General features: G+C 72.8%; 40 protein-coding genes and 1 pseudogene (2 of these 41 running past the window's edge). 15 read left to right on the forward strand and 26 right to left on the reverse strand.

Going from position 1 to position 57,671, the window contains the following annotated elements:
- Window positions 1-513, forward strand: the end of a protein-coding gene (locus tag OHA64_RS36465; protein WP_405620565.1) for a glycoside hydrolase family 3 N-terminal domain-containing protein. The gene continues 996 nt to the left of window position 1, outside the view; only the last 513 of its 1,509 coding nucleotides appear in the window; the start codon falls outside the window, past its left edge; the stop codon is at window positions 511-513.
- A 101-nt stretch (window positions 514-614) separates the two neighbouring features.
- On the opposite strand, the gene OHA64_RS36470 is transcribed toward OHA64_RS36465, so the two are convergent.
- On the reverse strand, window positions 615-1,883 hold the full coding sequence (locus OHA64_RS36470) for a glycosyl hydrolase (RefSeq protein ID WP_405624265.1): 1,269 nt from the start codon (window positions 1,881-1,883) through the stop codon (window positions 615-617).
- An 8-nt stretch (window positions 1,884-1,891) separates the two neighbouring features.
- On the opposite strand from OHA64_RS36470, the gene OHA64_RS36475 reads away from it, so the two are divergent.
- Both OHA64_RS36475 and OHA64_RS36480 read left to right on the forward strand, forming a co-directional pair.
- A complete protein-coding gene (locus OHA64_RS36475; RefSeq protein WP_405620567.1) occupies window positions 1,892-2,908 on the forward strand; it encodes an N-acetylglucosamine kinase in 1,017 nt (338 codons plus the stop codon).
- Complete coding sequence (locus OHA64_RS36480) at window positions 2,905-5,145, forward strand: glycoside hydrolase family 3 N-terminal domain-containing protein (protein ID WP_405620569.1); 2,241 nt, start codon at window positions 2,905-2,907, stop codon at window positions 5,143-5,145. Before OHA64_RS36475 ends, OHA64_RS36480 begins: the two co-directional genes overlap by 4 nt.
- Here the strand turns inward: OHA64_RS36480 and OHA64_RS36485 are convergent.
- From OHA64_RS36485 to OHA64_RS36510, 6 genes are all read right to left on the reverse strand, one after another.
- Window positions 5,135-6,016, reverse strand: a complete 882-nt coding sequence (locus OHA64_RS36485) for a carbohydrate ABC transporter permease (RefSeq protein ID WP_405620571.1) — start codon at window positions 6,014-6,016, stop codon at window positions 5,135-5,137. The genes OHA64_RS36480 and OHA64_RS36485 overlap by 11 nt on opposite strands.
- Window positions 6,013-7,032, reverse strand: a complete 1,020-nt coding sequence (locus OHA64_RS36490) for a carbohydrate ABC transporter permease (RefSeq protein WP_405620573.1) — start codon at window positions 7,030-7,032, stop codon at window positions 6,013-6,015. Before OHA64_RS36490 ends, OHA64_RS36485 begins: the two co-directional genes overlap by 4 nt.
- A 2-nt stretch (window positions 7,033-7,034) precedes the next feature.
- A complete protein-coding gene (locus OHA64_RS36495; protein WP_405620575.1) occupies window positions 7,035-8,405 on the reverse strand; it encodes an extracellular solute-binding protein in 1,371 nt (456 codons plus the stop codon).
- Window positions 8,406-8,544: 139 nt separating this feature from the next.
- Window positions 8,545-9,177 carry a peptidyl-prolyl cis-trans isomerase gene (locus OHA64_RS36500; protein WP_405620577.1) on the reverse strand — a complete coding sequence of 211 codons (633 nt, stop codon included), beginning with the start codon at window positions 9,175-9,177 and terminating at the stop codon, window positions 8,545-8,547.
- Complete coding sequence (locus tag OHA64_RS36505) at window positions 9,174-13,406, reverse strand: NEW3 domain-containing protein (protein ID WP_405620579.1); 4,233 nt, start codon at window positions 13,404-13,406, stop codon at window positions 9,174-9,176. Before OHA64_RS36505 ends, OHA64_RS36500 begins: the two co-directional genes overlap by 4 nt.
- Before the next feature lie 122 nt (window positions 13,407-13,528).
- Entirely contained in the window at window positions 13,529-14,413 is an 885-nt protein-coding gene (locus OHA64_RS36510) for a MurR/RpiR family transcriptional regulator (protein ID WP_405620581.1), read from the reverse strand.
- 119 nt (window positions 14,414-14,532) lie between these two features.
- On the opposite strand from OHA64_RS36510, the gene OHA64_RS36515 reads away from it, so the two are divergent.
- Window positions 14,533-15,297 (forward strand): sugar isomerase domain-containing protein, encoded by a 765-nt coding sequence (locus OHA64_RS36515; RefSeq protein ID WP_405620583.1) that lies wholly within the window; start codon window positions 14,533-14,535, stop codon window positions 15,295-15,297.
- A 54-nt stretch (window positions 15,298-15,351) separates the two neighbouring features.
- Here OHA64_RS36515 and OHA64_RS36520 read toward each other — a convergent pair whose 3' ends face one another.
- The 8 genes from OHA64_RS36520 to OHA64_RS36555 form a co-directional block, all read right to left on the reverse strand.
- A complete protein-coding gene (locus OHA64_RS36520; protein WP_405620585.1) occupies window positions 15,352-18,444 on the reverse strand; it encodes a beta-N-acetylglucosaminidase domain-containing protein in 3,093 nt (1,030 codons plus the stop codon).
- A gap of 122 nt (window positions 18,445-18,566) precedes the next feature.
- The gene (locus OHA64_RS36525) at window positions 18,567-19,640 is read right to left on the reverse strand and encodes a class I SAM-dependent methyltransferase (protein ID WP_405624266.1); all 1,074 of its coding nucleotides are present in this window, start codon (window positions 19,638-19,640) and stop codon (window positions 18,567-18,569) included.
- A gap of 56 nt (window positions 19,641-19,696) precedes the next feature.
- Window positions 19,697-20,902 carry a glycosyltransferase gene (locus OHA64_RS36530; RefSeq protein ID WP_405620587.1) on the reverse strand — a complete coding sequence of 402 codons (1,206 nt, stop codon included), beginning with the start codon at window positions 20,900-20,902 and terminating at the stop codon, window positions 19,697-19,699.
- Window positions 20,899-21,807 (reverse strand): alpha/beta fold hydrolase, encoded by a 909-nt coding sequence (locus tag OHA64_RS36535; protein ID WP_405620589.1) that lies wholly within the window; start codon window positions 21,805-21,807, stop codon window positions 20,899-20,901. The genes OHA64_RS36530 and OHA64_RS36535 overlap by 4 nt, the downstream gene beginning before the upstream one ends.
- A gap of 5 nt (window positions 21,808-21,812) precedes the next feature.
- On the reverse strand, window positions 21,813-22,139 hold the full coding sequence (locus OHA64_RS36540) for an acyl carrier protein (RefSeq protein WP_405620591.1): 327 nt from the start codon (window positions 22,137-22,139) through the stop codon (window positions 21,813-21,815).
- A complete protein-coding gene (locus OHA64_RS36545) occupies window positions 22,136-27,217 on the reverse strand; it encodes a beta-ketoacyl synthase N-terminal-like domain-containing protein (protein ID WP_405620593.1) in 5,082 nt (1,693 codons plus the stop codon). Before OHA64_RS36545 ends, OHA64_RS36540 begins: the two co-directional genes overlap by 4 nt.
- Window position 27,218: 1 nt before the next feature.
- The gene (locus OHA64_RS36550; protein WP_405620595.1) at window positions 27,219-34,211 is read right to left on the reverse strand and encodes an SDR family NAD(P)-dependent oxidoreductase; all 6,993 of its coding nucleotides are present in this window, start codon (window positions 34,209-34,211) and stop codon (window positions 27,219-27,221) included.
- 610 nt (window positions 34,212-34,821) lie between these two features.
- Window positions 34,822-36,141: a hypothetical protein gene (locus tag OHA64_RS36555; protein WP_405620597.1), complete on the reverse strand. Its 1,320-nt coding sequence runs from the start codon at window positions 36,139-36,141 to the stop codon at window positions 34,822-34,824.
- 113 nt (window positions 36,142-36,254) lie between these two features.
- On the opposite strand from OHA64_RS36555, the gene OHA64_RS36560 reads away from it, so the two are divergent.
- A complete protein-coding gene (locus OHA64_RS36560) occupies window positions 36,255-37,496 on the forward strand; it encodes a molybdopterin-dependent oxidoreductase (protein ID WP_405620599.1) in 1,242 nt (413 codons plus the stop codon).
- Window positions 37,460-37,948 (forward strand): hypothetical protein, encoded by a 489-nt coding sequence (locus tag OHA64_RS36565; RefSeq protein ID WP_405620601.1) that lies wholly within the window; start codon window positions 37,460-37,462, stop codon window positions 37,946-37,948. The genes OHA64_RS36560 and OHA64_RS36565 overlap by 37 nt, the downstream gene beginning before the upstream one ends.
- A gap of 176 nt (window positions 37,949-38,124) precedes the next feature.
- Here the strand turns inward: OHA64_RS36565 and OHA64_RS36570 are convergent.
- The 3 genes and pseudogenes from OHA64_RS36570 to OHA64_RS36580 all read right to left on the reverse strand — a co-directional run.
- Window positions 38,125-38,604: pseudogene (locus tag OHA64_RS36570) on the reverse strand (class I SAM-dependent methyltransferase); the annotation flags it as partial.
- The gene (locus tag OHA64_RS36575; protein ID WP_405620603.1) at window positions 38,601-39,221 is read right to left on the reverse strand and encodes a DUF2064 domain-containing protein; all 621 of its coding nucleotides are present in this window, start codon (window positions 39,219-39,221) and stop codon (window positions 38,601-38,603) included. The gene OHA64_RS36575 and the pseudogene OHA64_RS36570, both read right to left, overlap by 4 nt.
- On the reverse strand, window positions 39,218-39,943 hold the full coding sequence (locus OHA64_RS36580; protein WP_405620605.1) for a glycosyltransferase family 2 protein: 726 nt from the start codon (window positions 39,941-39,943) through the stop codon (window positions 39,218-39,220). The genes OHA64_RS36575 and OHA64_RS36580 overlap by 4 nt, the downstream gene beginning before the upstream one ends.
- A gap of 103 nt (window positions 39,944-40,046) precedes the next feature.
- Here OHA64_RS36580 and OHA64_RS36585 point away from each other — a divergent pair, with 103 nt between their 5' ends.
- Together OHA64_RS36585 and OHA64_RS36590 are read left to right on the forward strand one after the other, a co-directional pair.
- Window positions 40,047-40,763, forward strand: a complete 717-nt coding sequence (locus tag OHA64_RS36585; RefSeq protein WP_405620607.1) for a response regulator transcription factor — start codon at window positions 40,047-40,049, stop codon at window positions 40,761-40,763.
- Window positions 40,764-40,768: 5 nt separating this feature from the next.
- Window positions 40,769-41,881 (forward strand): sensor histidine kinase, encoded by a 1,113-nt coding sequence (locus OHA64_RS36590; RefSeq protein ID WP_405620609.1) that lies wholly within the window; start codon window positions 40,769-40,771, stop codon window positions 41,879-41,881.
- Between the two features lie 82 nt (window positions 41,882-41,963).
- Here OHA64_RS36590 and OHA64_RS36595 read toward each other — a convergent pair whose 3' ends face one another.
- Genes OHA64_RS36595 through OHA64_RS36605 form a run of 3 tightly spaced genes read right to left on the reverse strand, consistent with a single transcriptional unit; the run spans window position 41,964 to window position 45,231 of the window.
- Entirely contained in the window at window positions 41,964-42,965 is a 1,002-nt protein-coding gene (locus tag OHA64_RS36595) for an NAD-dependent epimerase/dehydratase family protein (protein WP_405620611.1), read from the reverse strand.
- Between the two features lie 53 nt (window positions 42,966-43,018).
- The gene (locus OHA64_RS36600) at window positions 43,019-44,476 is read right to left on the reverse strand and encodes a sensor histidine kinase (RefSeq protein ID WP_405620613.1); all 1,458 of its coding nucleotides are present in this window, start codon (window positions 44,474-44,476) and stop codon (window positions 43,019-43,021) included.
- The gene (locus OHA64_RS36605; protein WP_405620615.1) at window positions 44,473-45,231 is read right to left on the reverse strand and encodes a response regulator transcription factor; all 759 of its coding nucleotides are present in this window, start codon (window positions 45,229-45,231) and stop codon (window positions 44,473-44,475) included. The genes OHA64_RS36600 and OHA64_RS36605 overlap by 4 nt, the downstream gene beginning before the upstream one ends.
- A 90-nt stretch (window positions 45,232-45,321) precedes the next feature.
- Here OHA64_RS36605 and OHA64_RS36610 point away from each other — a divergent pair, with 90 nt between their 5' ends.
- The 6 genes from OHA64_RS36610 to OHA64_RS36635 all read left to right on the forward strand — a co-directional run bounded on the left by OHA64_RS36610 (window position 45,322) and on the right by OHA64_RS36635 (window position 50,792).
- Window positions 45,322-46,659, forward strand: a complete 1,338-nt coding sequence (locus OHA64_RS36610; RefSeq protein WP_405620617.1) for a ferric reductase-like transmembrane domain-containing protein — start codon at window positions 45,322-45,324, stop codon at window positions 46,657-46,659.
- Between the two features lie 10 nt (window positions 46,660-46,669).
- Entirely contained in the window at window positions 46,670-47,380 is a 711-nt protein-coding gene (locus tag OHA64_RS36615; protein WP_405620619.1) for an FMN-binding protein, read from the forward strand.
- 2 nt (window positions 47,381-47,382) lie between these two features.
- Window positions 47,383-48,141 (forward strand): FAD:protein FMN transferase, encoded by a 759-nt coding sequence (locus OHA64_RS36620; protein ID WP_405620621.1) that lies wholly within the window; start codon window positions 47,383-47,385, stop codon window positions 48,139-48,141.
- Between the two features lie 118 nt (window positions 48,142-48,259).
- The gene (locus tag OHA64_RS36625; RefSeq protein WP_405620623.1) at window positions 48,260-49,417 is read left to right on the forward strand and encodes an ABC transporter ATP-binding protein; all 1,158 of its coding nucleotides are present in this window, start codon (window positions 48,260-48,262) and stop codon (window positions 49,415-49,417) included.
- Window positions 49,414-50,127 carry an ABC transporter permease gene (locus OHA64_RS36630; protein WP_405620625.1) on the forward strand — a complete coding sequence of 238 codons (714 nt, stop codon included), beginning with the start codon at window positions 49,414-49,416 and terminating at the stop codon, window positions 50,125-50,127. The genes OHA64_RS36625 and OHA64_RS36630 overlap by 4 nt, the downstream gene beginning before the upstream one ends.
- Window positions 50,124-50,792 carry an ABC transporter permease gene (locus tag OHA64_RS36635; protein ID WP_405620627.1) on the forward strand — a complete coding sequence of 223 codons (669 nt, stop codon included), beginning with the start codon at window positions 50,124-50,126 and terminating at the stop codon, window positions 50,790-50,792. Before OHA64_RS36630 ends, OHA64_RS36635 begins: the two co-directional genes overlap by 4 nt.
- Window positions 50,793-50,853: 61 nt before the next feature.
- On the opposite strand, the gene OHA64_RS36640 is transcribed toward OHA64_RS36635, so the two are convergent.
- The 4 genes from OHA64_RS36640 to OHA64_RS36655 are packed head-to-tail and all read right to left on the reverse strand — an operon-like array spanning window position 50,854 to window position 55,542.
- Entirely contained in the window at window positions 50,854-51,453 is a 600-nt protein-coding gene (locus OHA64_RS36640) for a GTP-binding protein (RefSeq protein ID WP_405620629.1), read from the reverse strand.
- Window positions 51,440-51,886: a DUF742 domain-containing protein gene (locus OHA64_RS36645; protein ID WP_405620631.1), complete on the reverse strand. Its 447-nt coding sequence runs from the start codon at window positions 51,884-51,886 to the stop codon at window positions 51,440-51,442. Before OHA64_RS36645 ends, OHA64_RS36640 begins: the two co-directional genes overlap by 14 nt.
- 36 nt (window positions 51,887-51,922) lie before the next feature.
- On the reverse strand, window positions 51,923-52,399 hold the full coding sequence (locus OHA64_RS36650) for a roadblock/LC7 domain-containing protein (protein WP_405620633.1): 477 nt from the start codon (window positions 52,397-52,399) through the stop codon (window positions 51,923-51,925).
- A complete protein-coding gene (locus tag OHA64_RS36655) occupies window positions 52,396-55,542 on the reverse strand; it encodes an ATP-binding protein (protein WP_405620635.1) in 3,147 nt (1,048 codons plus the stop codon). The genes OHA64_RS36650 and OHA64_RS36655 overlap by 4 nt, the downstream gene beginning before the upstream one ends.
- A 360-nt stretch (window positions 55,543-55,902) precedes the next feature.
- Here OHA64_RS36655 and OHA64_RS36660 point away from each other — a divergent pair, with 360 nt between their 5' ends.
- Complete coding sequence (locus tag OHA64_RS36660; RefSeq protein ID WP_405620637.1) at window positions 55,903-56,856, forward strand: ABC transporter substrate-binding protein; 954 nt, start codon at window positions 55,903-55,905, stop codon at window positions 56,854-56,856.
- Window positions 56,857-56,942: 86 nt separating this feature from the next.
- Here OHA64_RS36660 and OHA64_RS36665 read toward each other — a convergent pair whose 3' ends face one another.
- Window positions 56,943-57,671 carry the 3' portion of a glycoside hydrolase family 43 protein gene (locus OHA64_RS36665; RefSeq protein WP_405620639.1) on the reverse strand. Its footprint extends 648 nt past the window's final position, so 729 of the gene's 1,377 nt are visible here — the last part of the coding sequence; its start codon lies beyond the right edge, outside the window; it ends in the stop codon at window positions 56,943-56,945.

Consider the following 57,671-nt stretch of genomic DNA (forward strand, 5'->3'; position numbering starts at 1 on the left):
CTCGCCGAGCGGTACGCGACGCCGGTGACCGCTGTCGCCGCGTGGGCCCCGGAGGCCGGGATGGAGGCCGCGCGCCGTGCCGTTCACGGACAGGATGGATTCGGGCCGGTGCGAGGCGCCCACGTGGTCGACCTGTTCCCGCCGCCGCATCCGGCGCTCAACTGGGGCGGCGAGGACCTGTTGAGCGAGCTGCGGGCCGTCGACCCCACCGCCACGGGCACCACCGTCACCGGCGAGGCCGCGGATCCGGTCTCCCTCGCCGACGGGACAGCCCGCGTCTCCGAGGGCGCGCCCCTGATCGTCGCCACCTGCGACGCCGACCTGCACCCCTGGCAGCGGCACCTGCAAGGCGCCCTGCTGGCCCGACGGCCGGACGCGATACGGGTGGCCACCGGGCTGCCGGACGGCGACGCGCTGTGCTCGTACGGCCGGGGGCGGGCGAACCTGCGGGCGGTGGCGGAGGTCCTGACGGGCGTCGGCGCGGTCGGTCGGCTGAGTCCGCAGGGCCGCTGAGCCGGGCAGCTGAGCAGGGCGTCCGAGCCCGCGGAATCAGACGGAGAGAGCGGATGCGCGATCGCTCGCGCACCCGCGTGGCCGGGCCTCGTGGCCGGCGCTCAAGAAAGGCGTACGACCTCCTTGATCCCGCGCGCGGCCAGGTGTTCCGGGTCGTCGGCCCGGGTCGCCAGGACCACCGCCGGGCGGGTGCCCTCCGTGCGCAGACGCATCCACGCCTCGAAGTACGCGCCGCCCGGACCGGACACCGAACGGGTGGCCGGGGTGCAGTCCAGGACCAGGGCGGTCTCGCGCGGTTGGGGTGCGGGCGGCTCGGCGCGCAGGTCGGCGACGGCGGCGGCGAGGGCCCGGGCGATCGGCTTGGCGCGGCCCGCCGAGTCGAACAGGCCCAGGGTGTACTCGAGTTCCGGGTAGTCGGCCAGGGCGCGGTCCACGTCGTGGGAGCACCACCAGGTCACGCCCCACAGACCCGTGCACCCGGCCGCGTTCCGCACCGTCGCCTCCGCGAACCCGGGCGCGTCGGCGGCCGGGATGTGCGGCTCGGGCGCGCCCGTCTCCTGGACCCAGACGGGCCGGGCCGGATCGTCGGCGTACGCCTTCGCCAGTTCCGTGCCGTACTCGGCGAGGTGCAGCACCTGCGGGGAGCCAGGGCCGTAGCGGCGGGCGCAGTCGCCGGAGAACACCCACGGGTGCACGGTGGTCAGGTCGCCCTTGCGGGCCGAGGCCTCGGGGGTGAAGGGGTGGTCGTCGCCGTACCAGGCGGCGTCGTACGCGGAGTGCGTGGCCAACTGGCCGGGGCGCAGGCCCTCACGGGCGGCGGCCAGCAGGGTGTCGAGGTAGTGGTCGACCTCCTGGGCCGTCGCCGGGTTGTGCTCGACCATGTTGTTGAGCTCGTTGCCGAGCTGGAGTCCGAGGAGGTTGGGGCGGTCGGCCAGGGCGTGCCCGAGGGTGCGCAGCAGCTCGGCCTGTGCCGCGATGGCCTCCGGGTTCGTGAACACGTTGCGGTGGTGCCAGGCGCGGGTCCACTCCGGGTAGAAGTCGAAGCTCGACAGATGGCCCTGCACGCCGTCCACGAGGACGTCCAGACCGGCCTCGGCGGCCAGATCGACGAGCCGCGCCAGCTGGTCCACGGCGGCGGTACGCACGAGCGTGCGGTTGGGCTGGAGGAGCGGCCAGAGGTGGAAGACCCGGACGTGGTCGAGGCCGAGCCCGGCTATCTGCTCCAGGTCCTCGCGCGCGTGCGCGGGGTCGAAGTCGTGCCAGGAGTGGAACCAACCGCGGCGGGGCGTGTAGTTGACGCCGAAGCGGAGCGTGTCGATGGGATCCTCCTCGGGTCCGGGCTTGTCCTGCACGAATGTATCAACCACCATAGTCATCGATGGGCAATGATTTGAACCAGACGTTGGGCGAGGAACTCGTCGTGGGCCTCGACGCGGGCGGCACCCGCACGCGTGCCGTGCTGGCCGGCGCCGATGCCTCCGGGCCCCTGCTGGGCGAGGGCGCGGCCGGGCCGGGCAACGCGCTGACCGTGCCGGTGCCGCAGCTCACCGACCACCTCGCCGAAGCCGTCGCCGACGCGGTCCCGGAGCGGCTGCGGGGCAGCGTCGTCTCCGTGGTCGGCGGTTTCGCGGGCGCCACGGCGGCGTCCCCGGACGACCCGGGGCACGTCAACGCCCGGTCCGCCCTCACCGCGGCGCTCCGACGGCTGGGCGTCCCGGCCGGGCCGGTCGGCATCTGCAGCGACATCGAGGCCGCCTTCGCCGCCGCGCCCGGCACCCCGGCCGACGGACTGGCGCTGGTGGCCGGCACCGGCGCGGTCGCCATGCGCATCACCGACCGGCACGCCACGGCCACCGTGGACGGCGACGGCTGGCTGCTCGGCGACGACGGCAGCGGCTTCTGGATCGGACGGGCGGCGGTACGGGCCGCGTTGCGGACGGCGGACGGACGGGGGCCGGCCACCGTGCTGGCGGAGAGCGTCGGGCGGGCTCTGGGACTTCCGGACGAGGTGGTGCCGAGCGGCCGGTGGACCCGCGCCGCACGCGAGGCCTACCGCATGCACCTGCTTCCCGCCGTGATGGCCGAGCCCCCGATCCGGCTCGCGCGGTTCGCCCCCCTGGTGGCTGAGGCGGCCGCCGCGAAGGACACCGTGGCGCAGGCCGTTCTGGACGAGGCGGCCGGCCTGCTGACCGAGACCGTACGGGCGCTGGAACCGAACCCCGGTGAGCGGATCGTCGCCACCGGCGGTCTCCTCGGCCCCGACGGCCCGCTCACACCCCGTCTGACCACACGCCTGGACGCACTCGGCCTGACCCTCGACTGGGTCGCCGACGGCTCCCGGGGCGCCGTGGCCCTCGCTTGCGTCGCCCACCTCGCCCACAGAGGTGCCGGTTGAACGCTCCGAAGCCGTCCGACGAAACCACCCCGCTCTACCGCGACCCCGCCGCCCCTCTCGACGCCCGCGTGAGCGACCTGCTCTCCCGGATGACCCTGCGCGAGAAGGTCGGTCAGCTCAACCAGCGGATGTACGGCTGGGACGCCTACCGCCGGACCCCCGACGGCCGCTTCGAACTCACCGAGGCCCTGTACGCCGAGACCGAGCGCTTCGCCGGCCTGGGCGCCCTGTACGGACTCCAGCGCGCCGACGCCTGGTCCGGCGTCGACCACACCAACGGTCCGGGCACGGCGGACGGCGCCGCGCTCGCCGACCTGGTGCAGCGGCATGTCGTCGAGCACAGCCGGCTGGGCATCCCCGCCCTGTTCGTGGAGGAGGTGCCGCACGGCCACATGGCCCTCGACGGCACCGTCCTGCCCGTCAACCTGGCCGTGGGCGCCGGCTGGGACCCCGCCCTGTACGAGCGTGCCGCCGCCCACGCCGCCGCCGAACTCCGCGCCCGCGGCGGCCACGTGGCCCTGGTGTCCGCCCTCGACATCGCCCGCGACCCGCGCTGGGGCCGCACCGAGGAGTGCTTCGGCGAGGACCCGTACCTCGCCGCCCGGCTCACCGAGGCGCTGGTGCGGGGCATGCAGGGAGAATCCGCCGAGCGGTTCGCCGCCGACAAGGCCCCCGTGGTCCTCAAGCACTTCGCGGCGCAGGGGGCCACCGTCGGCGGTCGCAACTCCGCCGAGTCCGAGGTCGGCCCCCGTGAACTCCACGAGATCCACCTGCCCGCCGCCCGCGCCGGCGTCCGCGCCGGAGCCGCCGCCGTGATGGCCGCCTACAACGAGGTCGACGGGATGCCCTGCTCCGGCAACCGGGCCCTGCTCACCGGGCTGTTGCGGGACAGCTGGGGCTTCGACGGACTCGTCATGGCCGACGGCCTCGCCGTGGACCGGCTGGCCCGCGTCACCGGCGACAGGGTGTCCGCGGGCGCCCTCGCTCTCAACGCCGGTGTCGATCTGAGCCTTTGGGACGAGGGCTTCACCCACCTGGAGGAGGCGGTCGAGCGCGGACTGGTGGACGTGGACACCCTGGACGCGGCCGTCTCCCGGGTACTGAGCCTCAAGTTCCGTCTGGGCCTGTTCGAACAGACCGGCGCCACAGCGTCCTTCCCGGCCGGGGGGAGGGACCTGAGCACGGCCCTCGCCCGGGCCGCGATCACCCTCCTCCACAACGACGGCGGCGCCCTGCCCGTCGCGCCGAGCGTCTCCCGTATCGCCGTCCTGGGACCACAATCCGCGGGCTTCGCCCACCAGTTGGGCGACTACACCGCCCCGCAACGCCCCGGCGCGGGCGCCGGTGTGCTCGACGGGCTACGGCGACTCGCCCCGCCCGGCGTCGACATCCGGCACGCCCACGGCTGCGCGCTCACCGGCGGCGACCTCTCCGGCATCCCCGAGGCGGTCGCCGCGGCCGCCGCCTCCGACCTGGCCGTGCTCGTGCTGGGCGGCAGCAGCGCCCGCACCCCGGACACCGAGTTCGCCGCCAACGGGGCGGCACGGGAAGCCGTGTCCGAGATGACCTGCGGCGAGGGCGTGGACCTCGCCGGGCTGCGGCTCGGTGCCGCCCAGTACGCGCTCATGGACGCGGTCGTCGCGACCGGCACACCGACGGCGGTCGTACTGATCCAGGGACGCCCGCACGTCGTACCCGACACCGCGGCGGCGCTGCTCACCGCCTGGTACCCCGGTCCGTGGGGCGGCGAGGCACTCGCCGAGGTGCTGCTGGGCATCGCGGAGCCGACCGGCCGGCTCCCCGTCTCCGTCCCGCGCTCGGCGGCCCAACTCCCCGTCTACTACAACCACAAGGACATCGAGTACGGCTCCTACGTCGACGAGAGCGCCGAGCCGCGCTACTCCTTCGGCCACGGACTGTCGTACACCAGCTTCGCGTACGGCCCGCCGCGCCTGTCGGGCCACACGGTCGAGGTCGATGTCACCAACACCGGGGAGCGGTACGGGCGTACGGTCGTGCAGGTCTATCTGAGGCGCCTGATCACGTCCGTCTGGCCGCGCACCCTCGAACTGTGCGCGTTCGAGGGCGTCGGCCTCGCGCCGGGCGAGCGCCGTACGGTCACCATGACCCTCGAAGCAGACCGACCGGAGCGGGCCGACACCGTCGAGATCCGCGTCGCGGAGTCGGCCCGGGCCGCGCTGAGTGCCGTGCCCGTCGTGCTGGACCTCAGAGCTTGACGGCCCCCGACGAGACACCCTTGTAGAACCACCGCTGTGTGATCACGAACAGCACCAGCACCGGGATCACGGAGATCACCGACCCGGCCATGACCATCCGCTGGTCGTAGCCGAACGACGAGCTCTGCAACCGGGACAGGCCCAGCGTGAGCGTCATGTGGTTCTCCGAGCGCAGCACGATCAGCGGCCAGAGGAAGTCGTCCCAGGCGCTGATGAAGGTGTTGATGACGACCACCAGGATCGCGCCCCACGCGGACGGCAGGTACAGGTGCCGGAAGCGCTGCCACTCGTTCGCGCCGTCGAGCATGCCCGAGTCCTCGATCTCGCGCGGCACCGCCAGGAACGCGCCGCGCATCAGCAGGACGTTGATGGCACCGACGAACCCGGGCAGCCACACGCCCGCCAGGCTGTCGATCAGCCCCAGGTCGCGGATGCTCAGGAACAGCGACACCATGATCGACTCGAAGGGGAACATCATCGAGGCGACCAGCACGACCCAGACCGCCTTGCGGCCCTTCCAGCCGGGCTTGGAGAGCATGTAGCCGGCCGTGGTGGAGAACACCAGCTGGCTGGTGACCGACAGGGCGACCACGATCAGGCTGTTCCTGATGTACGTGGCCACCGGCACCTGCTCGAAGACCGTCCGGTAGGCCCGCAGGGTCGGGTGCTGCGGCAGCAGGGAGGCGTTCGCCCCGAAGACGTCCTCGCCGGTGCTCTTCAGCGAGGCCAGCAACTGCCAGACCAGTGGGCCGACGGTGATGCCGAGCACCAGGATCAACAGCAGGTAACGGACGATCAGTTCGCGCGGGCGGCCGTAGTCCCGCCAACGGGGCATCAGGCGGCGGCGCTTGGCCACAGCGGCGGTCGTCATGCGTCGTCCTCCTTCGTCAGGCGCTGCGCCACCAGGGTCAGCCCGAGCGTCAGCAGGAACAGGGCCACGCTGACCGCCGAGCCGTAACCGGCGTTGCCGGTGAGGGGGTCCAGGCCGACGTCCCGGATGTAGAAGGGCAGGGTGCGGTCGGCGCCGCCGGGGCCGCCGGTGGAGCTGCCGAGCATGTAGATCTCCGTGAACACCCGCAGCGAGCCGATGCCGGTGAGCGTGCCGACGAGCATCATGGCCTGCCTGACGCCCGGCACGGTGATGTGCCAGAAGCGGCGGGCCGCGCCGGCGCCGTCCATGGACGCCGCCTCGTGCAGTTCCCTGGGCACGTTCCCGAGCGCGGCCAGGTAGAAGATCATGTACCAGCCGAGGCCCTTCCACAGCGTCAGGCCCATCGCGGACAGCAGGATCAGCCAGGAGTCGGACAGGAACGGGATGGCGTCCCTGATCAGATGGGCCTTCTCCAGCCAGGTGTTGACCAGCCCGTCGTCGGCCAGCAGCCACTGCCAGCTCAGACCCACGACCACGCTCGAGGCGAGCACCGGCGTGTAGAAGGCCGACCGGAAGAACCCGATGCCGGGCAGGTTCTTCTCCACCAGGACGGCCAGCAGCAGCGGCAGCAGCACCATCAGCGGTACGACGATCAGCGCGTACAGGATGCTGTTGCGGGTCGCCAGCCAGAAGTCGGAGTCGTCCAGCATCCGCGTGTAGTTGTCCAGCCCGACGAAGCTCGCGGCGCCGCCGAGCGGCTTGGCGTTGGTGAACGACAGCAGGAGCGTGTTGAGGAACGGGAACACCCCGAAGATGACCGCGCACCCGATCGCGGGAGCGGTCCACAGCCAGGGCAGCCACCAACGGCGGTACATCGCCGCGCCGTTGGCACCGGGAGCGGGGCCGGGCAGCACCGCCCGGGAGATGCGTCGTATGCGGGACGGGGCCGGGCCCGGCACGGAGGCCGTGGCCTCCGCACCGGGCACGGACACCGGGTTCGTGATCTGTGCCGTCACCGTCAGCCTGCCTGCTTCAGCAGCTCGTTGGCCTTCTCCTGGGCGTCCTTCACGGCCTGTTCGGGGCTCTTCTTGCCCTGCATCGCCAGCTGCACCTGGGAGACGATGGCGTTCTGCACGGCCGGGGAGAGGTTGGTCTGGTAGGCCGTGGTCGTCTTCAGCTGCTCGGCGACGAGCTTGCGGGCCTCGGAGAACGGGTCGCTGCCGGTCACGTTCTGGAAGAACGGGTCGTTGAGAGAGGTCGTGGTCGTCGGGAAGATCACCACGTTCGGGTCCTTGCACCAGGCCGTCTGGTTCTCGGCGTTGGTGAGGAACTCGCCGAACGCGAGGGCGGCGGCGGCGTGCTTGCTGGTCGAGGCGACCCCGATGTACTGCGGGGCGGCGGTGACGTGGCCGAGCTGGTCGTAGGGCTGCTGACCGACGCCGGTCTTGTCGTAGACCGACGGGCTGTTCTGCTTCACGAAGCGCACGAAGCTCGGGTTCGTAGAGCCGTAGGCGACCTTGCCCTGGCTGTACAGGGTGGAGGGGTCGTTGCTGGAGGACAGCGAGTCCTTCGGCATGGCGCCCTCCTTGTAGAGCTTCGCCATCCAGGCGACCCACTGGGTGGTCCGCGGATCGTTCGCGAACACCGCGGACTTGCCGTCGGCGGAGAGCGTCTTGATGTTCATCTGGTCGAAGTCGGCCGGTATCCGCCAGATCGGGTTGGCCATCGTCGCGTAGTACTCGCCCTTGGCCGACTTGGCGACCTTCTCGTAGTCGGCGAACAGCCCGAACAGGGTCGTCGGCGGCTTCGCGGGATCGACACCGGCCTTCTTCAGCAGATCGGTGTTGTACGTCAGCAGGATGCCGCCGGTGTACCAGGGGAGGACGGTGTGCGCCGAGGTGCCCGAGGCGTCCTTGAAGGTGCTGGACTTCCAGAACGCCGGGACGAACGGCTTGGCCGAGTCGGGGTCCTTGACGCCCAGGTTGAGCAGGTAGCCCGCCTTGGTGAGGCTGGTCGCCGTCTCGGCGTTGAGGTTGAGGACGTCCGGCAGGGTGCAGGCCTGGGCGTCGGCGACGGTGCGCTGGGTGAACGTGTTGTCGCCGGGATCGTCGATCCACTTGACCTTGGCGTCGGGGTGGGCCTTCTCGAAGTCCTTGATCACTCCGTTGAAGAAGTCCCCGAAGTCTTTCTTCAGGTTGGTCGTCTGGAAGGTGATCTGGCCCTTGACGTCGCCGGTGAGCTTCCCCGACCCGACGTTGCCCTTGTCGACCTTGCAGCCGCCGGCGGTGGAGTCGCCGCTGTCCGAACCGCCGGACAGGCCGCAGCCGGCGGCGGCCAGGGACAGGGCGGCGATACAGGTCAGGGTGCGGGTCAGTCTTCTTGCGCGCATGTGGTGGGCCCTCCTGCGACCGGGCGAGTCAGGATGTGGCTGGCTCAATGAACCAACTTCGACTCTGGTTGATGAAAAGGTGGACCAGAATTCATCGGAGGTCAATGGTTTCCGTGTTGCTTTTCGGTTCCGTACGAGATCAGTGCCGGTGCTCGTGGTCCGGATGCGACGGATCGCCCGGGTGCTCGTGCCCGTGCGCGTACACCACACCCGCGCGCGCCCGGTCCAGCCAGTCGAAGAAGGCCCGTCGGCCCGCCGCCCGCCGCAGCTCGCCCACGACCCCCTCGCGGACCTCCTGGTACGGCAGCAAGTCCTCCTCGGACGCCCCGCCGAAGGGGTCCACCCCGCGCCTGAGCGCCTCCGGGGTGAGGAAGCGGTCCCGGTTGCGGTCGTAGTAGTCCCGTACCGCCGCTTCGGGCACGTCCTGCCCGGCCTCCAGCTCGGCCAGCAGCAGCCGCGCCGCCGGGGAGTGGGCGAGCGCCGCCGCGACGATGCTGCCAAGGTCGGCCACGTCGTCCTCGGCCACGGCGAGCACCTCCGGCGACACCTCCGCCGGGGGTGCGAGCCCCCGGTCCGCGCAGGCCCGGCGGGCGAGTTCGTCGGTGACCACGACCTGGGTGGCCCAGCGCCGCCGCTGCCGTTCGGCACGGGCGATGGCCTCGGGACGGGTCTCGCGGTCGCGGGGCGGGACCGCCCGCAGGAGGGCGTCCACACGGTCCCTGCTGATCGCGGCGCCGTCCACCACGGCGGCGTGCCCGGTCGGAGGGCTCATGGCGTCACCTCCAGCGTGACCGCCTCCGTGTAGGCGACGGACCCGTGCCAGGCGACCTTCGCCAGCAGCCAGTACGCCCCCGGCGGCACCGCCGACCCGTCCACCTCGATCACGCACTCCAGCTCCTGCCCGCCGTCCACCGTGAACCCCTGGCAGCCGGGCCCAACCCCCGCCCAGGTGCCCCACGACGACAGCGCCCACAACTGCCCGCTCACCGGGCCCCGGGTGGGGTTCCGCACGGTCACCGGCACCCGGGCGCGCTCGCCCCGGCGCACGGTGACCCGCTCCACGCCCAGCCGGGACACCAGCGTCGGTCCGGTGTGCCCGTCGGGCACGTCCAGCGCCACGACGTCCTCGTACGTCTGCCCGCCGTACGACAGCCGGGCCGCCAGCCAGTGCCGGCCCGGCTCGGCGCCCGGCGGCGGGGTCACCGTGACCTCGCCGAGGCTGAACCCGCCCGGGCCCAGCGCGTACGGCAGTTCGGCGGGCTCGGCGGACCAGCCGGGCGGCACCTCGAAGGTCACCGTGCCCCGCGCCGGCGCGTCGGTCAGCTCCGAGCCGACCCGGACGGTCGCGGTGACGGGACCGGAGGCGGTCAGCGCGGCGGGGGAGAGGTAGACGGCCACGGGCAGGTTGCCGCGGGGCGCGGGCCCGGAGTTGTGCAGCCAGTAACGGGTGTGGACGGGCTGGGCGGGCTCGTGGGCCGCGACCGAGGGGCCCGGGGACGGTTCGGTGTCCACCGCGGGCGTGCCGAGGACCGTCGCCACCTCGAAGCCGGTCAGCGGGACGTCCAGCACGCCTTCCCCGTCCGGCGCCAGCGGCTCCCCGGGCCTCTCCAGGACGTCCGCCCGGGCGCCGTCCAGCCATCGCGCCGGACCCCGCAGCCGTGCCCGAACCGGCCGCCCGTTCACCTCGTGCATCCGGACGACGACTCCGCCCTGCGGTTCGACGGGGACCACGCTGCCTCGGGCGAGCGGGGAGCCGGCCGGTTTGAGCGCGTCGAGGAGGACCTCGCGGGCCGGCTCCAGCGTGAGCAGGGAGACGGTCCTGGGCAGCACGGAGGCCGTCTCCGCGTCCCGCCGCCGGGCGGTCAGCGGATGGTTGAACTCGTGTCCCCGCGCGGGCAGTCGCAGCTCCCGCCAGTCGCCCTCGCCGGCCACGACGGCGTACTCGAAGGTGTGGGACCAGCGTTGGAGCTGGAAGGCGGAGCCGTCGGGGGCCGTGCGGCGCGGCGGGTCGATCCAGATGCCGGACGGCCAGCCGGTGCAGGACCGCATCAGGGACAGGTAGAGGTCGCCCGACGCGGTGACCACGCAGCCGGGCGTGCCCCGGTTCAGGACGGCGAAGCCGCGTCCGTCCCAGGCGTCGCCCGGAGGCAGCGCCTCACCGCCGCCCGCCGCGGTGGCCGTGACGCTGAAGTCGTCCAGGTCGGCGATCAGCGTGTCGACCGCCTTGGCGTCGTCCTCGTGCCGGGCCCCCGCCACCACGAGCAGCGGCAGCCGCTCCAGGTCGCGCAGGTCGGCCCCGGGCACCCACTCCTCGCGCAGCGAGGCGCGCGGCGCGACCCACACGGCCGCCACCCCCCGCTCGGCCAGCTGCCGTGCGAGTTCGCGTCCGGCGGCCGGATCCCAGCCGAGGGCCTCCTCGACCACCGGGTTGCGGTCGGGGCCGCCGACGGCGATCCGGATGTCGGGGAGGTTGGAGTCGATCTCCAGGTCGCCGTAACGGGGGCCGCCCGCGATGGTCGACGTCGCGGTGACACCCGCGCGCACCAGGGCCGCCGCGAGCGGAGTACCGAGGTCACCGGCGGCGCCCCAGTCCGCGTACACCAGCTCCGCGACACCGATCGAACGGTGACCGAGGAACGTACCGGAGTCGTCGTGGACCGCGACCCGGGCGGTGGAGCCCAGCCCGAACCAGGTGTTGGCCGGGTTGTCCAGCGTCCACGGGAACTGCTCGCTGTCCACCTCGACGAACCCGAACCCGCGCCCGATGACGGCGTCCGCCACCTCGTGCACCGGCAGTCCGCCGCGTACGTCGGAGGGCCAGCGCACCCTGATCAGCCGGTCGGCGCCGTCGTAGCCGTCGACGGTCGTGGTGACGTCGAGGCGGTCGACGCCCGCCCACAGCGTCAGCCGCTGGGTGTACCGGAAGAGCCCGAGGTCGGCGCGGACGGTGATCCGCGATCCGGCGGGGGAGTGCTCGACCTCGACCTCGGCGCTCACGTCCCGGCTGCGGGCGGCGGTCGTGCCGGTGGGCGTGAGGTGCCAGGGGCCCTCGCCGAAGTGCGGGTGGCGCGGGTACTCCTCCTGGACGACGAGCTCGTTGCCGATGTCGCCGGGGCGCAGCAGTTCCCGGCCGCCCTCCTCGGTGAGCGCGCGCAGGCCGCTGACGGCGCCGCCGCGTCCGGGGTCGACCGTCACCTCGTAGAACTCGTTGCGGATGGTCGTTCCCTCGCCGGGCGTCCACCCGGGCACCGACCCCTCGGCCAGGGGGAGCGCCTTGAGTCCCATGCCCGGCACCTCCGGTACGACGACCCTGAGCCGGCCGTCGCCCTCCCGGACGGCGGGCAGCGGACGCAGGGCGTCGTCCACGGGGACCAGGCCCGGGTCCTCGACCGTGAGGACGTCCCGGCGCTGCCAGGTCGCGGAGTTGAAGACCACCAGGTCGGGGCCGCTGCCCGGGGCCACCCGGCCGGCGAGGGCCCGGGTCGCGTCGGCGTGCACGGTCTCGGCGAGGTCGTACAGCTCCCGCCAGCCGGTGAGCAGGTCGATGTAGACCTGGTCGGACTCGGAGCCGGTGACGGCGTCGTGGTGGGCGCCGTAGACGAGTTGCCGCCACGCCTTGTCGAGGGCCGCGTCGGGATAGGGGTGGCCGGTGACCAGCGAGGCGAGCGTCGCCCAGGCCTCGGCGTCGGCGAGCAGGGCCTCGCCGTACCGCTGGGCCTGCTTGGTGTCGATGTAGGAGACGTCCTTGCCGGTGTAGATCGGGTTCATGTCCCGCGTCTGCGGGGAGGCCCTGCGGCCTTCCTCGTCGAGCTGTGCACGGACGGCGGCGAAGAAGTCCCGGGGGACGGCGCTGACGAACCGCGGCCACACGTACCGGTCGTTCCAGTCGTGGTGGATGTCCATCACCCACCGGCACGGCGGCGCGTAGTCCCCGCCGACCGGCAGCAGCACGTTCCGGGTGAGCGCGACCTTCTTCAGCCCCTTGAACAGCTTGAGGGCCGCGGCCTCCGCCTCGGGCAGGGCGGGCGCGCTGTCGATCACCCAGCCGGCGGCGTAGTGGTTGACCATGTACGCGGTCAGCAGTCCGCGTCCCGAGGGCGCGATCCACTCGAACTCGGCGGGGAACTGCATCCGGCCGGGGTCGCGCGGCGCCTCGCCGAACACGGACATCGTCGGTCCCCACTGGTGGTACGGCCCGCGCGCCCACGAACTGGAGGTGACCCCCGCGTCCGCCATCAGCCCCGGGAACTGCGGATCGTGCCCGAACGCGTCCAGTTGCCAGGCGGTCTCGGGGGACGCCCCCATGATCCCGCGCTGGAACCCGTCGCCGTACAGCGCGTTGCGTACGGTCGCCTCGGCGCCGGTGAGGTTGGTGTTCGGCTCGTTGTAGGTGCCGCCCATGACCTCGACGCGTCCGGTGCGGATCAGCTCACGCAGGAAGGCGCGCTCCTCGGGGAAGGCGTCCCAGTAGGGCTTGAGGTAGTCGACCTCGGCGAGCACGAAGGTGTACGCCGGGTCGCGCCGGGCCAGGTCGGAGTGGGCCCGCACCAGGCTCATGCCGGAGTCGCCGCGGTAGCCGAAGGGGCGGGCGGGCAGGCCCGTGGAGGCGGGGTCGTCGCGGACGTCCCAGGTCTCGGTGTAGGCGGCCTGGGTGTTCCACCAGACGGGGTCGTAGTGGAAGTGGCTGACCATGAACATCGTCCAGCCGGGCTCCGCGGCGACGAACTCGCCTGCGTGGCGGGCGAGTTGGTCCCCGTCGGCGGCGGTGACGGTGATCGCGCGGCGCTCGCCGACGGCCAGATCGGCGGTCACCGGTATCTCGGCGCGCAGGGTGCCGTCCTCGGTCACCGTGGCGTCCACGGTGCCGTGCACGCCGGGGCCCTCGATGGTGAGCCGGACCGTCCGGCCGGGGGTGTGGCTCAGCTCGACGGCCACCACCTGGCGCGGCTGCTCGGTGGTTCCGACGAAGAGCTCGGTCGACTCGACACAGGACACGCGCATGGGGCTCCTACGAGGATGCTCGGCGAAACCCCATCGTGGCACCGGAACGATGATTCAAACAACCATCGTTGTGTAATTCCGGTGGTTCATCCATACACATTCGGCCGCGCGAGCCGCGACCCTCAGCGCGCGCGCCGGTTCTTCACCGTGTGTCGCCCCGCGATGTGGTCGGTCAGCGCGAGCGTGGAGCTCGCGCGCTGGTAGGTGAGCTGGGCTACCCGGACGTAGAGGCAGTCGATGAGGACCAGGACGGAGTGCCGGGCGCCGATGATGCCGGTGGGGAAGCTGCTCTCGGAGGTGGAGGAGATGAGCCGGATGTCGGCGGCGCGGGCGAGCGGCGAGCGGGGGTCGGCGGTGATCGCGACAGTCGTGGCGCCGCGCTCGTTGGCGAGCTCGAACGGCTCGATGGTCTCGCGGGTCGCCCCGGAGTGCGAGATGGCGATGGCGACGTCCGCCGGGGTGAGCAGGGCGGCGGAGGTGCTGGCCGCGTGCACCTCGGTCCAGCCGCGGACCGTGCAGCCGATGCGGAACAGCCGGGTCTCGGTCTCCTGCGCCACCGCGCCGCTGCCGCCCACGCCGTACACGTCGATCCGGCGGGCGCGGGCCATGGCCTGGGCGGCGCGCTCGATCGCGTCGAGGTCGATCCGGTCGATGGTCTGCTGGACCGCGCGCAGATCGGCGCTGCCCACGACCTGGACGACCCGCTCGAGGTCGTCGTCGGGGGAGATGTCCGGGCCGATCTCGGCGGTGCCCCAGTCGGAGGCCTGGCCGCGGCCGCGCTCCTGGGCGAGCTCGATCAACAGGTGCTGGTAGGAGTCGAGACCGATCGCGCGGCAGAACCGGGTCACCGTGGCCTGGGAGGTGCCGGTGCGGCGGCCCAGCTCCGCGGCCGAGCAGTGGGTGACGGCGGCCGGATCCTCCAGGATCAGCTCGCCGACCTTCCGCAGGGAGCCGGCCAGCCGGGGCAGCTCGGTGCGGATGAGAGTGGTGACGTCCGTCGGAGGCATGGGAAGAATGTATCAGCCACCGTTCATGGGGCGGATTGAATACCAGGACCGTACGTGATTTATTGATTCACCTCTTGAGATGTATAGGGTGGTTCAATCCATCAGCAGGGGAGTGTCGCGTGTCCGTCGAGTCCGTCAGCGCCCAGGGGTTCGCGCGCGCGAGCCTGGCCGTCCTCCAGCACATCACCGAGTCCGCCCGCGAGGACGTGGCCCGTGCCGCCGGACTGATCGCCGACACCATCCGCGCAAACGGCGTCATACAGGCCTTCGGCACCGGCCATTCGCAGGCGATCGTCCTCGAACTCGCGGGCCGTGCCGGGGGGTTGGTGCCCACGAACCGGCTGAGCATCGCCGACCTCGTCCTGTACGGCGGCGACGACCCCACCGTCCTCGACGACCCGCTGCTGGAACGTCAGGCCGGTGTGGCCGCGCGGCTCTACGACCTCGCCGCCCCGCATCCCCGGGACCTCTTCGTCGTCATCTCCAACTCCGGCGTCAACAACGTGATCGTCGAGATGGCCCTGCGCGCCAAGGAGCAGGGCCACCGGATCCTGGCCATCACCTCCCTCACCCACACCCGGGCGGTCCCCGCCGGCCACCCGAGCGGCAAGAAGCTCGCCGACCTCGCCGACGTCGTCCTCGACAACGCGGCCCCCCGCGGTGACGCCCTCCTGGAACTCCCGAACGGCGGCGCGGTGTCCGCCCTGTCCACGCTCACCGGCGTGATGCTGGTCCAGATGGCGGTCGCGGAGGCCTCCGCCCTGCTCCTCGCCGCCGGGGAGAATCCTCCGGTGTACGTCTCGGCCAACGTGCCCGGCGGCTTCGAGGGCAACCTGGAGCTGGAGAAGCGGTACGCGGGCCGGATCCGGCGTACCGCCAGCTGAGCCGTCGTACGGAATGGTGGCCGGGGTCGGCAATGGGCCCCGGCCACCGTCCTGTTACTGCTTCACCGGTACGGGTGTCAGCGCGACGGCGAGCGGATACGCCCCGGTCGTCAGAGGCGCGCCCGTGGTGCCCTTCGCGGTGTCGACCGGTACCAGGGCGTTGCCGTCGGCGGTGGTCACGTACGCCGTGGCGCCGTTCCAGTCGAGACCGACGTCGAAGGCGGACCTGCCGACCTCGATGCTCGGGCCGGGGGCGCCGGTGACCGTGTCGACCGGGGTGACCGAGTCGCCGTTGCTGGGGCTGATCCAGAGGGTGCGGCCGTCGGGTGAGAGGGCGAGGCCGTAGGCCTGGCCCGAGACCAGGAGCGTCGGCTCGGTGTCGTTGGTGGCGGTGTCGATGGGGGTGACCGTCGAGCCGCCGGAGTTGGACACGTAGACCGTCTTCCCGTCGGGCGCCGCCACCACGTTGAAGGGGCTGGGACCCACCGGGACCGGGTCCTTCGCCGTGCCGGTGGTGAGGTCGACCGGGGTCACGGTGTTGTCGTGGATGTTCGCCACGTAGAGGGTCGTGCCGTCGGGCGTGATCGTCATGTTCTCCGGTCCGGAGCCGACCGTGACGGGAGTGCCCGCCTTCAGGGTGCCGGTGTCCACGGGCTGGACCGTGCCGTCCGTGTAGTTGGCGACCCAGAGGATGTCGCCGTCGGGGGTGAGGGTGAGGCCGGCCGGGACGTGGCCCACGGCGACCGTGGCGGTGACCGTGCCGCTCGCCACGTCGATCACGCTGACCGTGTTCGAGCCCTGGTTGGCGGCGTAGGCGGTGCGTCCGTCCGAACTCACCACCACCTCGCCCGGGTTGTTGCCGACGGTGATGTTCGTGCTCGTGCCGGAGGCCAGGTCGACCGAACTGACGGACGCCCCGCTGAAGTTGGCGGTCAGCGCGCGGGACGAGCCCGCGCCGTCGGTGACCTGGACCGGGATCGCGCGGTCGAGGAGCCCCGTGCCCGACACCGCGACGGAGTGGACCCCTTCCGTGACGGCGGTCAGAGTGACGGCGACCGAGGTGCTCCCCCCGGCCGGGACGGTCGCGGTGCCCTCGGTCGGCGAGGCGGTGACGCCGGCGGGTACGTCGAGCTTCCAGGAGACGGTCTTCGCGGATGTGGATCGCTTGTCGGACAGGGCGAGGGTCACCGTCTCGGAGGCCCCGGGCTTCAAGGAGAGGGAGGCGGGGGCGAAGGAGGCGTCGACGCCGGGGTCGGGCGCGTTCTCCAGCATCGTCGTGTAGAGGAACTGGTCCATGACGCCCGGGGAGACCTGCTGCGGAATCGCGTCGAGCTCCTTGCGCTCGGTCCTGAGCTCGTTCCAGTACGTGGTGACGGCGTCCGTGTCGCCCCGCTTGTTGGCGAGGAGCAGGTCCACCGCCGTGCGCCCCGCGGTGCCGTAGCGGCCGAGTTTGTCGAGCCAGGCGGAGGTCTCGTCGAGGAAGCCGGGGTTGTCGAGGTGGGCGCGCAGTTCGGCCGGTGTCGCGGCCATGTCGGTGAAGTACGACGTCAGCCGGGCGGCGGCGCCATCCAGGCCCTTGTCCTGCTCGTAGGCCTTACGGAAGTCGGCGATGAGCCGGGTGAGCGTGGGGGACTCCGTCGTGTCGAGCTGGGAGGAGTAGTTGCTCTCGGCGAAGACGCGCAGCCATCGAGCCGCTTCGGGACCGGCGAGGTCGCGGACGGAGGCGAGGAAGGCGGCCCGGGGGTCGTAGGCGTGCGGGTTCCACAGGTAGGCGGCGGAGGTGAACAGGGCGATCCGGCTCGCCTCGCCCTGGACCATCGGGTTGGCGGTCACCCCGGTCGCGGCGCTCGCGACTCCCGGCTCCCGGCCCGTGTAGGGGCCGAGCAGCAGCCGGCTGGTGACGTAGTCGTTCACGGGGTAGTTGTCCCAGACCAGGATCGGATGGCCGTACACCTGGCGGGCCTGCGTGACCTGGTCCGCGGTGATGGTCGGCGCGATGACGCCGACGCCGGTCCACTCCACGACCACGGACGGGTCGAGCTTGTCCCGCAGTGCCTTCTTGTACGGGGAGTCGGCGAGGTCGGAGTATTCGGTGGGGACCATCTCCAGCGGTTCCAGGTCCGGGTGTTCCCCTGAGAACTCCTGCCAGACCCGGTTGAGGAGATGCGCCTGCGCGGCACCCGCCGCCCCGCCCCCGGTGCCGAACTCCTTCTCGTCGGCGTCGCAGTCCCACTTGGTGTAGCTGATGTCGTCCAGCGGGATCGCGAAGGAGCGGACGCCGATGGCGTAGAGCGAGTCGAACTTGTCCGTCAGGGCCTTGACGTCGGCGTCGGCGGAGTAGCAGACGGACAGACCGGGGGAGAGGGCGTAGGTGAAGCGGACGTGGTTGGCGGCGGCCCGGTCGACGAGTTCCTTCAACCGGCCCAGTTCGGCGGCCGGATAGGCGTTGCGCCAGCGGGCGCGCAGGTACTCGTCGTCCTTGGGGGAGTAGACGTAGACGTTCTGTTTTGTACGGCCGTAGAAGTCCAGCTGGCTCAGGCGCTCGGCCTGGGTCCACGGAGTGCCGTAGAAACCCTCGATCACTCCGCGGAGCGCGGCGGTGGGCCAGTCGCGAATGGTCACCTCGGGCAACACCCGTGCGGATCCGAGGAGTTGGCGCAGGGTCTGGGCCGCGTAGAAGGTGCCCGTGGTGTCCACGCCGGAGAGGGCGAGGAGCGCCCGCCCGTTGCTCCGTCCGGAGGACAGGACGTAGCCGCCGGAGGCCAGGCCGGTCGGCGGGGTGGCGCCCAGCCGTTTCAGTGCCGTGCCCGTCGCGGTGTTCTCGTCGGGGCCGCCGAGATAGACGGTGAGTCCGGCCGCGGGCGGCCGGTCACCGGCGTCGACGGTGGTGATCCGGTCGGCTCCGGCGGCGCGCAGGGCGGTCTCGACGACCCGCCGGGCCGAGGGGTCGGTGCCGTGGCCGACGACCTCCACCACCCGGTCGGGGACGGTGATCCGACCCGGTCCCGTGCGCATGCTCTGGGGTGTCGGCCACACCTGCGGCACGCTCTGCCGGGGTTCCGCCGAGGCGTGTCCCACGGGGACCGCGAGACCGACGGCCAGCAGCAGGGCGACGACGGTACGTCTGACGCGTGAGGGTGGAAGCACGGGTTCTCCTCCGGAGGCCGCGGGTGAATTCATCCACCAAGTGATGTTAGAGATGTTGAATAGAGCATTCAATGGGGGTGGGTCGACAGAGGTGGGTCAATGGGATGGAGGGGGAGCCGGGTTCAGTCCCGGCGGGCGACCAGTCGATAGGCGTTGGAGAGTCCGAGCCGATGGGAGAGGCGCTTGACGACCAGGCGGTCCAGGGCCGTGCCGAGGAGGAAGGCCGGGATGCCGGCGATCAGGACGGCGGCGCGCAGGACGCGGCGCAGGGCGGTCGGCGGGCCGGGGAGCCACGGGAGGTCGTCACGGGGCGCCGCCGTGTCCAGGGCCAGCCAGACCGCGGCCAGGAGGTCGACCGGGTCGTGGGGTTCGGCGTGCTGTTCCGCGACCACGGTGAAGCCGAGGTCCGTGAGGCGGGCGCGCAGGTTCCCGACGGGGACGAAGTGCAGGTGCTGCGGCTGGAGCCAGGGCAGCCACCAGCGGCCGAGGAGGCGGGCGTAGCGGCTGTCGGGGTCGGGGACCTCGATCAGCAGGTGACCGCCGGGACGGATCGCCCGGTGCGCGGCCCGCAGTTCGAGGTCGGGCCGGGTGCTGTGTTCCAGGTAGTGGAACATGCTGACGACGTCGTAGTGGCCCGAGAGGTCCGGGACGAGTTCGGGGAAGCTGCCTCGGTAACCGCGCTCCACACGGCCCGCGCGCTCGGCGAGTTCGGCGCCGTCGGTGAAGTCGAGTCCGTCGAACGTGGTGTCCGCGTAGACCGTGCGGGCCGCCTCGCAGAAGTGGCCGTGTCCGGTACCGACGTCCAGCCAGTTCTTCGGGGCCGGGGCGAAGGGGAGCAGGGACTCGGCGCGCTCCTCGTACATACGAGTGCGGCCCGCGAAGGTGTTGCCGAGCTGCTTCTCGCCCAGACCGTCGTAGAAGTCCCGGTAGTAGAACTCCAGCCCCGCCTCGCTCAGTCGGGGGTTCTGGAAGGTGTGCCGGCAGTCCTGGCAGCGGTCCAGGACGAAGCGGCCCGGCTTGTGCTGGAGGAGGTCGGTGGTGCGCAGCCTGGTCTCGAGACGCGCCGAGCCGCACCAGGGACAGGTGGTGCGCGGGGGCTCGAAGAAGCGGTCCAGGCCCTCGGCCAGATCGGCCGCGTACCCGGGCCGCAGGGCGGAGACCTGGTCGGCGCGGCTCGGCGGAGCGGGTTCCGGCATGGCGCCGGTGCCGGCCTCGGACCCGGACTCGGGCTGTTGCGCGCTGCTCACGTCGCTCACGGGGTCTCCTTCGGGGCTGCGCCGGTGGCCAGTCGTTCCAGGTGAGTCGCTGCCGCCCCGGTGCCGCCGGCCGCGCGGAACGCCGTACGGACACGGTCGGCCGCAACCCGGTACCCGGGCTCGTGGAGCACCGCGTCGATCGCCGCTCCCAGCTTGGCCGCGGTGACCCGGCCGAACCGGACCCGGACGCCCGCCCCCGCGTCGGTCACCTGCGCGGCGACCACCGGCTGGTCGTCGCGGATGGGCGCCACGACGAGCGGGACGCCGTGCCACAGGGCCTCGCAGACGGTGTTGTGCCCGGCGTGGCAGACGACCGCGTCGACCCGTTCGAGAAGCGGGAGTTGAGGGACCGAGGCACGGACCAGTACGTCCTTGTCGTCGTCGTCCGCCTGCGCCGCGAGGACCCCTCCCGGGTCGGCGACGACCGCCTGCACGCGGTCCGCCCGGGCGCGCAGAGCGGTCAGGCACTCGGTGAGGAAACGCACGCCCACATCGGTGTTGGCGGTGCCGAGGGTGACCAGGACCGTGGCGCGCGCGGGGTCCAGCCGGTCCCAGGGGAAGTCGGACCCGGCCGGGCGGCGGGCGATCGACGGGCCGACCCAGTGGACGGGGCCGTTCGTCATGGCGTGGGCACCGACCAGCTCCGGAGTGCTGAACGCGAGTACCAGATGCGGGGAGAAGCGGGGGTCGGCGGTCACCGACGGGCTCCCGCCGACGCGGGCCCGCAGACCCTCCAGGCACGTCTCCATCCAGGTGGTGATCCCGGGCAACCCGGCCAGCGCGCCGCCGAGTTCGGCCGTCGTGGTCGCCGACGTGGCCCACCGCACGCCCGCCGACTCGGCGACCAGCCCGCCGGCGAAGGCCTGCTGGTCGGCGACCACCACGTCCGGGCGGAACTCCTCGACGGCCGCCCGCACGCCCGGCGCCATCGCCTCGGCGAGCGGCACCAGGTACCACTCCCAGAGGAACTTCAGCGCCTGCGGCCCGCGCAGTTCAGGGGGGCGCCTCGCGCCGTCCGCGCCCAGGACCGGTCCGGCGCACGGGAACACCTCGGCGCCCGCTCCCGCGAGCCGCAGCACCAGTGCGGGATCGGCGCACGCCCAGGCCACCCGGTGCCCGTGCCCCGCGAGTTCGGCCGCGACACCCACCGCCGGGTTGATGTGACCGACCAACGGCGGTACGACGAACAGGAATCCGCTCACCTGGTGACCGCCTCGGCCTCGGTCTGGGGCGTGGTCTCGGTTCTGGTCACGCCATCGGTCCCGGCTGTCGCCGCAGCCGCTGCCGCTGCCGCTGCCGCTGCCGCAACTGAGGCTGCAGCCGTCTGCTGGATGAGGGTCAGGATGTGACCGCCGACCGCTCCCGCCGCCTCGACCAGGACGGAGTGCTCGTGACCCGGCAGCACCACGGTCCGGCAGTCCGGCAGCAGCGCCTGGAGCCACGGCACCAGCTGCGCGAGTTCCGAGTCGCCGCCGTACAGCCCGAGCACCGGGCAGCGCACCGCCCGGATCTGGTCCTCCGTCAGCACCCTGCTGGCCGGGATGTCCTGGGCGAGGGTCGTCTCGCGGGCCAGGCGGGCCGCGCCCCTCGCCAGGCGGGCCGTGTTACGGCTGCGGTTGGTGCTGATCCAGGCGAGCGCCTCGCTCTCGTTGTGGGCCAGCTCGTGCAGCACCTGGCGCAGCACACCGCCCATGGTCCGCGCCCAGGCCGCGGTCGCCGGCTGCGACTCGACCAGGGAGACGCTGGCCGCCCGCTGAGGACGACGGGCCGCGTACCCGAAGGCGATCGTGCCGCCGTAGGAGTTGCCGACCAGATGGACCGGGCCGGTCACCGCCAGCCGGTCCAGCAGGGCCTCTAGGTCGTCGACGCCGTCGTCGAGGGTGTAGCCGCTCGCCGGACGCCCACTGCGGCCGTGACCGCGCAGGTCGTACATGACGACGTCGAGGCCGGCCGCCGCGAACGACGGGGCGACGGTGAAGTAGTAGCTGGCCAGGCTGTCGGTGAGCAGACCGTGCACCAGCACCACCGTGGCGGTCGCCGGACGGTCGTCGCGCGGGCCCATCCTCTGTACATGCAGCCGGAGTTGACCGGTGTCGACCATCGCCATCGGACTCAGCCCGCCGGCTCGGTGGCCCGGAGACTGCGCACGACGTACTCGACGAGCCGGCCGACCGTGAGCTCGATGATCTCGTCGAAATCCATGCCCGCCAGGAACTCGGCGAAGTTGACCCGCCTGCCGTACCGCTCCTCCAGCAGACCGGCCAGCGTCACCAGGTCGATGCTCTCCAGTTCCAGGTCGCGGTTGAAGGTCGTCGTCATGCCGATCTCGACGTCGTCGAGGCCGTACTCGTCCTCCAGGAGGCGCGCGAGCATGCCCGCGATGTCGGAGAGGACCGCCTCCTCGTCCGGGGCGGTGGTGGGGCGGGGGGCGGTGTTCATCGCTCGTAGCTCTCCTCTTCGTGCGTGGGGCCCGTCGTCCAGGCCACGACGTAGGTGCGGTTCGGCAGGGCGGCGGGATTGGCGGCGGGCGCGCAGTGCACGGCGTAGGCGCGTTCCAGGCGGCCCGAGACCAGCAGCAGGTCCTCGGCCGCTTCGAGGACCCGGAAGTCACGTGGCCGTCCTCCGAACCCGCTGCCCTCCGCCTTGGCGACGGCCTCCTTGGCGGCCCAGAAGCGGGTGAACCACAGGGACTCGGACTCGCCGGAACGCGTGCACCGGGTGCGCAGGAGGCTCAGTTCGTCGGCTCCGAGGGCGGTGGCGACAGTGGCCGCGTCCCGCGCGACGACCTCCTCGATGTCGATACCGGGGCCGGGACCCGGCGTGTGCGGTCGTACGATCGCGACCGCCGCCTCGGCCCGGTGGGCCAGCGAGACGTCCAGCGGGGGCAGGGTCCGGCCGTGCAGCCCGGTGACGTAGGGGCGGCCCGACTCCTCGTTGTGCACCCGGATCTCCGCCGGGAACACCGGGCCCTCGCCGTGGTCCCACAGCCACTGCCGTACGGCGTCCTTGGCGGCGATCCGGCCGAGCAGCCACTGCCGACGGCCTCGCGGGGCGCGCTCCGCGTACTGCGAACGCTCCGTGCCGCTCAGCGAGTTGCGCATGATCAGCTCGCGTGAGGCGAGGTCCGGCCACCGCTCGTGCAGCAGGGACCAGCCGCCGGGGCGGGTCTCGGACAGGGTGTTGCGTTCGGGGAAACGCTCGACGGGGCGGGTCTTCGGGTCGTTGTCGAAGCGACGGTCCTGCCAGCCGGTGAGCTCCGCCCACACCGAGCCGTCGACGGCCAGTTGGACGTCCGCTTCCAGCACGGTGTCGGTGAGTGAGGTGATCCGGACCAGGCACTCCACCTCGGTGCCGGGGCGCGGGTGCGGTCCGAAGAACCGCAGCCGACGCATCTGGACGGGGAAGACGACGGTCCGTTCGGTACGGGTCGCCATGATCCAGTAGCCGAGGATCTGGCCCACGTTGTCCAGCAGGGCGCCGGGCGCGGGAGGTGTGGTGATGGTGCCGCGTACGTGGTGGTCGCCGAGGGCGGTGAGAGCGGTGACGCCCTGGAACGCCGGGCCGTGGAACATCCAGCGCTCGGCGTAGAGCTGGGCCGCGGTGTGGTCGGGGGTGCGTTCGGGGCCGGTGTGCCGGCGGAGCGGGGGTGCGGCCGGGTAGTGCGGGGCGAGTTCCACGGTGCCGCGAGCGCCGGAGCCGACGGTGACCGCGAGGTGGCCGGCGTCGTCGGGGGTCACGGTGACCGGCGTGTCGCTGGGCGGGGTCGCGGTCAGCCACTGGTCGAAGCGGGCGTGGTGGACGGCGACCGCGCGCATGCCGGGGGCCGTCTGCTCGGCCGCGTCCATCATGTGCCGCACGATCGTGGTCGCCGGGACCACCGGCCACCGGTCGGCGACGTCCGGCCAGCCCGGGCGCTGCGGGAAGAAGCAGTGGTCGAGGAGGTACGGCATGGTGTCGGGGGAGACGCGGAGGGTGCTGCGGTGTTCCCGCCGGGGGGTGCCAGGTGTCGCGGGGGCCGGTGTGGGGGTCCGGGGGAGGGGGGCTTGGGGAACGGGGGGCGACACGCTGGTGGGAGCCGGACGTCGGGGAGCGGTGGGAAGCGGCCGTGGAGGGGACGGGGGGAGCGGGGGTCCGGCTGGGGCGGGCGCGGTGGCAGGGGCCGTTCGGTGGGTGCCGGCGGTGATCAGGGCGGCAGCCGTGTCGGCGGTGTCGCGCAGGAGGGCGGACAGCTCGGCGGCCATGGGGGAGCGGGCGGCGAGGGCCTCCAGTGACGTGGTGACGCTCGGCGAGGCGGTCCCGGCTGTCGTCGGATCCGCGGCCGGGGCATGGACGCCCGGGCTGTCGGAGCCCGGCACGTGGATCTGAGGCCTGGCGGCCGGTGGGACCGGAGTCGGAGAGGGAGGGGAGGCCGGAGAGGGGACTGGAGAGGGGGCTGGGTGCGGGGTGCGCCCCGCCGCACTCACGGTCGTCCCCAGCTCGGCACGTAGTTCCGCGAGTGTGCGGCTCTCCAGTGACACCAGCGCACCGCTCAGGTCGAGCCGGACCGGCGGCAGGCTTCCGCGCCCGGACCGTGGGGAGCGTGCGGGACGGACCGATGGTGGCAGCGTCGGGGCCACCGTCCTGCCCGCCGTCCACAGGGCCGTGGCCACTCGCAGGAGTTGGGCGAGGCCGGTGCGGTGGGGGGAGTTGGCGGGCACGACCAGGTGGTCGCGGCCGCTCAGCGTGTCACCGATCAGGGAGCCGAGCCGGCCGGTGCCCACCTGCACGAAGACGCGGTGGCCGGCCGCGTACAGGGCCTCGACGAGCTGCCGGAAGCGCACCGGCTCCAGCAGATGGCGGACGAACAGGTCATGTACCGCGCGCTCGTCCGACGGGAACGGCGACGCGGTCGTCCCGGACCACAATGGGATGCTCGGGGGCCGCAGCCGGAGCGTCCGCGCCGCCTCCTCGATGGGCGCGAGGTAGGGCTTCAGCATCGGCGTGTGGAATCCGGACCGGAACGGCAGTACCTGACTGAGCACGCCCTGCGCCCGGAAGGACCGGACGAGCTCTTCCACGGCCTCGTCCGGCCCGCACACCATGGACTGCTTGGGCGCGTTGTCGTGGGAGAGCACGACCCCGGCCGCGGCCCATCCGTCGTCCAGCGCGGCCAGCACCCGTGTCGCGGGTGCGCCGATCGCAGCGAACGCCAGGCCCGGGACGGTCAGTGTGTCGGGGTCGAACGAGTCCATGAACGCGCTGACTTCGTCGTCCGCGTACATCCCGGCCGCCGCCATCGCCGTCCACTCGCCGACGCTGTGCCCGGCGACCGCGTCCGGGACGACACCCATACGGCGCATCGCGGTGTCGAGGAGCCGCCCGACGGCGACGACGCCGAATCCGTGCCGGCCCACGTCCCCGACATGCTCGCCGGCACCGGAGGAGACCAGCGACAGACCGAAGTGCGCGGCCACGTCGTCGACCTGGGGCGCGAAGTCCCCTTCGAGACCGGGGAAGACGAAGGCCAGCTTCCCGGAACCGGGGTCAGTCAGGGGGCCGGTTCCGGATCCGGCGCCGGTCAGGGGACCGGGTGTGAACCACACGTCACCGCGCCCCTGCCAGGCACCCCCCTTCGCGACCGCCCGGCGGGCCAGCGCGAGCCGCTTCGCGGTCGGGTCGACGATCCCGAGCCGGGCCCGCCCCGCCGACGGGTGCGGGTGGCCGGTGTCGAGGCCCGCGGCCAGGACGGCGGAGTCGTCGGCGTCCAGCAACGCGGCGAGATCCCCGGGACCGTCCGCGGCCAACACGAGCACCCGCTCCGGCTCGGTGACGGTCATCGACCTGGGCACGCGTTCCGGCTCGGTGCCCGGCACCGACGCCCGCGGGTGGGCGGACGCCGGACCCGCCGGCCTCTGCGCCGGTAGCGAGTCGGGTGCGGAAGCCGGACCTGCGGGCCGTAGGCGTGTGTCGGGCGTGGAAGCTGAGGTCATGGGCCTCGGTCGCGTGTCGGGTGCGGAGGTCGCGGGTTCCGGTCGCGAGTCGGGTGCCGAGACAGGGCCCGCGGGCCCCGGTCGCCATACGGGCACGGAAGCCGAACCCGCGGGCCCCGGCCGTGAGCTGGGAGCCTCCTCCAGCACCACATGCGCGTTGATCCCGCCGAACCCGAACGCGTTCACTGCCGCCCGCCGCACCGGCTGTCCGGCCGAGGTCTCCCACGTTGTCGCCTTCCCCAGCGGGCGGAAACGCGTGGCTGTCAGCGCGGGGTGCGGGTCGTCGCAGTGGAGGGTCGGCAGGAGCATGCCGTGGTGGACGGCGAGCGCGGCCTTGACCAGGCCCGCCACCCCGGCGGCCGGCATCGTGTGGCCGATCATCGACTTCACGGAGCCGATCACCGCACGGCCGTCGGCAGCTGTCCCGCCCGGCCCGAACACCGCCGCCAGCGTGGCCAGTTCGGCGGCGTCACCGGCGGGCGTCGCGGTGCCGTGCGCCTCCAGGAGCCCGAGCGAACCGGACGCGGCCGGATCCAGCCCCGCGACACGCCAGGCCTGGCGTACGGCGTGGGTCTGGCCGGCCGAGTCGGGGTTCACGAGGCTCGCGGTGCGCCCGTCGCTGGCCACGCCGGTGCCCCGGATGACGGCGTAGACACGGTCACCGTCGCGTTCGGCGTCGGCGAGCCGCTTCAGGACGACCACGCCCGTGCCCTCGCCGATCAGGATGCCGTCGGCACCCCGGTGGAAGGGGCGGATGCGCTGGCTCGGGGACAGCGCGCGCAGCTGGGAGAAGACGCTCCACAGGGTGATGTCGTGGCAGTGGTGCACGCCGCCGGCGAGCATCAGGTCACAGCGGCCGGCGGTGAGTTCGGACACCGCCTGGTCGACGGCGACCAGCGAGGACGCGCAGGCCGCGTCCACGGTGTACGCGGGTCCGCGCAGGTCGAGGCGGTTGGCGACCCGGGACGCCGCGAGGTTCGGCACCAGTCCGATGGCCGAGTCGGGGCTCTCGGGGCCGAGCCGGTCGGTGAACGCGGCCCGTACGCGGTCGAGTTGACCGCTGGTGAGGTCGGGCAGCAACTCGCCCAGCGTGCGGACGAGTTGTCCCGCCGTACGGACGCGCTGGTCGAGCCGGACCAGGCCGGGGGTGAGGTAGCCGCCCCGGCCGAGGACGACTCCGACGCGATGCCGGTCGGGCAGGCGGTCCTCGCCGCCCGCGTCGGCGATGGCCTGGGCGGCCACCTTCAGGGCGATGAGCTGGTCGGGCTCGGTGCCGGCCACCGAGGTCGGCATGATGCCGAACCGGGTGACCTCGACCTCCGCCAGCGTGTCCACGAACCCGCCGCGCCGGCAGTACACCTGGTCGGCGGCGGCCGGGCCGGCCGCGGACCCCGGCCGGTAGTAGTCCGCGTCCCACCGCCCTTCGGGTACGTCGGTGATGGCGTCCGTGCCGTCCAGCAGATTGCGCCAGTAGGAGTCGAGGTCGGCGGCGCCGGGCAACAGCACCGCCATCCCCACGATCGCCGCGGCGTGCGGGGGCTGGGTCATGTCACCAGCCCGACGCGGTGTAGACGACGGCGCGGTCCGACTCGTCGCCCCAGGCGAGCTCGCCCAGCAGGGCCGCGGCCCCCTCCTCCGGGTCGATCAGGGTGATCCCGCGCCGGGCGTACTCGCGGCCGAGTTCGGGGGTCACCATGCCGCCCGCGGCGGGCGCCCACGGCCCCCAGTGCACGGTCAGCGCACGCCGGCCGGTGCGGGCGCTCCAGGCGGTGCCGAGGCTCTCCAGGGCGTCGTTGGCGGCGGCGTAGTCCACCTGGCCGCGATTGCCGAGGACGGCGGAGACGCTGCCGAACAGGACGGCGAACGACGGCCCGCCCGGAAGTTCCTCCAGCGCCCCCAGCAGCGTCTCGGCGCCCTCGGTCTTCGTGCCGTAGACCCGTTCGAAGGACTCCGCGGTCTTCTCGGCGATCAGCCGGTCCTCGATCACCCCGGCCGCGTAGACCACCCCGTCGAGGCGGCCGTGCTCGGCGTGGATCTCCTTCACGGCCTGGAGCACGGCGTCGGGTTCGCGGAAGTCGACGGAGCGGTAGCGGGCCGGGCTGCCGAGCGCGGCGAGTTCCGCCAGGGTGGCGGTGATCTCCCGCTGGGCCAGCAGGAGTTCGGCGGCGCGGTTCACCTCGGCGGGTGTTTGGCCGCCCGGTGCGGCGAGGGCCGCGCGCAGTTCGGCCGCCGTGCGGGCGGCGGCGGTCGTCGGGTCCTCGGGGCCGGTCGGCGCGGGCGTCCGCCCGAGCAGTTCGACCCGGCACCGGGATGCCGACGCCAGCGCGCGAGCGAACCTCGCGGTGATGCCCCGGGCACCGCCGACCAGCAGCACCACCGAGTCCCGGTCCAGCCCGACGGCGGCGGCCTCGGCGGCTCCGTCGCCGGCCGGTCCGGCACCGCTGGTGGCGAGGGCCCCGAGCGGCGCCTCGGTCATCCCGAAGCCGTGGCGGCCGGACGCCGTACGAAGCACCACCGGGGCGGACTCGGACTCGGAGTCGGGGACGGTCAGTTCGGCGATCAGCGCGTCGGCGACGGCGGCCGGAGCGGTGTCGTCGAGGTCGACGATCCTGGCGACCGTCTCCGGGTACTCGCGGGCGACCGTCCGGAACAGTCCGTGCAGTCCCGCCGAGCGCGGGTGCGTGGTGCCGTGGCGGGCAGGGCGGACGGCGAGCAGCCGGCGCGGGCCGCACTCCAGGGCCGCCCGGACGACCGAGAACGCCCCGGGCAGCACCGGCGGCCGGGCGGCGGCGAGGGGGTCGAGCCAGAGCACGCCGTCCACCGGGCCGTCCGCCTCGGTCACCAGATGATCGGCGGCACGGGTGACCGCCTCGGCGCCGTACGAGACGAGCCGGGTCGCGACCTCCTGGGCCGCAGCCCCGCCGTCGTCGTCACCGAGCAGGACGAACCGCCTGCCGGTCAGGACGGCGGACGGGTCCGTCGACCCGTCACCGTCCTGGTGCGCCAGGAGCACGGGCCGCAACTGGAAGCGCTTCGGCGCCTCGGCGGTCGGCAGGGGGCCATGCGTGACGTCCGAGGGCGGCTCCGGCCTCACCGGCTCGGAGGCGGGAACGGGAACGGACGAGGGGGCGACAGCGGTCGCGGGCGCCCCCAGCCGCGCCGTCAGCCAGCCGGTCACCGCCGCCGCCGTACGGGCCTTCGCCAGATCCTCCAGCTCCGCGTCGCCCAGCGAGGCGATGTCCACACCGCCGCCGGCACCCAGCCGGCGGGCCAGTTCGCCCGCGATCTCGGCCCGCTTGATGGAGTCGACGCTGAGGTCCGCCTCCAGGTCGAGGTCGGGCTCGATCATGTCGACGGGGTAGCCGGTGCGTTCGCTGATGATCTCCAGGACGACCTGGAGGACGTCCGCCTCCGTGACCGTGCCGACCGGGGCCTCCGGCACCGGCGGGGGGACCTCCGCGGGAGCCTCGACGGCGGCGGCGAGCGCCGGCACCCGCGGGACGGCGGCCACCGGCGCGGGCGGCGCCCACTGCTGTCCGGGTGCCGCGCCGAGGTACGTCAGCAACACGTCCCGCTGCGCGGCGACCATCTCCCGACTGGTGCGCAGGAAGTCGGCGATCAGCTGGTCCCGGTCGGCCGGGGCACCGCCCGGCTGGTTCGTGGTCACAGTCGTCTCCACAACGCGTCGGGCCGGTGCGAGCGCACCGGGGAGGAGTTCGCCGGCGGCGGTCCGCACGAGCTGGCCGTCGACCGTCCAGCCGGGCCGCCGGGGTGCGGGGGTGCGGACCGCGTCGACGGCGTCGCGCCCCTGGAACAGCCATCCGGTACGGACCGGCAGCCCCGCGACCGCCAGTTGGGCCAGGGCGTCCAGCCAGCCGCCGAGGCCGCTGTCGGGGCGCGGGTCACAGGCAACGGTCCGGTGCGGGCGGTCCCCGAGGATCTTCGCGACCAGCCGGGTCAGGACGGTCCCCGGGCCCGCCTCGACGAAGATCCTCGCGCCGGCCTCGTACATCGCCTCGATCTGTGCGACGAAGCGGACGGGCGCGCCGATCTGGGCGGCGAGTTCCGCGCGGACCGCGTCGGCGTCGTCGCCGTAGGGCGCGGCGGTGCGGTTGGCGAACACCGGGAACTCCGGCGGCCGCACGGGCCTGGCCCGGAGCGCCCCGGCGAACCGCTCGCCCGCGCCCGCGACCAGCGGGCTGTGGAACGCGCAGGCCACGGGGATCCGCTTGGCGCCGAACCCGGCGGCGCGCAGCAGTCGTACGGCGGTGTCGACGTCCTCGGTCGGACCGGAGATCACGGTCTGCTCGGGCGCGTTGTGGTTGGCGAGGACCACTGACCCGGGTGCGCCGCTCGCACGCAGGGCCCGTTCGACGTCCGCGCCGCCGGCCGACACCGCGGCCATGGTGCCGGGGTCGTCGTCGCCGGTGGCCGTGAGGATCGCCAGGGCCCGTTCGGTGCTCAGCTCCAGCAGTGTCCGAGGTCCGATCGCGCCCGCCGCGCACAGGGCCGCCAGCTCGCCGTAACTGTGTCCGGCCGCCATGTCCGGCCGTACGCCGGCCGCGGTGAGCAGGGCGTGCGCGGCCAGCGAGGTGATGCCGAGCGCCGGCTGGGCGACCCGGGTGTCGGTGAGGCCGGCCCGCTGCCGCTCCCGCGTGGCCTCGTCGAACGCGGTCGGCGGGTACAGCGCGGCGGCGTGCTCGCGGCCGAGGTGCAGATAGTGCTGGAGCTCGGGGAACGCGACGAACACCTCTGCGAGCATCCCGGGTCGCTGACTGCCCTGGCCGGGGAAGAGGAAGGCCACCTTGTCCTCTTCAGGGGGCGTTGCCGGGTGGGCCCCGGTCGTTGCGCGGTGCGCCCCGGCCGTCGCCAGGTGGATCCCGGCGGCCGGATCGTGCTCCCCCTCCAGCGCCCGCCGCAGCTGCCCGGTCAGTCCCGCCACGCTCGTGGCGACGACCGCGATCTGTACGGGCTCCGGCCGGGCGTCCGACCGGCGGGACGCGCTCAGCGCGAGGTCGCGCAGCCGCCACGGCAGCGGGCCGTCCGGTCCGGCGGACTCGGCGGCCGTGAGCACGTCCTCGACGGCACGCCGGGCCGCCGCCCGGTCCGCTCCCCGGAACGTGAACAGCTCGGCGGGCCAGGCGTCCAGGGCGTGGGCGGGCGGTACGGCGTCGCCGTGAGCGCTGAGCACCGCGTGGAAGTTGGTGCCGCCGAACCCGAACGCGCTCAGTCCCGCGATCCGTTCGCCCGCCGGAGCCACCCAGGGCCGGGCCCGGGTGTGGAAGACGAACGGGCTGCTGTCCTCCTGCCAGGCGGAGTTGGGCCGCTCCATGTGCAGGGTGGGCGGCTTGACCCCGGTGTACAGGGACAGCACGGTCTTGATCAGTCCGGCCAGCCCGGCCGCGCACTTGGTGTGCCCGATCTGCGACTTGACCGAACCGAGCGCGCAACTGCCCGACGGTGCCCCGGACTCGGTGAACACCTGGCTGAGAACGGACAGTTCGGTCCGGTCGCCGACGACGGTCCCGGTGCCGTGCGCCTCGACCAGACCGACCTCGGCCGGTGAGACACCCGCGTTGCGGTAGGCCCGCGACAGCGCGGCCCGCTGTCCCTCGGGCCGGGGCGCGGTCAGGCCCAGTGAGCGGCCGTCGCTCGAACTGCCGACGCCCTTGATGACGCCGTAGATCCGGTCGCCGTCGCGCTCGGCGTCCACGAGCCGCTTGAGGACGACGCAGGCGACGCCCTCGCCCAGCGCGATGCCGTCGGCGGAGCTGTCGAAGGCCCGGGAGCGACCGGTGGGGGAGAGGGCGTGCACGGAGGAGAACAGGGCGTAGTCGTTGATGCCGTTGTGCAGGTCGGCGCCGCCGCACAGGACGATGTCGCTGGTGCCGCCGACGAGTTCCTTGCAGGCCACGTCGACGGCGGCGAGCGAGGACGCGCAGGCCGCGTCGACGGTGTAGTTGGCGCCGCCCAGGTCGAGACGGTTGGCGATCCGGCCGGAGATGACGTTGGCCAGCATGCCGGGGAAGGAGTCCTCGGTGAGCCGCGGCAGCTGCTCGTCGAGCGAGTCGGGGACCCGGCCGTAGTACGACGGCAGTACCGCCCGCAGGGTGGCGGCGTTGGACAGGTCGCTGCCCGCCTCGGCGCCGAAGACCACGGAGGTGCGCGAGCGGTCGAACGTACGCCCCCGGTCGCCGTATCCGGCGTCCTCCAGCGCCCGCCGGGCGGCTTCGAGGGCGAGCAGTTGCACCGGCTCGACGCTGCCGAGGGAGTTCGGCGGGATGCCGTAGCGCAGCGGGTCGAAGGGGATGCGCGGGAGGAAGCCGCCCCACTTCGACGGGGTGACGCCGGTGCCGTCCTCGGACCAGTGCACGGCGGGGTCCCAGCGGTCGGCGGGGACCTCACCGACCGCGTCGTGCCCGCCGAGGACGTTCGCCCAGAAGGTGGCGAGGTCGGGAGCCTCGGGGAACATACAGGCCATACCGACGACCGCGACATCGAGCGGCGCGGGTGCGGTGTCCGGCGCCAAGTCCTCGTGCAGACAGGTGAGTTCACGCGTGCGATCGGTGAAGAAGTCGGCGGCCCCGTCCGTCACCGAGCGGTGCAGCTCGCCGACGGTGGTGGTCGCCGACCGCAGGACGGCCACCTCCCCGGCCATGAACATTCCCTCGGCGAGCTGGCGTTCCTCGTCGACCGGGGTCAGGGTTCCTTCGGCGTCCCGCTGGACGCCCTTGCTGGCGATCCGCAGCCGGCCGACGTTGAGCCGCTCCAACCGCTCCCAGATCTGCCGGTCGGGGACGCCCTTCGCGCGCAGACCGGCCTCGAAGTCCCGGTAGCCGTCGCTGAACGGGCTGGGCACGCAGCGGGTGGCGTGGCCGGGGGCGGTCTCCAGCAGTGTGGTGCCGGTGGCGTTCACGACCTGCCGCTGGAACAGCGGCCGGACCGCCCCGCGGGACACCGCCTCCTCGGTGAACAGATAGGCGGTGCCCATCAGGACGCCGACGGCCGCACCGCGTGCGGTGAGCGGCGCGGCGAGCGCGGCGACCATCGCCGCCGACCGCTCGTCGTGGACGCCGCCCGCGAAGAACACCTCGACGGACTCCGCCGCAGCGGGATCCTCGCCGTCCAAGTAGTCTTCGAGTACGGCGAGTTGAGCTTCCCAGAGCGGAAAACTGGCCCGTGGTCCGACATGGCCGCCGCACTCGGAGCCCTCGAACACGAACCGGCGCACCCCCGACTCCAGGAACTGCCGCAGCAGTCCCGGCGAGGGCGCGTGCAGGAAGGCGTTGATCCCGGCCCGCTCCAGCGCCTCGGCCTGGGAGGGCCGCCCGCCCGCGATGATCGCGTGCGTGGGCCGCAGCTCCCGGACGGCGTCGAGCTGGGCGTTCCTGGTCTCCTCGGGGGCGAAGCCCAGCACGCCGACACCCCACGGACGGTCGGGCACGGCGGCCCGGGTCTCCTCCAGCACCGCACGTGTCTGCTCCCCGGTCGCGAGGGCCAGCGCGACGAACGGCAGTCCCCCTTCGGCGGCGACGGCGGCGGCGAATCGTGCCTGGTCGCTGACCCGGGTCATCGGCCCCTGGGCGACGGGGAGTCGGGTGCCGAGCGCCCGGCTCATCGGGGAGCCTGGGCGCAGCGCACCGGCGGGCCCGTCGTCCCGTACGGCGTTCCTGATGGCGGCGGTCAGGGCGCGTACCACCGCGCTCGTGTCGCCGTGCCGCTCGGCGAAGCGGGCGGCGAGGAAGCCGTCCTGGCCCACCGGCAGCAGCTGGGTGCGGGGATCCCGGGCACCGAGCAGACCGGCCATCAGCAAGGGGTCGTCGGAGGTCACCGGGGGTGCGTCCGGGCCCCGGCGGCGCAGCACCCGGTGACCGGCCACCAGCGTGGTCTCGGACCCGTCCATGGAACGCAGTGCCGCGGCCGTCGCCTCCGGCAGCCCCGACTCCTTCAGCAGCGCCAACTGGCTGTCCAGGACGACACCGGCCGCCCCGCCCACCACCGCGGCCGCCGCCGTGCGCGGGCCGATGCCGCCGCGGGCCCACACCGGCACGTCCACGCCCGGCTCGGCGAGCAGCCGTTGCAGCAGGACGAAGGTGCCGAGCTCACCGACCCGATCACCGCCCTCACAGCCGCGGGCGATCAGCCCCCGCGCGCCGGCCCGGACCGCGTCCAGGGCCTGATCGAGATCGGTGACCTCCGCCAACACGCGGTATTCCGGGGGGACTTCACCGATCCGCCAGGGGGAGTCGGAGCCGAGGACTACGGTGTGGAGGTGCGAAGACGACGACTCCTCGGCCGTGGCCCCGGCTCCCGTGAGGTCCTCGGGATCGATACGGCAGTGCGCCGCGACCCGTACTCCGAACGGGCCCGGCGCCCAGCGACGCAGGCGTTCCAGGGAATCTCTCGCTCTGCGGTCACCTGCTCCGAGGTCGAGCACCCCGAGTCCGCCGGCCCGGCTGACGGCGGCGGCGAGCCTGGCGTCCGGTTCGCGGAACGGGGTGATTCCAATGATCAAATCTTCGGCGCGCACGGCAGACGTCATGATTCTCCGAATAAACGGTGAAACAGCACGGTGGGGGATGGCACGGCCTACGGGGCGGCGAATTGGTTCACTAAAGCATACCCGTATTCCGGGGTGCGTCTCGAATAACTCGCGTGGATAGCGGGTTGAAAGCTAGCCCGATGGTTACCCGTCGGTCAATATCGCCTCCCGGTCGAGATGGGGCATGGGTCCGTTTCGGCCAGCCCGATCCGGTCGGTCCAAACAGCCGAAAACCCCGCCAATTTCCTTCAGAGGTACCGGCATTCGGACCACAGTGGTCCAGGCCCACCAAAGCGCCCGGTGAATTCACTCGGTGATCACGCCTGCGAAACACGACCGACTGCGCGGCGAGACTTCGTAAACGACGCGTGTCGATGCCGGCGTGGACGGCGGGAGCGTAATTCGTCGGCGGGCGGCGGGTCGGCGTCAGCCAAATATCAGATACCGGCGCACCGCAGGCCGGTCACCTCGATGCGCGGACCGCTCGGGTGGTGCCGGACAAGGCAACCCGACGACGGCCGCCCGCCGCCTGACCGGATCCCCGGCGCGGTCGCCGACTCGTCGTCACCACCCCGCCGCAGTCACCGCCCTGCCCTCGTGGCGCCCCCTGTCACCACCCCGTCAGCAGCAGATGGTTGAGCAGCAGCGCCAGCACCGCCTGCGCCACCAGCCACCCCCGCGCCCCCGTCAGCCACGCGCACGCCGGCAGCAGCCACACCGCGAACGGCAGCCAGATGCGTTCCGTCTCCGCCTTGCTCATGCCGGACAGGTCGGCGACGAGCAGGGCGATCAGCGCGGACAGCACGAGCACGCCGAGGCGAACGTCGGGGAGGGTGAGGCGCTTGAGGGTGAGCGCCGCTCGCGTGCGGCGCAGGCCCGCCACCGTCGCCGGGCCCACGATCAGCGCCGTGCAGGCCAGGTTCGCCCACACCCAGTAGGCGTAGGGCCGGACCCCGCCCGCACCCTGGTGGTAACGGCGCACCAGCAGCCGGTACGCCTCCCACCAGTCGAACCCGGCGACGGTGAACACCACCGGCACGACCAGCAGTCCGAGCAGCAGGAACGGGAGGGGGCGGACGCGGTGGCGGCCCAGCAGGAGCACGGCGCCCGCGATGACGGCGTACAGCGTCAGTCCGTACGACAGATACAGGGTCAGCCCGAACAGCAGTCCCGAGGCGAGGCCCGTCCACGCCGGTCGGTGTCCCGTCACCGCCAGTGCCAGGAAGGCGACCGCCCAGGCCGCCACCGCCGCGAAGTAGCCGTCGGCGGACGTGCCCACCCACACCGCCGCCGGGGCCAGCACCAGGAAGGGCGCGGCACGGCGGGCGAGTGACTCGTCGGTGAGGGTCCGCACGGCCACCAGGACCGCGAGCGCCGCTGTCGTGCCGACGGTGATGCAGAAGGCGCCGGCCCAGCCCCCGCCGCCCAGTCCGATCCGGTCGAGGAGCACGAACGTGACGGTGGCCGCCGGGGGATGGCCGGCCACATGGGCGGGCCAGTTGTCGGGGGAGTCGATCAGGATGTGCCGGGTGAAGTCGGTCAGCGTGGCCGGGATGTCGTCGAAGCGGCCGATGACCCGGAGGTACTCGCTCCCGGTCGTCAACTGCTCGGCGACGCCCCGATGCCAGCCGTCCACCAGGGCGAGGGACCACGTCCACGCCAGGCCCGCCGCCCAGGTGACGAGCAGCAGCGCCCGCCAGGGCAACCGGGCGGCCAGGGCGGGGCCGTACGCCACCACGGCGGCCGCCACGGCGAGCGCGGCCGGCGTGCCGGGGCCCAGGTGCGGGTCCCAGGTCGCCAGCAGGGGCGGCCAACCGACGCGGAGGGTGCCGTCGCGATGCTGGATCGCGGTGCCGACGACGGCGGCGGCCGCCACGAGAAGGGCGGCGGCCAGGGCCGCGTACAGGTCACGTCTCAGATCGCGGTGCACGCGCAAACGCTAGGTCGCCGGGCCTGCTCCGGACGGCTGACAGGCGTGGACGTCAGAGTTTCGTCATGGTTCGCGAGCCGGTCGCGGGGGTGGAGCGGGCCTACGTTCGGGGCATGCCACGCACTCCTTTCTCGCCCGCGTTCTGGCGCAGCCCGTTGCGCGGTCCCTGGTTCACGTCGGTGCTCGGCGTCGTCCTGCTCGGCGGGATCACCGTGCTGTTCCTGACCGGGCTGCTGTCGTACGCCGCCTACAACCCGGACCTGTCGCCGGTGAACGACAAGACTCCGGACAAGGGGATCCTCGGCTTCTACCTCTTCTCGTGGCCGACCGATCCGCACTGGCTGTACCGGCTCAACCAGGGCGTCCACGTCACCCTCGGCGTCACCCTGATCCCGGTCCTGCTGGCCAAGCTGTGGTCGGTGGTGCCGAAGCTGTTCACGCTGCCGCCCGCGCGCTCCCTCGCGCACGCCCTGGAACGCGTCTCGCTGCTGCTCCTGGTCGGCGGCGCGCTGTTCGAGTTCGTGACCGGGGTGCTCAACGTCCAGCTGGACTACGTCTTCCCGGGCTCCTTCTACCCCCTGCACTTCTACGGCGCCTGGGTGTTCTTCTCCGCGTTCGTCGTGCACGCGGTGCTGAAGACACCGGCGGCCCTGCGCAATCTGCGCCGACTGCCAGAAGAACAGGCCGAGTCGACGTCCCCGGGCGAGTTGGTCTCCCCGGACCCCGCCGAGCCCACCGTGTCCCGGCGCGGCGCCCTCGGGCTGGTCGGCGGCGGGTCGCTGCTGCTCCTCGCCACCACCGCCGGGCAGAACGTCGACGGGCCGTTGCGCAGGACCGCCCTGCTCGCCCCGCACGGCGGTGCCGAGCCGGGCACCGGACCCGGCGGCTTCCAGATCAACAAGACGGCCGCGTACGCCGGGATCGACGCGGCCGAGACCGGCGAGGAGGCGTGGCGGCTGGTGGTCGCCGGACGCACCGGAACCGTCCGGCTCAGCCGCTCCGAACTGGCCGGGCTCCCGCTGTACAGCGCCGCCCTGCCGATCGCCTGCGTGGAGGGCTGGTCGACCTCCGACCAGTGGTGGCGCGGGGTGCGGCTGCGGGACCTCGCCGCCCTCGTCGGGTACGAGGATCCGCCCGACGTCCTCGTGGAGTCGCTGCAACGGCACGGCGCGTTCCGGCGGGCCGCCCTGCGCGCGAACCAGGTCGCCGACCCGCGCTCGTTGCTCGCCCTGTTCGTCAACGGCGAGGACCTGACCCCCGACCACGGTCATCCGGCGCGGGTCATCGTGCCGGCGGCGCCCGGCGTGCTCAACACCAAGTGGGTGGCCCGGATGACGTTCGGAGGAGAGCTGTGAGGCGACCGCGGATCAACGTCGGCAGCCCCCTGCAACTCCTGTTGCTCGGCTGCTCGTTCGCCCTCGCGGGATACGCGGGTGTACGGCTCCTCGACGGGGACTGGTTCGGGGTCGCGCTGTGGTTCGTGGGCGCGGCCCTCCTCCACGACCTGGTGCTGCTTCCGCTGTACGGCGGGCTCGACCGGGCCCTGGTGAAGGCCGCGGGCAGGCGAAGGGGACGGATCGGATACGTCCGCGTACCCGCCGCCCTCTCCGCGCTGCTCCTGCTGGTCTGGTTCCCGCTCATCAGCGGGCGGGTGGCGGGCCGTTACGCGTCCGCCACCGGCCTGTCCCCGGACGGGTTCCTGGCCCGCTGGCTGCTGCTGACGGCCGCGCTGTTCGGCGGCTCGGCGCTGCTGTTCGTCCTGCGGCTGCGCAGGGCGACGAAGGAGCGCCCGCCGAGCGCCCACTGACCCGTGGCGCACCAGCCCGCGCGGTCCGCGTGCCGCAGCAGGGCCGGTGTGCCGAGGCGCGCCCAGGGGAACGGGATGCCGGTCGTGCCCCGGGCGTCGGTGACATGGACCAGCACCCGTTCGTCGAGGTCCAGCTCCGGCACGGTCTCGACGATCAACAGGCCGCCGGGGAGCAGGAGTTCGGACATCCGGGCGAGGAGTTCGAGTGGCTCGCCGCCGATGCCCACATTTCCGTCGATCAGGAGCGCGGTGCCCCAGCCGCCCTCGCCGGGCAGCGGCTCGAAGACCGAGCGCCGCAGCGCCGGTCCGCCGAGCTCACCCGTCCTCGCCACGGCCGCCTCGCTGACGTCGATGCCGAGCACCCGCCGTCCCCGCGCGCCCAGCGCCGCGACCAGCCGCCCGGGCCCGCAGCCGACGTCGAGCACCGCGCCCTCGCAACGCCGCAGCACCTCCAGGTCGGCCGCGTCCGCGTCCGCGCACCAGCGCTCCACGTCCAGCGGCAGCAGCCAGCCGTCGGAGCGGCGCAGGAAGAGGGGACCGCGACCGGAGCGCAGGGCGTCGGCGTAGGGGTCGGCCGCCCAGGGGTCCCCGTCCGGGACGAGCGGGTACTCGTCGGCGACGGGCGTCCGCTGCCGCCCGATCCGTACCGTGCTCATCGGGCCCCGGCCGCGCTGAGCCGGGCCAGCGCCGCGGCGAACCGCCCTCCGGGCGCGGCCCGGGCGACCGACTCCGCGTCGGACGCCGTGTCCACGTCCCGCAGTCGCGGCAGCTCCCGAACCCGCAGTCCGGTGAGCCGCGCCCGCTGCACGGCACCCGTCGAGGGCGTCGACATCGGCACGCCCCGCAGCAGCGCCGGGTCCGGCGCGGCCAGGCCGAGTGCCCAGAAACCGCCGTCCTCGGCGGGCCCGAAGTACGCGTCGCAGTCCGCGAAGTCCACGGTGAGCAACTGAGGGGTGACCTGGGGGGTGTCCATGCCGATGAGGAGGGCCGGGCCGTCGCAGCCCGCGAACGCGGCGGCCAGCCGTTCGTCGAGGCCGCCCGCGCACTGCCGTACGACCTCGAAGCCGGCCGGCAGCCACGGACCGGGCTCGCCGTCCAGGACCAGGACCCGGCGACGCGCGGGCGTCCGCGCCACCGTGTCCAGGGTGTCCGCCAGGGACGCCTCCGCGAGCGCGGCGGCCTCCTGGGGAGTGAAGGGCGGGGTCAGCCGGGTCTTGACCCGGCCGGGGCGGGGCTCCTTGGCGATGACGAGGAGCGTGGTCGAGAGGGTCACGCGCGCGCCCCCTTCTCGGCGACGGTCCCGGGTTCGGCCAGCACCCGGCTCATGTCCCGCACCGCCTGCCAGGTGCCGCGCCAGGTGCCCGTCACCTTGGAGACGCCGGCGCGCGGACGGTACGGCACGTCGTGCTCGGCGATCCGCCAGCCCGCGTCGGCGGCGCGCACCACCATCTGCAGCGGATAGCCGCTGCGCCGGTCGGTCAGGTCGAGCGCGAGCAGCGGTTCACGGCGGGCGGCGCGCAGCGGGCCGAGGTCGCGCAGCCGCAGCCCGGTGCGGCGGCGCAGCAGCCGGGAGAGGGCGAGGTTGCCGGTGCGGGCGTGCAGCGGCCAGGACCCGCGGGTCTGCGGGCGGCGTCGGCCGAGAACGAGGTCCGCCTCGCCGGCCAGGATCTCGCGCACGAACGGCACCAGGTCGGCCGGGTCGAGCGAGGCGTCGCAGTCGCAGAAGCAGACGATGTCGGCGGTGGCGGCGGTCAGGCCCGCGTGGCAGGCGGCGCCGAATCCGCGCCGCTCCTCGCGTACGACGGTCGCGCCGAGCGAGCGGGCGATATCGGCGGAACCGTCCGTGGAGCCGTTGTCCACGACCAACGCGCGCCAGCCGGGCGGGATGCGTTCCAGCACCCGGGGCAGCGCCTCGGCCTCGTCGAGACAGGGAAGTACGACGTCCACGGACACCGGGTCCGGGACACGTTCGGAAGAGGTTGTCACGGCACTCACCCTACGAGCGCGAAACCGGCAAATCGGACTCCGGCTCCTTACGGAATGCGGACGTCAGGAGCCGGGGGCCGCATTTCGGCGGGGACGGTGCGAGGCTGGCGGCATGGAGCAGCAGCAGTCGCACGCACAGGCCGGGGCGCGGGTCCTCGTCGTCGACGACGACCCCACGGTCGCCGAGGTCGTCACCGGGTACCTCGACCGGGCCGGATACGTCGTGGACCGCGCGGGCGACGGGCCGGACGCGCTCGCCCGGGCCACCGCGCACTGGCCGGACCTCGTCGTCCTCGACCTGATGCTGCCCGGCATGGACGGCCTGGAGGTGTGCCGCCGGATGCGCGGGCGCGGGCCCGTCCCGGTCATCATGCTCACCGCCCGGGGCGACGAGGACGACCGCATCCTCGGTCTGGAGGTCGGCGCCGACGACTACGTCACCAAGCCCTTCAGCCCCCGCGAACTCGTCCTGCGCGTCGAGTCCGTCCTGCGCCGCACCCGCCCCGCCGAGCCCTCGCCCACCCTCCGCGCGGGCGGACTCACCCTGGATCCGCAAGCCCGTCGCGCCACCAAGCACGGCACCGAACTCGCCCTGACCATCCGGGAGTTCGACCTTCTCGCCTTCCTGCTGCGAAACCCCGGCCGGGTCTTCGGCCGTGAGGACCTGATGCGCGAGGTGTGGGGCTGGGACTTCGGCGACCTGTCGACCGTGACCGTCCACGTCCGGAGGCTGCGTGGGAAGGTCGAGGACGATCCGGCCCGGCCCCGGCTGATCCAGACCGTGTGGGGCGTCGGATACCGCTTCGACACCGCAGATCAGGAGGGATGACGGTCATGCGTGACACCCTCCTCATCGCCCTCTTCGCCTTCCTCGGCGCCGCCGCGGCGGGCGTGCTCGGCGCGGGCGTCGTCCTGCTCATCCGGCGCCGCTCGGTCGTCACGCATCTCGCCGTGGTCGCCGCCGTCGCCGTCACCGCGATGTTCGCGGGCACCCTCGCCGTGGCGCAGGCGATGTTCCTGTCCGCGCACGACCTGAAGGTCGTCACCACCGTCGTCGCCATGGCCGCGGGGGTGTCCCTGATCACCGCCCTGGTGCTCGGACGCTGGGTCGTCGGCCGCAGTCAGGCCTTCGCGCTCGCCGCCCGTTCCTTCGGCGACGGCGGCGACTTCACCTCGCCCGACGGCCCCGTCACCGCCGAACTGGCGGCACTCGGGCGCGAGTTGGAGGCCACCAGCGCCCGGCTGGCCGAGTCCCGGGACCGCGAGCGCGCCCTGGAGACCTCCCGGCGTGAACTCGTCGCCTGGATCTCGCACGATCTGCGCACCCCCCTCGCCGGGCTGCGCGCGATGTCCGAGGCGCTGGAGGACGGCGTTGCCACCGACCCCGCCCGCTACCTCAGGCAGATCCGCACCGAGGTGGAGCGCCTCAACGGCATGGTCGGCGACCTCTTCGAACTCTCCCGCATCCACGCGGGAGCGCTGGCGCTGAGCCCGAGCCGCATCTCCCTGTACGACCTGGTCGGCGACGCGCTGGCGGGCGCCGATCCGCTGGCCCGCGAGTACGGCGTACGGCTGGTCGGCCATCGGGTCGAGCCGGTGCCGGTCGAGGTGGACGGCAAGGAGATGAGCCGGGTGCTGGGCAACCTGCTCGTGAACGCCATCCGCCGGACCCCCGCCGACGGCACCGTCGCGGTCGCCGCCGAGCGCGGACCGGGCGGGGTCGTCCTGTCCGTCACCGACAGCTGCGGCGGGATTCCCGAGGAGGATCTCCCGCGGGTCTTCGACACCGGCTGGCGCGGCACGCACGCCCGGACCCCGCCCGCCGGCGCGGGCCTCGGCCTCGCCATCGTGCGCGGGATCGTGGAGGCCCACCAGGGGCGGGCCTCCGTGCGCAATGTGACCGGCGGATGCCGGTTCGAGGTGACGCTGCCGACCGTCGAGGTCTGAGGGGGGGCGGGGGCTCCTCGTCGCGGCGCTTGCGTACCGCGAGTCCTGAGAGGCGGCTCCCCGACCTCCGAAACCCGAGAGATCACTCCCCGCCCAGCGAGGCCCGCGCGAACTCCCGCATCCCCTCGTCGAAGCCCACCCCCGCCTTCCACCCCAACTCCGCCCGGAGCCGCGCCGAGTCCGCCGTGATGTGCCGGACGTCGCCCAGCCGGTACTCCCCGGTGACCACCGGCTCGGGACCGCCGTACGCGGCCGCCAGTGCCCGGGCCATCTCGCCGACCGTGTGCGGCTCACCGCTGCCGGTGTTGTACGAGGTGAGCGCGCCCGCGGGCGAACTCGCCTCCAGCGCCGCCACGTTGGCCGCGGCCACGTCCCGCACGTGCACGAAGTCCCGACGCTGGCAGCCGTCCTCGTAGACCCGGGGCGCCTCGCCGCGGGCGAGCGCCGAGCGGAAGAAGGAGGCGACGCCCGCGTACGGGGTGTCCCGCGGCATGCCCGGCCCGTACACGTTGTGGTAGCGCAGCGACACCGCCGACCCGCCGGTGGCCCGGGCCCACGCCGCCGCCAGGTGCTCCTGGGCCAGCTTGGTGGTCGCGTAGACGTTGCGCGGATCCACCGGGGCGTCCTCGGCGACCAGCCCGGGCGCCAACTCGGCCTCGCACTGCGGGCAGACGGGTTCGAAGCGTCCCGCGTCCAGGTCGGCGACGGCACGCGGTCCCGGCCGGACCGCACCGTGCCCTTCGCAGACGTACCGGCCCTCGCCGTACACGACCATCGACCCGGCCAGCACGAGACGTCGTACGCCCGCCTCGGCCATCGCGGTGAGCAGCACGGCGGTGCCCAGGTCGTTGCGGGAGACGTACTCCGCCGCGTCCGAGAACCCGACGCCGAGACCCACCATCGCCGCCTGGTGGCACACGGCGTCGACGCCCGCCAGGGCCCGGCCCACCGCGTAGGGGTCCCGGACGTCCGACGCCGGGTCGGTGCGGACGTCGTAGGGGACGGGCTCGTGCCCGTGGGCCGCGAGCGCCTTGACGACATGGGACCCGATGAACCCGGCACCGCCGGTGACCAGTACGCGCATGCGGCCACGCTAGGGCCGCACGCGGCCCGGACGGGCGGGCCGCGCCCGGCACGTCACGGCTTCGTAAGACTCACCGGGCTCGCGGGCAGCGCCACCGTGAACACCGTCGAGCCGGGCTCGCCGCTCAGCTCGATCGTGCCGCCGTGCGCCCGCACCAGGGAGCTGGCCACCGCGAGCCCCAGACCGCTGCCGCCGCGGTCGCGGCTGCGGGCCTTGTCGACGCGGTAGAAGCGGTCGAAGACCCGCTCGCGGTCGGCGGACGGGATGCCGGGGCCCGCGTCCGCGACCCGCACCACCGCCCGGCCGGACTCGACGCGGACCGACACGGTCACCTCGGTGCCCGCCGGGGTGTGCACGGCCGCGTTGGTGAGCAGGTTGTCCAGGACCTGGCGGATGCGCTGCGGGTCCAGGCGCAGCGTCAGTTCCGCGGGGCCGGGGGGCACGGTCAGCGGATGGTCCGGGTGACTGGCGCGGAACGCGTCGGCCGCGTGGTCGACCAGCTCCACCAAGTCCGCCTCCACCGGGCGCAGCGGTGTCTCCACCTCGGCCGCGTCCAGCCGGGCGAGCAGCAGCAGGTCGTCCAGGAGTACGCCCATCCGGGCCGCCTCGGCGCGCAGCCGGGCCAGGTGCCGGTCGCGTTCCCCGGGGGCGTTGGCGGCGGCGTACTGGAAGAGGTCCGCGTACCCCCGTACGGACATCAGGGGGGTACGCAGCTCGTGGGAGGCGTCCGCGACGAAGCGACGCAGCCGCTGCTCGGCCTGGGCGCGGACGGCGAGGGAGTCGTCGATGTGCTCCAGCATGGTGTTGAACGCCGTGCGCAGCTCGTGCACCTCCGGGCCGCCGTCCCGGCCGTCCGCGCGCAGCGGCAGCCGGGACGCCGACTCGCTCAGGTCGTGCGAGGCGATGCCGTGCGCCGTGTGCGCCATGTCGCTGAGAGGTTGCAGGCCGCGCCGCAGCATCTTCCGGCCGAACACCACCAGCGCCAGCACCGCGAGGGCGAACGCGATCACCTGCACGGTGACCAGCCGGTCCACGGTGTCCTCGATGTCCTCCATGGGCGCGGCGCTGACCAGCACCACCCCGGGCTCGACCTCGCAGGCCCGCAGCCGGTACAGGCCCTCCCCGTCGAGCCGCACGGTACGCATCAGCTCGGTGTCGGAGTGCGCCATGTTCTCGGCGAGCGTGGTCAGCGGGCGGATGTCGTGCGGGATGTCGGCGGGCCGGCGCAGCGAGGCCGAGTCGTCCGACACGTCGTACACCGCGGTGAACCAGCCCCAGTACGGCTTCTGCGTCACCGTTCCGTTGGCCTCGGCGTCCTTGGACTGCACGGTCTGCACGACCTTCAGCTGGTAACCCAGCTGGTGCTCCAGGTAGTCACGCATGTACATCGTCAGCGCCGACCCCACGCCGGCGAACACCAGCAGGGACAGCGCGCCCAGGCCCAGCGCCAGCCGGGTGCCCAGGCGCAGCCTGCGGTACGTCTGGCGGAAGCGCCGGAAAGCGCCCCTCACCCCGTGGCCTGCCGGACCACGTAGCCGAAGCCCCGGACGGTGTGGATCAGCGGCGCCCGGCCGTCGACCGGCCCGTCCAGCTTGCGGCGCAGCCGGCTGACCACCAGCTCCACCACATTGGACCGGCCGCCGAAGCCGTACTCCCACACGTGGTCCAGGATCTGCGCCTTGGTCAGCACGGTCGGCGACTTGCGCATCAGGTAGCGCAGCACCTCGTACTCGGTCGGGGTGAGCGTGAGCAGCCGTTCGCCGCGCCGCACCTCGCGGGTGTCCTCGTCCATCGTCAGGTCCGCCACCTGGAGTACGGACCGCTGGAACCCCGGCCCGGCACTGCGCCGCAGCACGGTCCGCAGCCGGGCCATCAGCTCTTCCACCGCGAACGGCTTGACCAGGTAGTCGTCCCCGCCGCGGGTCAGCCCCGCCACCCGGTCCGCGACGGCGTCGCGCGCGGTGAGGAACACCACGGGCACCATGGTGCCCGTGCGGCGCAGCCGGTCCAGCACGCCGAAACCGTCGATGTCGGGCAGCATGAGATCGAGCACCACGATGTCGGGACGGAACTCGGCGGCGCGGCTCAGCGCTTCCTCACCCGAGTTCGCGGTGACCGCGTCCCAACCCTCGTAACGGGCGACCGTCGCGACGAGGTCGGCTATCGGCGGGTCGTCGTCCACGACCAGGAGGCGTACTTTTTCCACCTGCTCATAGTGCTTCACCCGGCGGCCGAAGCCAGAGCGGGCCCCGTGCCGTGGCCACATCGATAACCTCTTGAAAGTTGTACGACAGTGTTTCGACAGGTCCCGCCGGAGAAGCTCGGTATCCCGGACCCGGATCAAGGAGCTCTGTCCGTGACGACCGTCCAATCACCCCCCGCGCCCCCCACGGCGATACGCCCGAGGGTGGTGGCCCGCACGGGCCTGTACGCCGTCCTGGTCGCGAACCTGGCCACGGTGACCTTCTTCTTCACCCAGGCGGGCTTCGCCTCCAACACCCTCATCGTGCTGGGCCGGCTGGCCGGTCTGTACGGCGCGCTCCTGATGGCCTTCCAACTGCTGCTGGTGGCCCGGCTGCCCTGGCTCGACCGCCGCATCGGCATGGACCGGCTGACCTCCTGGCACCGCTGGACCGGCTTCGGCATCCTGTGGACGCTGCTCACGCACGCCGTCTTCATCACCTTCGGCTACGCCGAGTCGTCCTCCCTGGACCCCGTCAACCAGATCGTCGACCTCGCCGAGACCGTCGAGGGCGTGCTGCGCGCGGTCGTCGCGTTCGGCATCATCCTCGTCGTGGGCGCCGTCTCGGCCCGCTACGCCCGACGCCGGCTGGCCTACGAGACGTGGCACTTCATCCACCTCTACACCTACGTGGCCGTGGTGCTCGCCTTCACCCACCAGGTCGCCGTCGGGACGACCTTCACCGCGTCGGACGCCGCCACCGCGTACTGGTACGGCGTGTGGAGTGTCGCCCTCGGCTCGGTGGCGCTGGGCCGGCTGGTCCTGCCGCTGTGGCGGAACTGGCGCCACCAGCTGCGGGTCACGGCCGTCGTCCCCGAGGCCGACAACGTCGTCTCGGTCTACATGACCGGCCGCGACCTCGACCGGATGCCCGCCCGGGCCGGCCAGTTCTTCCTGTGGCGCTTCATGACCCGCGACCGCTGGTGGCAGGCCAACCCGTTCTCCCTGTCGGCCGCGCCCGACGGCCGCACCCTGCGGCTGACCGCCAAGGCGGCCGGCGACGGCAGCGCCGGCCTGCGGCACGTCAAGGTCGGCACCCGCGTCTTCGCCGAGGGCCCCTACGGCGCCTTCACCGCGATGCACCGCACCCGGCCTGAGGCCCTGCTCATCGCCGGCGGCGTCGGCGTCACCCCCATCCGGGCCCTGCTGGAGGAACTGGAGGGCCACGCGGTGGTCATCTACCGGGTCGCCACCGACCGGGACGCGGTCCTCTACGACGAGCTGCGCGACCTCGCGCTCGCCAAGGGCGCCGAACTCCACCTGGTGACCGGGCCGCCGGTCCCCGACCGGCTGGCGCCGGGCGAGCTGGCGCGACTGGTGCCGGACCTCGCCGACCGGGACGTCTTCCTGTGCGGACCGCCGCCCATGATGAACGCGGTGCTGGGCAGCCTGCGCGAGCTGGACGTGCCCAAGCCGCAGATCCACTTCGAACGCTTCAGCCTGGCGGGATGAGGAAAAGTCAGTGAAACGAGCGATACCCATCGTGGTCCTGAGCGTCGCCGGCCTGATCCCGGTCTGGCGCTACGAACCGTCGACCGCCACGTCGGCCGGCACCCAGGTCTCCACGCCGGCTCCCTCTACGTCCTCCTCCGGCGGCTCCTCCTCGCGCGTCGTCACGGGCACGACGGTCGACACGGAGAAGGGTCCCGTCGAGGTCCAGGTGACCTTCGACGGCGAGAAGATCACCGCCGTGAAGCTGCTCCAGCAGCCGAACCACCCGCAGACCACGGCCGCCGTGCCGAAGCTGGTCGCGGAGACGCTTCAGGCCCAGAGCGCGGACATCGACACGGTCTCCGGGGCGACGATCACCACCGAGGGCTACAAGGAGTCCCTCCAGGCCGCGATCGACAAGAACACGGCCGAGGAGTCCGCCGCGCCCTCGGCGTCGGCCTCCGCCCCGGCTGCCTCCGCGAACGAGGTCGTCCCTGGTACGACGGTCGTCACGGAGAAGGGTCCCGTACAGGTCGAGGTGACCTTCGCGGGCGACCGGATCGGCTCGGTGCGCATGCTCCAGCAGCCGAACCACCCGCAGACCACGGCCGCCGTGCCGAAGCTGGTCGCGGCGACGCTTCAGGCCCAGAGCGCGGACATCGACACGGTCTCCGGCGCCACCATCACCAGCGACGGCTACAAGGAGTCCCTCCAGGCCGCGATCGACGCGAAGGGCGCCTGACCGTGCACCGCGTCGAGCACGTCATGGGCTTCCCGGTCTCGCTGCGGATCGACGACGAGGACGTCCCCGAGTCGGCGGCGCACGCGGTCTTCGCGTGGCTGAACGAGGTCGACGTCCGGTTCAGCCCGTTCCGGCCCGACAGCGAGGTGTCCCGGCTGGACCGGGGCGAGCTGTCGGCCCCCGGCGCGGACCTCACCGAGATCCTCGACCTGTGCGAGCACTACCGTCTCGCCACCGGCGGCGCCTTCGACGTACGGCTGCCCGGCCGCGGCCTCGACCCCTGCGCGGTGGTCAAGGGCTGGTCGGTGCAGCGGGCGGCGGAGCTTCTCAGGGCGGCCGGCGCGCGGCGCTTCTGCCTCAACGCCGGCGGTGACGTGGTCGCCGCCGGCGGCCCCTGGCGGGTCGGCGTACGGCACCCCGAACACGCCGACCGGCTGTGCACCGTCCTGGAGCTCACCGACGGCGCGGTCGCCACCTCCGCCCGCTACGAGCGGGGCGACCACATCATCGACGGCCGCACCGGCCGCCCCGCCACCGGGCTGCTCAGCCTCACGGTCCTCGCCCCGACGCTCACCGAGGCCGACTCGGTCGCCACGGCGGCCTTCGCGATGGGCGCCGAGGGCGTCGAGTGGGCGGCCGGGCTCCCCGGTTGCGAGGTGTTCGCGGTGAACGCGGAACGCGGGGTGCTGCGGACACCGGGGTTCCCGACGGTGGCGGAGCAGCTGTCCCACGACGACGGGCGGTGCGGCTCGAGGCCGTGAACGGCCCTGCGAAGCCGTTCGAATGTCTGCAACACAAGACGTCTAGACTCTCCCCCCAACGGACCGCACCTGGCCAAAAGTGGGCAACTTCTGCCAGATCCGAAGGGTATTCGGCGTTTTGATACGGATAGATTCAGTCACCAAGCGGTACCCGGACGGCACGGTGGCGGTCGACCGGCTCTCGTTGGACATACCCGACCGCTCGATCACCGTCCTCGTCGGGCCGTCCGGTTGTGGGAAGACGACCACCCTGCGCATGATCAACCGGATGGTCGAGCCGAGCGAGGGCACCATCCTCCTCGACGGCAAGGACATCACGCAGCAGCCCGTGAACACGCTGCGGCGGTCCATGGGGTACGTCATCCAGAACGCCGGCCTCTTCCAGCACCGCACGATCGTCGACAACATCGCCACCGTGCCCCGCATGCTCGGCTGGGGCAAGGAGAAGGCGCGGTCGCGGGCCCGGGAGCTGATGGAGCGCGTGGGGCTCGACGCCGCGCTCGCCCAGCGGTACCCGTACCAACTGTCGGGCGGACAGCAGCAGCGCGTCGGTGTGGCCCGGGCGCTGGCCGCCGATCCGCCGGTGCTGCTCATGGACGAGCCGTTCTCCGCCGTCGACCCGGTGGTCCGCAAGGGACTGCAGGAGGAACTGCTGCGTATCCAGGGCGAGTTGGGCAAGACCATCGTCTTCGTCACCCATGACATCGACGAGGCCGTCAAGCTCGGCACCATGGTCGCCGTGATGCGCACCGGCGGCAAGCTCGCCCAGTTCGCACCGCCCGCCGAGCTGCTGTCCCACCCCGCGGACGACTTCGTGGAGGACTTCCTCGGCGCGGACCGCGGCATCCGGCGGCTGTCCTTCTTCTCGTCCGCCGGACTGGAGCTGCTGACCGCGCCGATCGTCGCGATCGACTCCACCGCCGAGCAGATCGCCGCCCGCGACACCGCCGGCGCCCCCTACCTCCTCGTGACGGACCTGGAGGGCAAGCCCCTCGGCTGGGGCGAGCCGGACGGGCTGCGGGCCGGGGACATCACACCGGAGCAACTCCTGCCGTACGGACGGCCGTTCGCCGCCGGGACCGAATCGCTGCGGGCCGCGCTCGACTGCGCGGTGCTCTCGCCCACCGGCTGGGCGGTCGCCGTGGACGCCGAGGGCCGGGCCACCGGGGTGGTCTCCCAGCAGACCATCGGCGAGGCGATCCGCGGTGCCCATGCCGAGGGCCGTGAGACCGACAAGGACACCCCGGCCGCCCCGGTCACCAAGGTCGCCCCATGAGCGGCTTCTTCGACATCCCCAGCGACCTCCAGCACAGCTGGCTCGGCCTCATCGGCCTGCATCTGCGCGAGGCCCTGCTGCCGGTCCTGTTCGGCCTGGTGCTGGCGCTGCCGCTGGCCCAGCTGTGCATACGGTTCCGCTGGCTGTACCCGCCGGTGCTGTGGGTGACGACCGTGCTGTACGCCATCCCCTCGCTGGCCTTCTTCGTCGTCCTCATCGACTACACCGGCCAGACCGAACTCACCGTGATGATCCCGCTGGGCGTCTACAGCCTGGTGGTGCTGGTCCCGGCGATCGTGGACGGTGTGCGGTCGGTGCCGCAGGAGACTCTGGCCGCCGCGACCGCCATGGGCTTCGGGCCGGTACGCCGGTACGTGCAGGTGCAGTTGCCGATCGCGGTGCCCGCCATCATCGCGGGGCTGCGGATCGCGGTCGTGTCGAGCGTCTCCCTGGTGAGCGTCGGCACTCTGATCGGCAACCAGGGCGCGCTCGGCAACCTGCTCGCCGACGCGATGTTCTACCACCGCTCCGAACTGGCCGTGAACTCCGTGGTCACCACGGCCGCCCTGGCGATCGTCCTGGACGCCCTGCTGGTGGGGCTGAGGGTGCTGCTCACGCCCTGGATGCCGAGAGCCGCCCGCAGGAAACCGAAGGCGGCCGCGGCCCGGCCCGAACCGGCCACGCTCGCTCTTGAGGACGCGGTCAAATGAACGTACTGAACTTCATCAACGCGTTCTTCAGCGACAGCGCCCGCTGGCACGGCTACGACGGCATCCCCACCAGGCTGGGCGAGCACGTCGGGTACTCGCTCCTGGCGCTCGCCATCGCCGCCGCGATCGGCCTCCCCGTCGGCCTGCTGACCGGGCACACCGGCCGGGGCGGCAACGCGCTCGCGTTCATCGCCACCGCCGCCCGCGCCCTGCCCAGCTTCGGTCTGCTGGTGCTGATGTTCGTCGTCCTCGGCCTGGGACTGCTGCCGGTGATGATCCCGCTGGTCGTCCTCGCCATCCCGCCGATCCTGGTCACCACCTACGAGGCGGTGCGCTCCGTCGACCCGTCCCCGGTGGACGCGGCCCGCGGGATGGGCATGGAGGAGTCCCGCATCCTGTTCCAGGTGGAGCTGCCGGTGGCGCTCCCGCTGATCCTCAGCGGCCTGCGTTCGGCGGCCATCCAGATCGTCTCCACGGCCACCATCGCCGCGTACGTCTCGCTCGGAGGCCTCGGCCGGTACATCGTCGACGGTCTCTACCAGCGCAACTACGAGAAGGTCGTGGGCGGCGCCACCCTGGTCGCCGTGATGGCGCTGGTGACGCTCGGGCTGTTCTGGGCGGTGCACCGGCTCGCGGTGTCGCCGGGCGTGCGGCGCAGCGCCTAGCCGTACGACAGCGGGCCCGGGTGACGCGATCGTCGCCCGGGCCCGTCGCCGTACCGCCGGGTCAGCCCTCGGTGCGGGCCAGTGCCTGTTCCAGGACGACGAGCAGGGCGTCGCGCACCGAACCGCGCTCACGGGCGTCGAACACCACCAGCGGGACACGGTCGTTGACGTCGAGCGCCCAGCGGACCTCCTCCAGGGTGTGCTGGACCTGCCCGTCGAAGGCGTTGACGGCCACCGCGAACGGGATCTGCTGGTGCTCGAAGTAGTCGACGGCCGCGTAGCAGTCGTCGAGACGGCGGGTGTCCACGATGACGAGTCCGCCGACCGCGCCCTCGACGATGTCGTCCCACATGAACCCGAACCGCTCCTGACCGGGAGTGCCGAACAGGTACAGCTTCAGGGTCGGGTCGATGGTGATGCAGCCGAAATCCATCGCGACCGTGGTCGTCGTCTTGCGCGGGGTGTGGCTGAGATCGTCCACGCCGGCCGCCACCTCGGTGATCGCGGCCTCGGTGGTCAGCGGCTCGATCTCGGAGATCGAGCCGACGGCGGTGGTCTTGCCCACGCCGAAACCGCCCGCGATCACCATCTTGACCGGCAGCGGCGGTCTTACGGCCGCCTGCGCGGACGCGGGGAGGGTGGCGGGTTCAGTCGGTGTCACGGAGAACCCCTCGGGAGTCGGGGATGGCACGGAGGCCATCGATAACCCTTCGCAGGACGGATGCGTCGTGGATGACGCCGGAGTCGGGCACGTGCACCGTCAGCTGCCCCGCCGCGCGCAGGTCCTCGGCGAGGACGCGGACCACGTTGAGGTGCAGCCGCAGCCGGGCCGCGATCTCCGCGATGGACTGCGGCCGACGGCAGGCGGCGATGATGTCGTGCTGTTCGAAGGAGAGCTGGTCGAGGATGTCGAGTCCCTCGGCGGTGGCCACCACCTGGGTCTCGACGGGCATCGTCCGGCCGTTGGCGCTGGGAGCCACCCGGCCGGCGGTGACGAGGAACGGCCGTACGGCGGGAACGGGGCCGACCGCCCCCGGACCAGGGGGCGCGGTGCCGTCCTCGTCGGCACTTCTGTGAGTGCGGCCGTCCGCCATGGGTGGTGTCTTTCTCCTCGGCCGGGCGGCGCCCGGTCAGCGCTTCGACGCGGTGCCGACGCTGTTCTTCAGTTCGAGTACGAGCTGGGGGCTGAGCGCGGCACCGGCGCGGTTGGCGAACAGCGTCATCTCGTACGCGATGTTGCCGAGCTTGGCCTCCTTGTCGGTGACCACGCCGAGGACGGCGCCGCTGCCGATCGCGGAGACCAGGACATGACCGCCCTCCAGGTCGATGATGACCTTGTTCAGGCCGCCCAGACCGTAGTTGCCGGAGGCCCCGGCGGCCAGGCTGGTGATGCCGGAGACGATCGCGGCGAGACGCTCGGAGTCGGCGTGCTCACGCAACTCGGACACGGCGATGAGCAGGCCGTCGGAGGAGACGGCGATGGCGTCGACGACGCCTGCCGTCTCGGTGGCGAAGCGATTCAACAGCCAGGTGAAATCGGCTGCGGCGGCCTGCAGTTCGGCGGGCGTGGTGCCTCCCGTCGGAGTGTCACCTGTCGGCGTGCTCACTGCTCCGCTCCTTCCGGGGAGTGGTGGTGCTGGTGCGGGGGGTTGGGTGCGGGGACGCCGGCGCGGGGCGCGGGGGTCGTGGTGGTCGCGGTGTCGTCGGCGGTCGGGTGGCGCGGGATCGCGCCTACGGGTCGTCGGTCGTCGCCGCCCTCGTCCTGGCTGTCGCGGTGGGCGCGCTCCACGGCCGCCTCGAACTCGTCGAGCGCGTCCCGGACGGCCTCCGCGTCGGCGGGGCGCGGTGCGGACCGGCGGGTGGCGTGCTGGTCGGGGTCGGCGCCGAAGGTCGTACGAAGCGTGGCTCCGCGGACGCGTCGGCGCAGCGGACGGGCACCGTCACCGGAGTCAGCCGCGGGCTCGGCCCCGTCGACGCGGGCCGGTACGGACGACACCGGCTCACGGTCCCGTGCCCGGGAGGTGCTGGGCGCGGGGGCGTCGTGGGAGGTGGGGTCGGCCGGAGGGGCAGGGGCGCCGGGGGCGGCCGAGGGGGTGTCGTCAGCGCCGGGGCCGGCCGTCGTGGCGGGTGTATCGGGCGGGGCAGAGTCGGTGTGCTGGGCGTCGGCCCAAGCGGCGGGGCCGTCGGGGGCGGTGGGTGTGCCGGGAGCGGCCGAGGGGGTGTCGTCAGGCGCGAGCCCGGCCGCGGTGGCGGGCGTATCGGTCGGGGCCGAGCCGGTGTGCCGGGCGTCGGCCGACGCGGCGGGGGCGCCGGGAGCGGCCGAGGCGGTGTCGTCAGGGGCGGGGCCGGTCGTCGTGGCGGGCGTGCCGGTCGGGGCCGCGCCGGTGTGCGGGGCTTCGGCCGACGTGGTCTCCGCGGTGGAGGAGGCAGCCGTGCCGTTCGGGGACGTGGCGCGCTGGGGCACCCTGCGGGGGAGCGGGGCGGGCTCGTCGTCGGTCGGGGCGGTTCTTCGGGAGGGGACGGCTGCCGTGCCCGCCGGGGACACCGGCCGCGCGTCGGAGGCGGTGGCCCGCGACTCGGCGACGCCCGGGCGGCCGGCCGAGGTCGGACCGGACCCCGAACCCGAGCCGGAGCCGGACCCCGAGCCGGACCCCGAACCCGAACTCGAACCGCCGGCGGTCTCAGGGGCCACACCCGAACCCGCGCCCACGCTCCTCGCCGAACCGCCGGAGGCAGTCGCCGCCACCATCGGGCTCATCGTCAGCAGCAGGGACGAGGGAATGGTCACCTCCGCGGTGACGCCGCCTCCCGGGGTACGGGACAGGGCCACGTCCACGTCCCAGCGGCGGGCCAGCGCACCCACCACGAACAGGCCGAGCACCTTCGTCGGGACCACGTCGAGGCGTTCGCGGCGGATCAGGCGGGCGTTCTCCTCGGCGATCCGCTCCGCGCTCATGCCGAGACCGTGGTCCGCGATCACCACCAGCGCCCCCTCGGCGCTGTTGCGGACCGTCACCTCCACGGGGCTGCCCGCGGGCGAGAACGACACGGCGTTCTCCACCAGTTCGGCCACCATCAGCGTGAGGTCGCCGATGATGTCGGGCTCCACCATGGCCTCGGACCCGGCGAGCAGCTGGACCCGCTGGAAGCCCTCGATCTGGCCGAGGGCGGCCCGGACGACGTTGGTGAGCGCGAGCGGCCCCGAGTCCAGGACCGTCTCGCGGATGCCGGCGAGCAGCATCAGGCTGTCCGCGTTGCGGCGCAGCCGGACCGCGATGTGGTCGATGCTGTAGAGCCGCTCCAGCAGCGCGGGGTCCGTCTCGCCGCGCTCCACCGCGTCGATCAGGGCCAGCTGCCGCGTGGTCAGGTTGCTGACGCGGCGGCCGACGTTGCCGAACATCTCGGCGACGTTGCGGCGGCTGAGCACCTGGCGCTCCAGCAGCGCGGACGCGGTGGTCTGCACATGGTTGAAGGCGTCGGCGAGGTCGCCGATCTCGTCCTTCGCGGTGACGGGGACCTCGCGCAGCCGGGGCGGCGCGTCGTCCTCGGCGTCGTCGTCGGCCACCCGTGCCAGCTCGCGTCCGGCGACGTCGGCGACCTGCCGTGCGGCATCGGTGAGCGCCTGCACGGGGCGCACCACGGAGCGCCGTACGAGGACCGCGAAGGTGATCCACGCGGCGAAGCCGAACACGGCGAGGCCCAGCAGCAGGCCCGCACGCCAGGCGGCCTCGCTCGAGGCCTCGTCGGCCCGGTCGGCGATCTGGCCGATGAGGGACGCGGTGATCTTCAGGCGGGTCTCGGACTGCAAACGGTAGGCGGGGTAGGAGCCGAGGGTCTCGGTGAAGGCCTCGCGGATCTCCGTGGGTGTTCCCGCCTGCAGGTTGCCGGGGTCGATCTGCAGCTCGGCGTAGTGCCGGCCGATGGTCGCCTGCGAGCTGTTGTGCTCGATCCCGCCCAGCTCGTCCGCCTGGGCCTCGCTCGCGAACCGGGCGAAGCGGTCGCTCTGGTGGGTGTACTCGTTCTCGAAGCCGACCGCGCCGATGAACTCGATCAGGGCGTTGCTGTCACCGGTGCGTGCGGAGAAGACGGCCGTCTCGAAGGCGCTGTGGGCGGCGTCGGCGCGCAGCAGGGAGTCCAGCAGGTTGCCGGTGAAGGTGCCGGCGAGAGCCTCGTTGTGGTCCAGGCCGAGACCGTCGATCAGGCCCTTGGAGGCGTTGGTGTAGGCCGGGTCGACGTTGTCGGCGGGCAGATAGCCCCGCTCGATGGTGTCGCGCAGACTGCTGAGGCCGTTGATCTCCCGAAGGGCCTGCGCTTCGGTGTCCGGCAGTCGGCCCCCGAAGGTGTCGCGCACCTTCTCGACCTGGGCGTCGACCGCGGCCTGCGCCTTGCGGTAGTCGGAGGCGGAGGGACGGGCACCCGCGGGCGCGGCCTCGTGCCGCACGGACAGCAGGATGGCCTGCTGGTGCTCGGTCTCCACCTGGTCCACCAGCTCCGCGACCTCGGAACTGTCCCGCACCAGCTGAGCGGCGGAGTCCGCGTCCCAGGCCTGGCTCACCTGTTCGGCGATGAGATAGGAGAGCAGTACGGCGACCACGGCCAGCGGGACACCGACGAGGACGTTGAGCTTGCGGCGGAACGGCCAGCGGTCGGCGAAACCCCGTAGCCGCCGGGCACCCCGTACGCCGGACGTGTCACCTGGGACCGACGGTGTTGCCGGCTGGGCAGCCGAGCCCACCTCGCTCGTGGACACCAGGCCTCCTTCGTGGGTGTCTTACGGCGCGCGAAGAACTGCACGTGACCGCTTCTGATCAATGCGGGACGGTGTGACAGCACAACACCGATGCGGCCCCCGCACGCCACTGTGACCGGCGACAACTTCCGCGAGACTACAGCCTCTTCGGGGGCCGGATCGCGCGCCCCTACGTCAAGAATCCATCACGACTCCTCCATGGGCTGGCGGGTTCGGTGGTGGTTGTGTTCAAGCTGCATCTGTTGTCGGTCGGCCAATGAAGCCAATTGTTAATAAGGCTGCTCTTGACTGATCAAGAACCGGCTGGATTGGATCAGCGCAAGAGCTTCCGAGCAATCCCCAGAGTCCGGAACGGAAATCGTGACTTCTACCGCCGCACACAGCAGGCCCCTCCGCAGCCGTCCCGGCCTGGCCGCCCTCGCACTCGCCGCCGCCACCGCCCTGCTGGCGGGATGTTCCTCCTCGGACGACACCTCCGACCCGTTGGCCGAGAAGGCGGACGGCGACACGGTCGTCGTCGGTTCCAACAACTTCGCCGAGAGCATCCTGATCGCCGACATCTACGGCGAGGCCCTGAAGGCCAAGGGCATCAAGGTCTCCTACAAGCCGAACATAGGCAGCCGGGAGACCACCTACGGCCTGCTGAAGAACGGCTCCGTCACGGTTCTGCCGGAGTACAACGGCTCGCTGCTCGCCTACCTGGACCCGAAGGCGGAGCAGAAGACGGCCGAGGCCGTGAACGCCACCACGAAGACCAAGCTCGACTCGAAGCTGACGCTGCTCAACTCGGCGCCCGCCGAGGACAAGGACTCCGTCAGCATCAACGCGGCCACCGCGAAGAAGTACAGCCTGACCTCGCAGTCCACGCTCGCGGACCTCAAGGACGTCGCGCCCGAGCTGGCCATCGGCGGTTCGCCGGAGTTCCAGACCCGGCAGCAGGGCCTGCTGGGCCTGCAGTCCGTGTACGGCCTGAAGTTCAAGTCCTTCAAGGCGCTGGACGCGGGTGGTCCGCTGACCCAGGCGGCGCTGACGAAGAACACGGTGCAGGCCGCGGACATCTTCACCACGGACCCGACCATCATCAAGGAGAAGTTCGTCGTCCTCCAGGACCCGAAGAACCTCTTCGGCTTCGCGAACGTGACCCCGCTGGTCTACAAGTCCGGGCTCTCCCAGGAGGGCGTGGCCGCGCTCAACGAGGTCTCGGCCAAGCTGGACACGAAGTCGCTGCTGGACATGGACTCCCAGGTGCAGCTGGAGAGCAAGGACCCGCTCGACGTCGCCAAGGCCTGGCTGAAGTCGGTCGGCCTGAACTGACCTCCGCTTCTGGTAGATGACGGCTGACGGACCGGCGCGGGGCCCTGCGGTACGGGGCACCCGCGCCGTTCCCCGTTCCGAGCCGCTCAGTATCCGACGTGGAACGTGGCGTCCTGCCGTTCCGTACTCGTCGAGATCGGGTCGATCCGCAGGACGTAGTTCGCGTGCCTGATGTAGCGGGTCGGGTTGTTGTACGAGCGGAAGGACGACCAGGAGCCGTCGGCCAGCCCCGCGGTCCGCTGGAAGGTCGCGTCGCCGGCGAAGGTCGACGTGCCGTCGTTCACGTCCAGCCGCAGTTGGTAGTCGTAGTGCCGCAGATAGCGGGTCGGCATGCTGACCGACTGGAAGGACACCCCGGACGAGTCGGCGAGGCCCGGGACGAGCTTCCACTGGGAGTCGGTGTACGGGTCGAAGGGGTACGCGTCGATCCGGCCCACGTAGTTGCTGTGCCGGACGTAACGGTCGGGGAAGTTGTAGGACTTGAGCCGGTTCCAGGCCGGGGCGCCCCACTTCGCGACGAGGTTGTCGTACACGGTCGAGGTGATCGGCTGGATGCCGCAGTGCTTGGAGTTCAGCGGCTGCGTGTAGAGGCGCTGGTCGACCGCCGTCCAGGTGCCGGCCGCGAGGTTGCCGCTCTGCCAGGCGTAGAAGACGCCGTTGGGGGTGTAGGTGTCTCCCCAGAGGTACCAGGTGCCGGACGACAGCGACTTGACCAGGGTCGGGGCCTCGGTGCCGCCGTGTGAGACCGCGGTGCTGAACGGCGTGAAGCTGCCGGGGTTCAGGGTGGTGGACCTGGCGCCGACGAGGGTGCCGTT

Source organism: Streptomyces sp. NBC_00076, assembly GCF_045041235.1.
Classification (GTDB): Bacteria; Actinomycetota; Actinomycetes; order Streptomycetales; family Streptomycetaceae; genus Streptomyces.

What these genes read in the sequence shown, in the direction of transcription:
- OHA64_RS36470 (WP_405624265.1), bottom strand. Translation starts at nt 1,883, where the DNA reads ATGGTGGTTGATACATTCGTGCAGGACAAGCCCGGACCCGAGGAGGAT.
- OHA64_RS36475 (WP_405620567.1), top strand. Translation starts at nt 1,892, where the DNA reads ATGGGCAATGATTTGAACCAGACGTTGGGCGAGGAACTCGTCGTGGGC.
- OHA64_RS36485 (WP_405620571.1), bottom strand. Translation starts at nt 6,016, where the DNA reads ATGACGACCGCCGCTGTGGCCAAGCGCCGCCGCCTGATGCCCCGTTGG.
- OHA64_RS36495 (WP_405620575.1), bottom strand. Translation starts at nt 8,405, where the DNA reads ATGCGCGCAAGAAGACTGACCCGCACCCTGACCTGTATCGCCGCCCTG.
- OHA64_RS36500 (WP_405620577.1), bottom strand. Translation starts at nt 9,177, where the DNA reads ATGAGCCCTCCGACCGGGCACGCCGCCGTGGTGGACGGCGCCGCGATC.
- OHA64_RS36505 (WP_405620579.1), bottom strand. Translation starts at nt 13,406, where the DNA reads ATGCGCGTGTCCTGTGTCGAGTCGACCGAGCTCTTCGTCGGAACCACC.
- OHA64_RS36510 (WP_405620581.1), bottom strand. Translation starts at nt 14,413, where the DNA reads ATGCCTCCGACGGACGTCACCACTCTCATCCGCACCGAGCTGCCCCGG.
- OHA64_RS36525 (WP_405624266.1), bottom strand. Translation starts at nt 19,640, where the DNA reads ATGCCGGAACCCGCTCCGCCGAGCCGCGCCGACCAGGTCTCCGCCCTG.
- OHA64_RS36535 (WP_405620589.1), bottom strand. Translation starts at nt 21,807, where the DNA reads ATGGCGATGGTCGACACCGGTCAACTCCGGCTGCATGTACAGAGGATG.
- OHA64_RS36540 (WP_405620591.1), bottom strand. Translation starts at nt 22,139, where the DNA reads ATGAACACCGCCCCCCGCCCCACCACCGCCCCGGACGAGGAGGCGGTC.
- OHA64_RS36545 (WP_405620593.1), bottom strand. Translation starts at nt 27,217, where the DNA reads ATGACCCAGCCCCCGCACGCCGCGGCGATCGTGGGGATGGCGGTGCTG.
- OHA64_RS36550 (WP_405620595.1), bottom strand. Translation starts at nt 34,211, where the DNA reads ATGACGTCTGCCGTGCGCGCCGAAGATTTGATCATTGGAATCACCCCG.
- OHA64_RS36560 (WP_405620599.1), top strand. Translation starts at nt 36,255, where the DNA reads ATGCCACGCACTCCTTTCTCGCCCGCGTTCTGGCGCAGCCCGTTGCGC.
- OHA64_RS36585 (WP_405620607.1), top strand. Translation starts at nt 40,047, where the DNA reads ATGGAGCAGCAGCAGTCGCACGCACAGGCCGGGGCGCGGGTCCTCGTC.
- OHA64_RS36590 (WP_405620609.1), top strand. Translation starts at nt 40,769, where the DNA reads ATGCGTGACACCCTCCTCATCGCCCTCTTCGCCTTCCTCGGCGCCGCC.
- OHA64_RS36595 (WP_405620611.1), bottom strand. Translation starts at nt 42,965, where the DNA reads ATGCGCGTACTGGTCACCGGCGGTGCCGGGTTCATCGGGTCCCATGTC.
- OHA64_RS36605 (WP_405620615.1), bottom strand. Translation starts at nt 45,231, where the DNA reads ATGTGGCCACGGCACGGGGCCCGCTCTGGCTTCGGCCGCCGGGTGAAG.
- OHA64_RS36630 (WP_405620625.1), top strand. Translation starts at nt 49,414, where the DNA reads ATGAGCGGCTTCTTCGACATCCCCAGCGACCTCCAGCACAGCTGGCTC.
- OHA64_RS36635 (WP_405620627.1), top strand. Translation starts at nt 50,124, where the DNA reads ATGAACGTACTGAACTTCATCAACGCGTTCTTCAGCGACAGCGCCCGC.
- OHA64_RS36645 (WP_405620631.1), bottom strand. Translation starts at nt 51,886, where the DNA reads ATGGCGGACGGCCGCACTCACAGAAGTGCCGACGAGGACGGCACCGCG.